Source organism: Aeromonas sp. TS_SC_11 (assembly GCF_057318915.1).
Map to the genome: position 1 here is coordinate 4,722,036 of NZ_CM170470.1, position 56,653 is coordinate 4,778,688.

At 60.3% G+C, this 56,653-nt stretch carries 54 protein-coding genes and 1 pseudogene (1 of these 55 running past the window's edge); 42 read left to right on the forward strand and 13 right to left on the reverse strand.

Features of this window, described 5'->3' with window-relative positions; genetic code table 11:
* Positions 1–228 carry the 3' portion of a hypothetical protein gene (locus AC1P02_RS21740; protein WP_485183394.1) on the forward strand. The gene continues 627 nt to the left of window position 1, outside the view, so only the last 228 of its 855 coding nucleotides appear in the window; its start codon lies off the left edge, out of view; its stop codon occupies positions 226–228.
* Positions 229–275: 47 nt separating this feature from the next.
* Positions 276–1,100 carry a peptidoglycan DD-metalloendopeptidase family protein gene (locus AC1P02_RS21745; RefSeq protein WP_485183396.1) on the forward strand — a complete coding sequence of 275 codons (825 nt, stop codon included), beginning with the start codon at positions 276–278 and terminating at the stop codon, positions 1,098–1,100.
* 96 nt (positions 1,101–1,196) lie between these two features.
* On the opposite strand, the gene AC1P02_RS21750 is transcribed toward AC1P02_RS21745, so the two are convergent.
* Positions 1,197–2,534 (reverse strand): MATE family efflux transporter, encoded by a 1,338-nt coding sequence (locus AC1P02_RS21750; protein ID WP_219591107.1) that lies wholly within the window; start codon positions 2,532–2,534, stop codon positions 1,197–1,199.
* Positions 2,535–2,689: 155 nt separating this feature from the next.
* Between AC1P02_RS21750 and mscM the strand changes: the two genes are divergently transcribed.
* From mscM to frdD, 7 genes are all read left to right on the forward strand, one after another.
* Positions 2,690–5,971, forward strand: a complete 3,282-nt coding sequence (gene mscM, locus AC1P02_RS21755; RefSeq protein WP_485183398.1) for a miniconductance mechanosensitive channel MscM — start codon at positions 2,690–2,692, stop codon at positions 5,969–5,971.
* A gap of 24 nt (positions 5,972–5,995) precedes the next feature.
* The gene (locus tag AC1P02_RS21760) at positions 5,996–6,721 is read left to right on the forward strand and encodes a glycerophosphodiester phosphodiesterase (protein ID WP_485185503.1); all 726 of its coding nucleotides are present in this window, start codon (positions 5,996–5,998) and stop codon (positions 6,719–6,721) included.
* Between the two features lie 117 nt (positions 6,722–6,838).
* Entirely contained in the window at positions 6,839–8,716 is a 1,878-nt protein-coding gene (locus AC1P02_RS21765) for a methyl-accepting chemotaxis protein (protein ID WP_042467821.1), read from the forward strand.
* Positions 8,717–9,232: 516 nt separating this feature from the next.
* The gene (gene frdA, locus AC1P02_RS21770; RefSeq protein ID WP_059111472.1) at positions 9,233–11,017 is read left to right on the forward strand and encodes a fumarate reductase (quinol) flavoprotein subunit; all 1,785 of its coding nucleotides are present in this window, start codon (positions 9,233–9,235) and stop codon (positions 11,015–11,017) included.
* Positions 11,010–11,744 carry a succinate dehydrogenase/fumarate reductase iron-sulfur subunit gene (locus AC1P02_RS21775; protein ID WP_171268651.1) on the forward strand — a complete coding sequence of 245 codons (735 nt, stop codon included), beginning with the start codon at positions 11,010–11,012 and terminating at the stop codon, positions 11,742–11,744. Before frdA ends, AC1P02_RS21775 begins: the two co-directional genes overlap by 8 nt.
* Before the next feature lie 16 nt (positions 11,745–11,760).
* Positions 11,761–12,159 carry a fumarate reductase subunit C gene (locus tag AC1P02_RS21780; RefSeq protein ID WP_021138209.1) on the forward strand — a complete coding sequence of 133 codons (399 nt, stop codon included), beginning with the start codon at positions 11,761–11,763 and terminating at the stop codon, positions 12,157–12,159.
* A gap of 11 nt (positions 12,160–12,170) precedes the next feature.
* Positions 12,171–12,527, forward strand: a complete 357-nt coding sequence (gene frdD, locus AC1P02_RS21785; RefSeq protein WP_005317209.1) for a fumarate reductase subunit FrdD — start codon at positions 12,171–12,173, stop codon at positions 12,525–12,527.
* Between the two features lie 148 nt (positions 12,528–12,675).
* Here frdD and AC1P02_RS21790 read toward each other — a convergent pair whose 3' ends face one another.
* On the reverse strand, positions 12,676–13,374 hold the full coding sequence (locus AC1P02_RS21790) for a DAPG hydrolase family protein (RefSeq protein ID WP_485183403.1): 699 nt from the start codon (positions 13,372–13,374) through the stop codon (positions 12,676–12,678).
* Positions 13,375–13,468: 94 nt separating this feature from the next.
* On the opposite strand from AC1P02_RS21790, the gene AC1P02_RS21795 reads away from it, so the two are divergent.
* Positions 13,469–14,110 carry a TetR/AcrR family transcriptional regulator gene (locus AC1P02_RS21795; protein WP_485183405.1) on the forward strand — a complete coding sequence of 214 codons (642 nt, stop codon included), beginning with the start codon at positions 13,469–13,471 and terminating at the stop codon, positions 14,108–14,110.
* Positions 14,111–14,281: 171 nt separating this feature from the next.
* Here the strand turns inward: AC1P02_RS21795 and AC1P02_RS21800 are convergent, their stop codons facing one another.
* The 3 genes from AC1P02_RS21800 to AC1P02_RS21810 all read right to left on the reverse strand — a co-directional run bounded on the left by AC1P02_RS21800 (position 14,282) and on the right by AC1P02_RS21810 (position 17,050).
* Complete coding sequence (locus AC1P02_RS21800) at positions 14,282–15,058, reverse strand: substrate-binding periplasmic protein (RefSeq protein WP_113719853.1); 777 nt, start codon at positions 15,056–15,058, stop codon at positions 14,282–14,284.
* Between the two features lie 49 nt (positions 15,059–15,107).
* Positions 15,108–16,337: a winged helix-turn-helix domain-containing protein gene (locus AC1P02_RS21805; RefSeq protein WP_485183407.1), complete on the reverse strand. Its 1,230-nt coding sequence runs from the start codon at positions 16,335–16,337 to the stop codon at positions 15,108–15,110.
* Between the two features lie 74 nt (positions 16,338–16,411).
* On the reverse strand, positions 16,412–17,050 hold the full coding sequence (locus tag AC1P02_RS21810; protein WP_485183409.1) for a class I SAM-dependent methyltransferase: 639 nt from the start codon (positions 17,048–17,050) through the stop codon (positions 16,412–16,414).
* Positions 17,051–17,288: 238 nt separating this feature from the next.
* Here AC1P02_RS21810 and AC1P02_RS21815 point away from each other — a divergent pair, with 238 nt between their 5' ends.
* The 7 genes from AC1P02_RS21815 to AC1P02_RS21845 all read left to right on the forward strand — a co-directional run bounded on the left by AC1P02_RS21815 (position 17,289) and on the right by AC1P02_RS21845 (position 23,977).
* Positions 17,289–17,933: a thermostable hemolysin gene (locus tag AC1P02_RS21815; protein WP_005317227.1), complete on the forward strand. Its 645-nt coding sequence runs from the start codon at positions 17,289–17,291 to the stop codon at positions 17,931–17,933.
* Positions 17,930–19,426: an AMP-dependent synthetase/ligase gene (locus tag AC1P02_RS21820; RefSeq protein ID WP_485183411.1), complete on the forward strand. Its 1,497-nt coding sequence runs from the start codon at positions 17,930–17,932 to the stop codon at positions 19,424–19,426. Before AC1P02_RS21815 ends, AC1P02_RS21820 begins: the two co-directional genes overlap by 4 nt.
* A complete protein-coding gene (locus tag AC1P02_RS21825; protein WP_058393809.1) occupies positions 19,423–20,079 on the forward strand; it encodes an iron-containing redox enzyme family protein in 657 nt (218 codons plus the stop codon). The genes AC1P02_RS21820 and AC1P02_RS21825 overlap by 4 nt, the downstream gene beginning before the upstream one ends.
* A 70-nt stretch (positions 20,080–20,149) precedes the next feature.
* Complete coding sequence (locus tag AC1P02_RS21830) at positions 20,150–21,019, forward strand: SDR family oxidoreductase (protein WP_005317251.1); 870 nt, start codon at positions 20,150–20,152, stop codon at positions 21,017–21,019.
* Between the two features lies 1 nt (position 21,020).
* Positions 21,021–21,653 carry a tetratricopeptide repeat protein gene (locus tag AC1P02_RS21835; protein ID WP_042467811.1) on the forward strand — a complete coding sequence of 211 codons (633 nt, stop codon included), beginning with the start codon at positions 21,021–21,023 and terminating at the stop codon, positions 21,651–21,653.
* Between the two features lie 112 nt (positions 21,654–21,765).
* The gene (locus tag AC1P02_RS21840; protein ID WP_005317257.1) at positions 21,766–22,455 is read left to right on the forward strand and encodes a response regulator; all 690 of its coding nucleotides are present in this window, start codon (positions 21,766–21,768) and stop codon (positions 22,453–22,455) included.
* A 76-nt stretch (positions 22,456–22,531) separates the two neighbouring features.
* On the forward strand, positions 22,532–23,977 hold the full coding sequence (locus AC1P02_RS21845; protein WP_058393807.1) for an ATP-binding protein: 1,446 nt from the start codon (positions 22,532–22,534) through the stop codon (positions 23,975–23,977).
* Between the two features lie 74 nt (positions 23,978–24,051).
* Here the strand turns inward: AC1P02_RS21845 and rloA3 are convergent, their stop codons facing one another.
* Positions 24,052–24,555, reverse strand: coding sequence for a retropepsin-like aspartic peptidase RloA3 (rloA3, locus tag AC1P02_RS21850; protein WP_485183415.1), 504 nt, complete (start codon positions 24,553–24,555; stop codon positions 24,052–24,054).
* Between the two features lie 403 nt (positions 24,556–24,958).
* Here rloA3 and AC1P02_RS21855 point away from each other — a divergent pair, with 403 nt between their 5' ends.
* From AC1P02_RS21855 to AC1P02_RS21875, 5 genes are all read left to right on the forward strand, one after another.
* Positions 24,959–26,002, forward strand: a complete 1,044-nt coding sequence (locus tag AC1P02_RS21855; protein ID WP_265455705.1) for a GMP reductase — start codon at positions 24,959–24,961, stop codon at positions 26,000–26,002.
* Positions 26,003–26,133: 131 nt separating this feature from the next.
* Positions 26,134–27,321, forward strand: coding sequence for an elongation factor P maturation arginine rhamnosyltransferase EarP (gene earP / locus AC1P02_RS21860; RefSeq protein WP_485183418.1), 1,188 nt, complete (start codon positions 26,134–26,136; stop codon positions 27,319–27,321).
* Between the two features lie 45 nt (positions 27,322–27,366).
* The gene (efp, locus tag AC1P02_RS21865) at positions 27,367–27,933 is read left to right on the forward strand and encodes an elongation factor P (RefSeq protein WP_005317282.1); all 567 of its coding nucleotides are present in this window, start codon (positions 27,367–27,369) and stop codon (positions 27,931–27,933) included.
* 119 nt (positions 27,934–28,052) lie between these two features.
* Positions 28,053–28,805: a DUF3530 family protein gene (locus tag AC1P02_RS21870; protein WP_021138193.1), complete on the forward strand. Its 753-nt coding sequence runs from the start codon at positions 28,053–28,055 to the stop codon at positions 28,803–28,805.
* A gap of 127 nt (positions 28,806–28,932) precedes the next feature.
* Positions 28,933–29,889: a D-2-hydroxyacid dehydrogenase gene (locus AC1P02_RS21875; protein WP_485183421.1), complete on the forward strand. Its 957-nt coding sequence runs from the start codon at positions 28,933–28,935 to the stop codon at positions 29,887–29,889.
* A 70-nt stretch (positions 29,890–29,959) separates the two neighbouring features.
* Here AC1P02_RS21875 and AC1P02_RS21880 read toward each other — a convergent pair whose 3' ends face one another.
* Positions 29,960–30,436, reverse strand: coding sequence for a YMGG-like glycine zipper-containing protein (locus AC1P02_RS21880; protein WP_021138191.1), 477 nt, complete (start codon positions 30,434–30,436; stop codon positions 29,960–29,962).
* Between the two features lie 297 nt (positions 30,437–30,733).
* Between AC1P02_RS21880 and AC1P02_RS21885 the strand changes: the two genes are divergently transcribed.
* Positions 30,734–30,895: a hypothetical protein gene (locus AC1P02_RS21885; protein WP_485183423.1), complete on the forward strand. Its 162-nt coding sequence runs from the start codon at positions 30,734–30,736 to the stop codon at positions 30,893–30,895.
* 422 nt (positions 30,896–31,317) lie between these two features.
* Positions 31,318–31,920: a nitroreductase family protein gene (locus AC1P02_RS21890; protein WP_485183425.1), complete on the forward strand. Its 603-nt coding sequence runs from the start codon at positions 31,318–31,320 to the stop codon at positions 31,918–31,920.
* Positions 31,921–31,982: 62 nt separating this feature from the next.
* Here the strand turns inward: AC1P02_RS21890 and AC1P02_RS21895 are convergent, their stop codons facing one another.
* Positions 31,983–32,636: an HAD-IA family hydrolase gene (locus AC1P02_RS21895; protein ID WP_485183427.1), complete on the reverse strand. Its 654-nt coding sequence runs from the start codon at positions 32,634–32,636 to the stop codon at positions 31,983–31,985.
* Positions 32,633–32,857 (reverse strand): hypothetical protein, encoded by a 225-nt coding sequence (locus AC1P02_RS21900; protein WP_058393800.1) that lies wholly within the window; start codon positions 32,855–32,857, stop codon positions 32,633–32,635. Before AC1P02_RS21900 ends, AC1P02_RS21895 begins: the two co-directional genes overlap by 4 nt.
* A 115-nt stretch (positions 32,858–32,972) precedes the next feature.
* Between AC1P02_RS21900 and AC1P02_RS21905 the strand changes: the two genes are divergently transcribed.
* A complete protein-coding gene (locus AC1P02_RS21905; RefSeq protein ID WP_485183429.1) occupies positions 32,973–33,935 on the forward strand; it encodes a LysR family transcriptional regulator in 963 nt (320 codons plus the stop codon).
* On the opposite strand, the gene AC1P02_RS21910 is transcribed toward AC1P02_RS21905, so the two are convergent.
* From AC1P02_RS21910 to AC1P02_RS21920, 3 genes and pseudogenes are all read right to left on the reverse strand, one after another.
* Entirely contained in the window at positions 33,921–34,877 is a 957-nt protein-coding gene (locus AC1P02_RS21910; RefSeq protein ID WP_485183431.1) for a GGDEF domain-containing protein, read from the reverse strand. The two genes, AC1P02_RS21905 and AC1P02_RS21910, sit on opposite strands and share 15 nt — an antisense overlap.
* Positions 34,878–35,078: 201 nt before the next feature.
* Positions 35,079–35,739, reverse strand: a pseudogene (locus AC1P02_RS21915) (cold shock domain-containing protein).
* A gap of 175 nt (positions 35,740–35,914) precedes the next feature.
* Positions 35,915–37,078, reverse strand: a complete 1,164-nt coding sequence (locus AC1P02_RS21920) for an FAD-dependent monooxygenase (protein WP_485183433.1) — start codon at positions 37,076–37,078, stop codon at positions 35,915–35,917.
* 267 nt (positions 37,079–37,345) lie between these two features.
* On the opposite strand from AC1P02_RS21920, the gene miaB reads away from it, so the two are divergent.
* The 5 genes from miaB (at position 37,346) to lnt (ending at position 43,142) form a co-directional block, all read left to right on the forward strand.
* The gene (gene miaB, locus AC1P02_RS21925) at positions 37,346–38,779 is read left to right on the forward strand and encodes a tRNA (N6-isopentenyl adenosine(37)-C2)-methylthiotransferase MiaB (RefSeq protein WP_005317314.1); all 1,434 of its coding nucleotides are present in this window, start codon (positions 37,346–37,348) and stop codon (positions 38,777–38,779) included.
* A gap of 56 nt (positions 38,780–38,835) precedes the next feature.
* On the forward strand, positions 38,836–39,879 hold the full coding sequence (locus AC1P02_RS21930) for a PhoH family protein (protein ID WP_099994104.1): 1,044 nt from the start codon (positions 38,836–38,838) through the stop codon (positions 39,877–39,879).
* On the forward strand, positions 39,876–40,340 hold the full coding sequence (gene ybeY / locus AC1P02_RS21935) for an rRNA maturation RNase YbeY (RefSeq protein WP_059168363.1): 465 nt from the start codon (positions 39,876–39,878) through the stop codon (positions 40,338–40,340). Before AC1P02_RS21930 ends, ybeY begins: the two co-directional genes overlap by 4 nt.
* Before the next feature lie 95 nt (positions 40,341–40,435).
* On the forward strand, positions 40,436–41,320 hold the full coding sequence (corC, locus tag AC1P02_RS21940) for a CNNM family magnesium/cobalt transport protein CorC (RefSeq protein WP_005317320.1): 885 nt from the start codon (positions 40,436–40,438) through the stop codon (positions 41,318–41,320).
* Positions 41,321–41,597: 277 nt separating this feature from the next.
* Positions 41,598–43,142, forward strand: coding sequence for an apolipoprotein N-acyltransferase (gene lnt, locus AC1P02_RS21945; protein WP_485183437.1), 1,545 nt, complete (start codon positions 41,598–41,600; stop codon positions 43,140–43,142).
* A gap of 86 nt (positions 43,143–43,228) precedes the next feature.
* Here lnt and AC1P02_RS21950 read toward each other — a convergent pair whose 3' ends face one another.
* Complete coding sequence (locus AC1P02_RS21950; RefSeq protein WP_005317324.1) at positions 43,229–43,735, reverse strand: zinc ribbon-containing protein; 507 nt, start codon at positions 43,733–43,735, stop codon at positions 43,229–43,231.
* A 145-nt stretch (positions 43,736–43,880) separates the two neighbouring features.
* On the opposite strand from AC1P02_RS21950, the gene leuS reads away from it, so the two are divergent.
* From leuS to AC1P02_RS22010, 12 genes are all read left to right on the forward strand, one after another.
* Complete coding sequence (gene leuS, locus AC1P02_RS21955) at positions 43,881–46,457, forward strand: leucine--tRNA ligase (protein ID WP_485183439.1); 2,577 nt, start codon at positions 43,881–43,883, stop codon at positions 46,455–46,457.
* A gap of 166 nt (positions 46,458–46,623) precedes the next feature.
* Positions 46,624–47,106: an LPS-assembly lipoprotein LptE gene (locus AC1P02_RS21960; RefSeq protein ID WP_005317329.1), complete on the forward strand. Its 483-nt coding sequence runs from the start codon at positions 46,624–46,626 to the stop codon at positions 47,104–47,106.
* A 13-nt stretch (positions 47,107–47,119) separates the two neighbouring features.
* Positions 47,120–47,266 (forward strand): hypothetical protein, encoded by a 147-nt coding sequence (locus AC1P02_RS21965; RefSeq protein ID WP_005317332.1) that lies wholly within the window; start codon positions 47,120–47,122, stop codon positions 47,264–47,266.
* On the forward strand, positions 47,266–48,297 hold the full coding sequence (gene holA, locus AC1P02_RS21970; protein ID WP_058393790.1) for a DNA polymerase III subunit delta: 1,032 nt from the start codon (positions 47,266–47,268) through the stop codon (positions 48,295–48,297). Before AC1P02_RS21965 ends, holA begins: the two co-directional genes overlap by 1 nt.
* A gap of 76 nt (positions 48,298–48,373) precedes the next feature.
* Positions 48,374–49,018 carry a nicotinate-nucleotide adenylyltransferase gene (gene nadD, locus AC1P02_RS21975; RefSeq protein WP_429172619.1) on the forward strand — a complete coding sequence of 215 codons (645 nt, stop codon included), beginning with the start codon at positions 48,374–48,376 and terminating at the stop codon, positions 49,016–49,018.
* A 185-nt stretch (positions 49,019–49,203) separates the two neighbouring features.
* Positions 49,204–49,545, forward strand: coding sequence for a ribosome silencing factor (rsfS, locus tag AC1P02_RS21980; RefSeq protein WP_005317340.1), 342 nt, complete (start codon positions 49,204–49,206; stop codon positions 49,543–49,545).
* Positions 49,546–49,564: 19 nt separating this feature from the next.
* Positions 49,565–50,032: a 23S rRNA (pseudouridine(1915)-N(3))-methyltransferase RlmH gene (rlmH, locus tag AC1P02_RS21985; protein WP_017411988.1), complete on the forward strand. Its 468-nt coding sequence runs from the start codon at positions 49,565–49,567 to the stop codon at positions 50,030–50,032.
* Between the two features lie 47 nt (positions 50,033–50,079).
* A complete protein-coding gene (gene mrdA / locus AC1P02_RS21990; protein ID WP_058393788.1) occupies positions 50,080–51,996 on the forward strand; it encodes a penicillin-binding protein 2 in 1,917 nt (638 codons plus the stop codon).
* On the forward strand, positions 51,989–53,092 hold the full coding sequence (gene rodA / locus AC1P02_RS21995; RefSeq protein ID WP_485183444.1) for a rod shape-determining protein RodA: 1,104 nt from the start codon (positions 51,989–51,991) through the stop codon (positions 53,090–53,092). Before mrdA ends, rodA begins: the two co-directional genes overlap by 8 nt.
* Entirely contained in the window at positions 53,092–54,090 is a 999-nt protein-coding gene (gene mltB / locus AC1P02_RS22000) for a lytic murein transglycosylase B (RefSeq protein ID WP_058393786.1), read from the forward strand. The genes rodA and mltB overlap by 1 nt, the downstream gene beginning before the upstream one ends.
* Positions 54,032–54,988, forward strand: a complete 957-nt coding sequence (locus AC1P02_RS22005; RefSeq protein ID WP_408128852.1) for a septal ring lytic transglycosylase RlpA family protein — start codon at positions 54,032–54,034, stop codon at positions 54,986–54,988. The genes mltB and AC1P02_RS22005 overlap by 59 nt, the downstream gene beginning before the upstream one ends.
* A gap of 195 nt (positions 54,989–55,183) precedes the next feature.
* Positions 55,184–56,374 carry a serine hydrolase gene (locus AC1P02_RS22010; RefSeq protein ID WP_005317357.1) on the forward strand — a complete coding sequence of 397 codons (1,191 nt, stop codon included), beginning with the start codon at positions 55,184–55,186 and terminating at the stop codon, positions 56,372–56,374.
* Positions 56,375–56,653 lie beyond the last annotated feature (279 nt).

A 56,653-nucleotide genomic window follows, 5' to 3' on the forward strand; every position in this document is an offset into this window, starting at 1 on the left:
CTGCTGAGCGATGCCAATCAGCAACTGTCCCAGCAGGAGAGTGGCGATGCCAGTACCTATCTGGAAAACCAGAAGGCCTATACCCAGCGCGTGCTGGAGAGCAGCCGTGCCTTCCTGAACCCGAGCCAGCTGAAAGTGCTGCAAGAGATGCTGGAGCTGGATCTGGTGCGCCAGGAGGTCTCGGTCCAGATGGAGGCCATCTACCAGCACTTCCAGCCGGCCTCCTGATGCCCTTAACCTTGTTCGTTTGACCCAACCCATAGCGTGGATCTGTCATGAGAGTCGTTTGTTGTCTGTTGTTGCTATTGGCCAGCCAGTCCGCCCTCGCCGAGGGATTTGTCAGCCGTCTGCTCAACCACCCTGTGCCCGGCGGTGTGGCCGTGGTACCACTCGGGAATGGGCTGCAGGCCCCCACAGTCCGCTATCAGGACAAGCCTGTGCTAGTCGTGCGAGAGGATGGCCAACGCTGGATTGCCATCGTCGGCATACCCCTCAAAACCCCGCAGGGACCCCAGCAGCTGGCGATCAATGATGGCCGCACCCTCAGCTTCACAGTCACGCCCAAGCACTATCGCGAGCAGCACATCAAGCTCAAGAACAGCCGCCAGGTCAATCCGCTGGCCGAAGACATGGTGCGCATCAACCGCGAACTGGCCGAGCAGACCCGGGCCTATCAGACCTTCAGTCCCACCCAGCCCAGCAATTTGCTGTTCGACAAACCGGTCAAGGGGCCCCTCTCCAGCCCGTTTGGTCTGCGCCGCTTCTTCAATGGCGAGGAGCGAAACCCCCACTCAGGACTCGACTTCGCGGTCGGTGCCGGCACCTCCATCAAGGCACCGGCTGCTGGCAAGGTGATCCTGATTGGCAATTACTTCTTCAACGGCAACACAGTGTTTGTCGACCACGGTCAGGGGCTCATCAGCATGTTCTGCCACATGTCGAAGATCGATGTGAAGCTCGGCCAGAGCCTGCCCCGCGGCGGCATAGTCGGTCGAGTCGGCGCAACCGGCCGTGCCACCGGCCCCCATATGCACTGGAACGTCAGCCTCAACGATGCCAGGGTCGATCCCGCCATCTTTATCGGGGCCTTCAAGCCCTGACTCGAGACAGCCAATCCAGCCCATCAGCCGTGATGAGCAGACCGGATAAAACAGAAAAGGCAGCCAGGGCTGCCTTTTCTGTTTTGGGGACACAGCTCAATGGGCGGGAACGTGCAATCCCGCTTCTTTGCGCATGGCGCGCCACATCACCAGCACCAGCACAGTGCTGCAAGTCGGCAACGCCAGCCAGACACCTGATACCCCCCACAGGGAGGAGAAGCCCCACAGGAAGCCGCCGATCAGCACCAGCTTGCCGCCGGTGAGCAGGGAGGCGATACGCGCCCGGTTGATGGCCTGGAAGTAGGTTGCCCCCACCAGCAGCAAGCCCTCCATCGGCAGGCCCCAGAAGTAGAGCCAGATGCCGAGACTCGCCACCGGCAGGAGGGCCGCATTGTCGCCGGCAAACAGGTAGACGACCCCCTCAGGCCACAGATAGAGCGGGATCATGCCACACAGTGCCACCAACAGGGTGACCCCCAGCGCCAGGTTGCGCACACGCAACACCCGTTGCCAGTTGCCCGCCCCCGCGTTGAAGCTGGCGATGGGCTGTATGCCCATGGCGATCCCCTCGAAGATGAGATAGAAGAAGGCTTCGCTATAGCTGATGACGCCATAGGCTGCCACGTGCAGCGAGGTGCCCACCGCCAGCAGCGCCTTGTTGTGCATCGCCAGCACCACCGACAGGTAGAGGTACATCAGAAAGCTCGATATCCCGAGGCGCAGTGTCTCCCCCATCAGCCGCCAGTTCGGCGTCAGGGTATCCCAGCGAATACGCAACTGGCTGCGGGGGGTGAAAAAGTGCCACAGACAGAGTCCGCCAGTCACGGCTTGAGAGAGCATGGTCGCAATGGCAGCCCCCGCCAGTCCCCAGGGAATGACAGCCATCAGCAGATAGTCGAGCAGCACGTTGAGCACGCCACCGCCGACCAGGATCCAGGTGGTGAGACCCGGTCGCCCGTCGTTGCGCAGCAAGGCGGTAAATGCCATGGAGAGCACGGCAAATACACCGAGCAAGGCATACCAGCGCAGATAGGCCATGCCAGCGTTGAAGATCTCCCCCTCGGCTCCCATCCAGGAGAGCATGGCCTCACCATAGCGAATGCCGATAAAGGTGAGCACGGCCGAGGCTATCAGCACCATCACCAGCGCATTGCCGACGATGTGACGCGCAGTTGCCTGCTCCCCCTTGCCGAGGTAGAAGGAGGCGAGCGACGAGGAGCCCATGCCGATCAGTGCCCCCACCGCATAGAGCACGGCGCAGATGGGATAAGCCAGCATCATGCCCGCCAGTCCGTCCTGACCCAGGATATGGCCGACGAAGATGCCGTCTATGGTGACATAGATGCCGGTGACCAGCATGGCGGCCACGGTCGGCGTGACGTAGCGCAAAAACAGGCGAGAGAGTGGGGCCGTGCCCAGATCGACTGCAGACATAAGATGCTCAAAGGAGGGAGAAACGGCCAGAATAATAGCCAAACAAGGCCAGGATCGCCCGTTATTTATGTTACAAATCATTAATATGGAAAACTTTACCCGCTCCGGCCCCTGCTTTAGGCTAGGGCGACCTCTCATGAACGGAAACGTGCGCCATGTTGCAACGCCTGCTCTCTCTGCTGCTGCTCTCCCTCTCTCTCTTTCCCCTGCTCGTCCAGGCCGATGACGCCATCACCCAGGTAGAGGAGTTGCTGCAGAGCGTCCCCAAGACGGACACCCCGGAAAACCAGAAATTGCGGGAGAGTTATCAACAGGCGCTGCAGTTTGCCCGGGAAGCCCAGCGCTATCGTGAGCAGGGCAAGGCTTATCAGCAGATCCTGATTGATTACCCCAAGGAGTCGGCCCGCCTCAAGGAGAGCCTGCACAACTACCAGCCCCAATCCCGCCCGTCCCTCTCCTCCCTGAAGGAGGAGGCGCTGCGCCAGGCCATAGGCCTGAGCAGCAACCGTCAACTCAACCTGCGCAAGGAGCGTCAGGCGGTGATGGACAGCCTCAACCAGTTGGAGAGCACGGGCCAGGAGTACCACCTGAGGGTAGACGAGCTGCGCAAGCAGTTGCAGCAGACCCGTACCCTGCTCGACCGGCTCAGCTTCAGCAGCGAGTCGGATCGCCAGCAGGATGCCCAGCGGCTGGCCACCCGCCTCAAGGAGCAGAGTCTCGCCGACCGGATCCAGATGCTGGAGCTGGAGCAGCTCTCCGCCCAGCAGCGCAACGATCTCGGCAAGCTGAAGTTGCAGGAGCTCAATCTGGCCATCACGGATGAAGACGAGTGGCAGGCCAGCCTGCTCAACCAGCAGAACCAGCTGCGCCGCGACAAGACTGAGCAGGCGCTGGCCGAAAGCGAGCGGCTGCGCAAGCAGCTCACCTCCGACATGCCGCTGCTGCTGGAGCAGCAACAGCAGAACCAGGCCCTCTCCATCCAGCTCGGCGCGCTGGAGGATCAGATAGAGCGGGTACAGGACGATCAAAGAGCCATCGACAAGAACCTGTCGGCCCTGAACGATCTGGTCAATTCGGTGCGGGAGCAATTGGAGTGGCTGCAGATCAGCAACGCCTACGGCGAGAACCTGCGCAGCAAGCTCTCCGACCTGCCCGCCTACTTCCCGCTCGACAAGCTGGAGTCCGCCATCGTCAACGCCCGCATGGCCAAATACCAGTACGAAACCGAGCAGGATGCCCTCAAGGATCCGCGCCAGATGCGCGAGCGGCTGATGGCCACCGACGAGATGGCGCTCGATCGCTCCCAGCAGGCGGTGCTCGACAATCTGCTCAAGGCCAGACGGCAACTGCTGACCCGTCTCAATGACGCGTCCGACAGCCTGATCCAGGAGCAGACCCGGCTCAAGCTGCTCTACAGCCGCCAGAACAGCAAGATCGACGAGATCCGCGACCTCAGCGCCAGCCACCTGTTCTGGATGCCGGATGTACGTCCGCTCACCCCGACCGTGCTGCTCGGCATTCCGGCGGCCCTCGGCCTTGCCTTCAACCCGACCAACTGGCTGCAACTGCCGCAAGCCATCGCCGAGAACAATCCCATCACCCTCACCCTGGCCGGTATCGGCATACTGGTGCTGGCCTGGTGCTGGTTCAAGCTAGCCCGTCACCTGACGCATTACAGTCAGCACATAGCACCGCGCATCGGCAAGGTGACCCAGGACAAGTTCAGCCTCACCAGCCGCCTGCTGGTGCGCTCTTTGCTCGCCTCCCTGCCCCTGCCCGCCATGGTGCTGATGGTGCATGGTCTGCTCGACGGCGCCTGGCAATACCCGTTCGCGGTGGCGGTCGCCCGGGGCCTGAGTGAAATCTGGTTCCTGCTGCTGGCACTCTTGATGGCGCGCCACCTGACGCTGGAAAAAGGGATACTGATCCTGCATTTTCGCTGGCAGAAAGAGTGGGTGCAGAAGGTGTGGAGCCAGTTTCGCACCCTGCTGCTGGTGATCATCCCCAGCTTCTTCGTGCAGGGCATGGCCAACAGCTATCAGGAACACGCTTTCTATGACTCCCTCGGCCGGATGGCGTTCATCGTTGGCGCCCTCTGGTTGCTGCTGTTCTTTGCCCGCCTCAACCGGGAGCGACTGCCGCTGACCTGGGGTCAGGCCGACATGAGCAAGCCCCATTTGCTGCACCACTTCATCTGGAACAGCCTGATGCTGGCCCCCCTGCTGGCGGTGATCGGCTCCCTGCTCGGCTACTTCTACACGTCCCGAATCCTGCTGCGCCAGCTGGAGCTCAGCCTGCTGATGGGGCTGGGCTGCCTGCTCATCTACTACCTGGCCCACCGCTGGATGCTGATCCAGCGCCGCCGTCTCGCCTTCGATCGGGCCAAGAGCAAACGGGCCGAGATACTGGCCCAACGCGGCCGGGAAGAGGGCCATGATGAACTCAGCTCCGAGATACCGGACGTGGTGGAAGATACCGAGCTGGATTTGGACACCATCAGCGCCCAGTCGCTGGGGCTGGTGCGTACCCTGCTGATGCTGGGATTCACCATGCTGGTGGTGGTGCAGTGGTCCGAGCTCAACTCGGCGTTCAGTTTCCTGCGCAGCATCGAAGTGTGGCAGGTCACCAGCAAGATTGGCGGCATAGAGCAGCTCTCCCCCATCACACTGCAGGATCTGATGCTGACGGCATTCACCTTCATACTGACGGTGGTCACTGCCCGCAATCTGCCGGGCCTGATGGAGCTGACCCTGCTCCAGCACCTGAGTCTATCCCCGGGCACAGGGTTTGCCATCACCACTGTCACCAAGTACATAGTGCTGGTCGTGGGGGCGCTCAGTGGCTTCTCCATTCTTGGTATCGACTGGTCCAAGGCGCAGTGGATGGTGGCAGCCCTCTCGGTCGGCCTGGGTTTCGGCCTGCAGGAGATCTTCGCCAATTTCGTCTCCGGCCTCATCATACTGTTCGAGAAGCCGATCCGGCTCGGCGACACTGTCACCATCCGCGAGCTGACTGGCACAGTGACCAAGATCAAGACCCGCGCCACCACCATAGTGGACTGGGATCGCAAGGAGATCATTGTTCCCAACAAGGCCTTCATCACGGAGCAGTTCATCAACTGGTCGCTCTCTGATTCCATCACCCGGGTCAAACTGCGCATCCGCATCGGCCTGACTCAGGACCCCAAACGGATACAGACCATACTGGAAGATTCGATCAAGGCCTCCACTCTGGTGCTGGAGACCCCCACCCCCGAAGTATTCCTGATCGAGTTCACCGATTCGGCGCTGATCTACGAGATGCGGCTCTATGTGAACAGCATGGATCACCGCATGCCCATCACCCACGAAGTACACTCGCTGGTGCTGGAGAAACTGCAGCAACAAGGTCTGGGACTGCCGCACCAGCAGATCGATATTCGACTGAGCCGTGCCTGACCGGGACATAAAAGGAGCCATATGATGCAGATCATCGCCCATCGCGGGGCCAGTGGCCTGGCGCCGGAAAATACCATCAAGGCCATCAGGCTGGCGCTGGAGCTGGGGGCTGAAGCCATCGAGATAGACGTACAGCAGGCTGACGGCGAGTTGTGGGTATTCCACGACCGGCGACTGGAGCGTTGCACGAACGGCGGCGGCGTGCTGACGGCGCAATCCCGTGACTACTTGGCCAGTCTGGATGCCGGACAAGGGGAGTCGATCCCAACCTTGTGGCAGGTGATGGAAGCTATCGCTGGCAAGGCCGAGCTGCATATCGAGCTGAAAGGGGCGCACACTGCCAGCGAGGTGGCCTTGCTGACCCGGCGCGCCGAAGCCGAACTGGGTTTCACACCGGCTCAGTGGGTCGTCTCCTCCTTCCACCACCCGGAACTGGCCCGTTTCGCCGCCTTGCGACCCGAGATCCGGCTGGGGGCGCTGACCGCTACCCTACCATTCACCCTGGCGCGCTTTGCTGCCGAGCTCGGAGCCTGGTCACTCAACTGTGATGTGGACTTCGTCGATGAGGCGCTGGTGCAGGATGCCCACAACCGCGGGTTGAAAGTGCTGGTCTATACGGTCGATCATGGGGACGATCTGACCGCACTGGCGGCCATGGGGGTTGACGGCATATTTACCAATCGGCCGGATCGCTTCCTTCCCCGGAAACAAGGGGACTCATTACTTCGGCAGGAGATCCCTAAGCGCTGATTTAGGCTATAAATTTAAGTGCGCACCGGGATACAAAAAGTTCAACTTTGGCCGATAAGAGTTGGCTCATAACAATAACACCTCACATCGCAGACTGACGCTCACAAGGATGTACACATGAACTTATCCATCAAGAACAAACTTGTCCTCGCCATCGGGGTCATTATCCTGGTCATCACAGGCCTGCAAGTCTGGTACAACACCTCCCAACTGCGCAGCGAAACCCAGCGGCTGGTATGGAATATCATTGACGAAAGCTCGGTGGCCAACGTCAAGGGGATTTCTCGCTGGCTCGATGCCAGGATCAACATGGTCACCTCCACCAAGGAGGCCTTCGCCAAAGAAGATGAGCCGATCAGCCACCTGGCTCAATCCATGAACGCGGGTGGCTTCGACCTGGTTTATGCCGGTACCACTGATGGGCGCATGATCCAGAGTAAACCGACCGACTTGCCGGCAGGTTACGATCCCCGCCAACGCCCCTGGTACAAGGATGCAATGGCTGCGGGCAAACTGGCCATCACCTCACCCTATGCAGACGTCACCACTGGCCAGTTGATCGTGACCATTGCCGAGCCTTTCCAGCGTGGCAATACCCAGGGGGTCATCGCCGGAGACCTCTCCATCAGCTCGCTGGTTTCTGACATTCTGGCGGTCACCACCGAAGGCACCTACGCCATCCTGGTAGACAGCAATGGCACCATCATCGCCCACCCCGATGCCTCCTTGAGTCTGAAGCCCGCCACCAGTCTGGCACCTGAGTTGACAGCGGCTTACATCAACCAGGTGGCCCACGATGGCATGATCAATGAGCTGGTGATCAGCGGCAAGAAAGAGGTCTTTGACTTCAACGCGATCCCGAATACCAACTGGTATTACGGCATGATGGTGGACGAAGCTGTGGCCTACCAGTCCGTCTCCCGCATGGTCACCTCCGCCCTGCTGCAAGGCTTGCTGACCATTCTCATCGTGGCCGGTTTCTCCTATGTTGCCATCAACGGTTCACTGGCTCCGCTGAAAACCCTGGGGGAGGCCATTGCCGACCTCTCCCGTGGCAACGGTGACCTGACCCGCCGCATCAAGATCGAGCGAGAAGATGAGGTTGGTGCTGTAGCCAAGCACGTCAACACCTTCATCGAACGTATCCATGTGATGGTGCAGGATATTTCCAACTCCTCCGGCCAGTTGAACCATCAGGCCAAGTCCTCCCACAACATGGCTGAGAAAGCCAACCAGGGTCTGGCACGTCAGCAAAACGAGATCTCCCAGATCGCCACGGCAGTGCACGAAATGTCAGCTACTGCGGTGGAAGTGGCCAACAACGCCGAGCAGACCGCCGATGCGGCCCGCAGCTCCTCCAGCAGTTGTGAGCATGGCAAGCAAGTCATCGCCCGCAACCAGCGTTCCATCACGGATCTCGCCACTCAGGTCAAACAGGCCTCCGGCATCATTCAGGAACTGGAGAAGAACGCCCAGGAGATCAACACCATCCTCTCTACCATCCAGGGGATCGCCGAGCAGACCAACCTGCTGGCGCTCAACGCCGCCATCGAGGCTGCACGGGCGGGTGAGCAGGGTCGTGGCTTTGCCGTAGTCGCCGACGAGGTGCGGGTGCTGTCACAACGTACTCACAGCTCTACCGTCGAGATCCGCAGCATGATTGAGACGCTGCAGCGTAATACTCAGGGCGCTGTCAGCACCATGCACGAAGGCCAGTTGCTGGCCCAGAACAGCGTGGAAGATGCGAACGACGCTACGCAGGCACTGGAGCAAATCACCACCTCCATCAACCAGATCTCCGACATGGCGACCCAGATATCCAGTGCCGCCGAGGAGCAGCGTGCCGTCACCGACGAGGTCAGTCGCAACATCCAGGCGGTCAAGGATGTCTCCGACGAGCTGGCAGTCGATGCCGACAGCTCACGCAACCTCTCTGAACAACTTAAAAATATTTCAGGTGAACTGAGCAATCAGGTCGGCATGTTCCGCATCTGATCAGCACAAACCTAAGGGGCCATGCAGGCCCCTTTTTTTATGAAAAAATGCTTTTGTTTCAATAGTTATTACCACATGAATCGTCTGGACTATGAGGAAATAAATGCTCATCCGGCACAGTTCTCCGTCATGAAACAACAAATCCCACTCAGCATTTGGATTAGTTTTTTTAACTCAAACAACCCAACATGAATCAGTGAATAATTCTTATTAAATATTTTTGATAAAAAACTTAAAAACTTTATGGGTAATACCTAAAAAGAGAGGTGTTTCTCATTTTTTTGAAAGAAAACTACGTATAATCCTGAGCTTAAAATAACCATAGCAATGACAGCGGCTGATACCGATAACTGAAGGATGGCGATAATTACGGCGTTTTCATCCAAGGAATGGGGTGATTTTAATAAAACTCACCATTGCCAAGCACTAAAACAAACCAGTTTGACTTGCATCAAGCCTGAATTTTTTTAATAGAGCAAAATCGTGCCCAGCAAATCTATCCCTAAGGAGGCAGATGTGGATATTATCAAGACCGATGTCGCCATCATCGGTGCCGGTGGTGGTGGCCTGCGTGCCGCAATCGCCATAGCAGAAGCCCACCCGGAGCTGGAGATCGCCCTGATCTCCAAGGTCTACCCGATGCGCAGCCACACAGTGGCCGCAGAGGGCGGTGCCGCCGGTGTTGTCCGTGATGATGACTCCCTCGAAAACCACTTCAACGACACCGTATCCGGTGGCGACTGGTTGTGTGAGCAAGACGTGGTCGACTACTTCGTCAACAATGCCACCAAAGAGATGGTTCAACTTGAGCACTGGGGTTGCCCCTGGAGCCGCAAGCCGGACGGCAAAGCCAACGTACGTCGCTTCGGCGGGATGAAGATCCCCCGCACCTGGTTCGCGGCTGACAAATCCGGTTTCCACATTCTGCACACCCTGTTCCAGACCTCAATCAAGTATCCGACCATCAAGCGCTTCGATGAGCACTTCTGCATGGACTTGATCGTGGAAGATGGCCGCGTGCAGGGCGTCCTGACCTTTGATATCCAGAACGGCATCTCCCGCTTCATCCAGGCCAAGTCTGTCATTCTGGCTACAGGTGGCGCCGGTCGCGTTTACCGCTACAACACCAATGGTGGCATCGTCACCGGTGACGGCATGGCCCTGGCCTACCGCCATGGTGTGCCATTGCGCGACATGGAGTTCGTTCAATATCACCCGACCGGCCTGCCGGGCACCGGCATACTGATGACCGAAGGTTGTCGCGGTGAAGGTGGCATTCTGGTCAACAAGGATGGCTACCGCTATCTGCAAGACTATGGTCTGGGCCCGGAAACCCCGGTCGGCCAGCCGAAGAACAAGCACATGGAGCTGGGTCCCCGTGACCGTCTCTCCCAGGCATTCTGGCAAGAGCAGCAGAAAGGCCGCGTGATCCAGGGCCCGATGGGCGACGTGGTTCACCTCGACCTGCGCCACCTCGGCGAGAAGTATCTGAAAGAGCGTCTGCCCTTCATCTGCGAGCTGGCCAAGGCCTACGTGGGTGTGGATCCGGTCAAGGAGCCGATCCCGGTACGTCCGACTGCCCACTACACCATGGGTGGTATCGAGACCAACGGTCAGTGCGCGACCCGCATGCCGGGTCTGTACGCCCTGGGCGAGTGTGCCTCCGTCGGTCTGCACGGTGCCAACCGTCTGGGCTCCAACTCCCTGTCCGAGATAGTGGTATTCGGCAAGGTAGCGGGTGAGCACGCCGGCGAATTCGCCAAGACCCAGGCACACGGCGACACGCAAGCGCTGGCCGCCAAGGCCGAGCAGTTGATCAAGCAACACCTCTCGCTGATGGACATAGACGGGACCGAAAACCCGGCCGATATCCGCAACGAATTGGGCATGTCCATGGAAGCCGGTGTCGGTATCTACCGTACCGAAGAGCTGATGCAAGGCACCATCGACAAGATCAACGAGCTGAAGGCACGCTACAAAAAGGTCAAGATCAACGACAAGTCCTCTGTCTTCAACACGGATCTGCTGTACGCCATCGAACTGGGCTACATGCTGGACGTGGCCGAAGCCATGGCGCACTCCGCCCTCAACCGGAAAGAGTCCCGCGGTTCCCACCAGCGTCTGGACGGTTACGAAGAGCGTGATGACGTGAACTTCCTCAAGCACACCCTCTCCTTCTACAACCAGGAAGGCGCCCCGACCATCGATTACTCCGATGTGAAGATCACTAAATCCCAACCGGCCAAGCGTGTGTACGGTTCCGAGGGTGAGAAACAAGACGAGGCTAAGAAGAATGGCTGAGATGATCGAAATTGAAATCCTGCGTTATCGCCCTGAGCAGGACAACGAGCCCTGGATGCAGACCTTTCAGGTGCCTTACCTGAAAGAGATGTCCCTGCTGGATGCACTGCAATACATCAAGGATCAGCTCGACTCCACCCTGAGCTTCCGCTGGTCCTGCCGGATGGCGATCTGCGGCTCCTGCGGCATGATGGTCAACGGTATTCCGAAGCTGGGTTGCAAGACCTTCCTGCGCGATTATCTGCCGGGCAAGATGAAAATCGAGCCGCTCAACAACTTCCCGATCGAGCGCGATCTGGTGGTCGACATGTCCGATTTCATCGAGAAGCTGGAGAGCATCAAGCCCTACATCATCCCGAGCGAACCGCGCAACCTGTGTGATGGCGAGTACACCCAGACCCCGGCTGACATGGCGAAATATCACCAGTTCTCCATGTGCATCAACTGTGGTCTGTGCTACGCGGCCTGCCCGCAGTATGGCATCAACAAGAAGTTCACCGGTCCGGCGGCACTGGCACTGGCCTATCGCTACAACGCCGACAACCGTGACAGCGCGTCCAAAGAGCGGATGAAGATCATCAGCCAGGACGAAGGCGTCTGGGGTTGTACTTTCGTGGGTTATTGCTCCGATGTCTGCCCCAAGGGCGTGGATCCGGCTGCAGCCATTCAGCTTGGCAAGGTCGAGAGTGCCAAGGACTACATGATCGCCATGTTCAAGCCAGATTGAGATCAGGAATGAGACCATGAACAACACCAATAGCAAACGTAAGCCTTACGTCCGCGAAATGAAGAAAGACTGGTGGCTGAAGAATGCCTTCTACACCGGTTACATGATCCGCGAAGGCACCAGCATCTTCGTCTCCATCTATGCCGTCGTGCTGATGTGGGGTCTGCTGCGTCTGGTTCAGGGTCAGGAAGCGTTCAACGGCTGGCTGGAATCCCTGCAAAGCCCGATCGCCATCCTGTTCCACGTCATCGCGCTGGCGGCCTGCCTGTTCCATGCCAAGACCTGGTTCGCCCTGGCGCCCAAGGCCATGCGCATCTTCCGTGGTGAAGACCTGGTGCCGGAGAAGCCGATCGTTATCGCCCAGTATGTGGCGCTGGCAGTGGTATCCCTGCTGATCCTGATCATCGTGGCTTGAGGAGAAAATTAATGAGACGTTCTGACGAACCCATCTATTGGGGTCTGTTTGGTGCCGGTGGCATGGTGGTTGCCATGCTGCTGCCGGTGATTGTCCTCATCACAGGTCTGCTGGTGCCCATGGGCATCATGGACGTGGAGACCATGAGCTTTGATCGTGCCCACGCATTCGCCAGTTCCTGGTGGGGTGCCTGCATACTGCTGGTCATCATAGCCCTGCCGATCTGGCACGGCATGCACCGTATCTACCACGGTCTGCATGATCTGGGGATCCACACAACCAAGCTGCACCACTATGTGTTCTATGGCTTCGCCTTCCTGGTGTCTGCCATTACCGTCGGTCTGCTGATGGTGCTGGTCCTCCAGTAATCACAGCGTGACTGATTGACCAAACCGGGCCAAGTGCCCGGTTTTTTATTACTCCTCCGACGGCTAACGTGCCACTCCGATGGCCGGTCTTGCCCCTTCTATGGAACCAGGCACCCCACGCTTGTTGGCACCAACCATGGGCGCTTCTTCACCAGAGCTGCGGCGCGGATTCACTGCCGTTTTCCGCGTAATAGAGTGACGGCAGAAACTGCGCCAGATAGCTGAACTCGCTGTAGCAGTGGCGCATCAGGTTGAAGCCGATATCGTCCGGCACCTCATCAAGTGGATTGGCGCAGGCCTTTCCCAGCAGGAAGCGGCTGCGCAGCACGCAACCATAAGGGGTATCGCGCGCCAGGTGCAGCATCTCGCCGTCCAGCGGCGCCCCCTGCTCATCCAGCGCCACCTGATCGCCAAAGCCGATGCGAGCGCAAATGGCGGCAGACAGTGCCTGCGTCTCCCACGCCTCGTGTAGCGATTGCGGGGCGAACACCTCTTCGGCGCTGTGAAACTTGAGGCGGGCCGCCACCGGCGGCAGTTCGGCAAGCCACTCCACCGCATCTATGCTGGCCCCCACATAGCGCTCCCCTTTTTTCCAGTGACGATCCCAGCCCCGGTGCTCGACGTGGTCATGCGGGTGCCACCACTTGATGTGCTGGGTCGTCTCGAAAAACGTGAACCACCAATCCAGCATGCGCCCCTTGCAGCCGTGCAGATCGGTGCGAATGGCGACCGTCAGCAAGCCGTCGGTACTGCGGGTCAGGCCCATTTCCAGGCGCAGCGGCTGCAGCCTGAGCAACTCATTGATGTCATTGACGCCCCAGGGGGCAAGCAAAGCGGAAGGATTCATGATGTGACTCCGATTTAATTTGGAAACCAAATTAGTTTCTTAATTCAAGCTATGCCTGTATGCTGTGTCTGTCAATGCTTTCCAGGAGCCAAACATGTCGAACCAATCCAATGACGTAGTACGTTCACGCGGCCGGCCGGCCACCCCGGAATCCGACCTGCGCGCCGCTCTGGTCGAGGCAACGCTGACCTTGTTGCTTAAGGGGGGGTACGCCACCGCAACAGTGGATGCGGTAGCCAAACAGGCGGGGGTCGCAAAGAAGACTCTGTACCGCTTCGCCGCCAACCGCGACGAGCTGGTGGCACAGGCGGTACGCAGCTGGACCGATGCATTTCAACCGGCATTCGAGCTGGATGCCGATAGCCCCGATGCCCTGGGGGAGATGCTGGAGCAGGGGTTGCAGGCCATTGCGAACCAGGTGCTGAGCGCGCCGGCGGTAGGCATGTTCCGGCTGCTGCAACATGAGTTTCAGGGGCGGGATGCACTGCTGGCGGCCTATCAGGACAACGGCATTGCGCGCGGCAGGGCGACGCTGGCCAACTGGTTGCAGCGCCAGCAGCAACTGGGTTGGCTACGCGCGCTGGACGTCGCACAAACCAGTGACCTGCTGCTGGCGATGACCATGGCGGAGCCGCTGCGCCAGATGGCACTCGGCTTGCTGGCGCCGGGCAGCGACATCCGTGAGCGCATCGCCGCGGCCGTTGCGCTGGTGCTGCCCGGTTTGATGCGAGGGTAGACGTCCTTCGTCAGCAAGGATGCAACGCCACGGCGAAGACGCTCTCAGGCCTGTCCAGGCAAAGGTCGTGATGGCATATGAGCGCGGAGAACTGCCGAAGGTACCCCGCTTCCAGCCGGTCCCATTGTGGTCATAATAAACCGGGCCTGATGCCCGGCGTGTGGATAGATCTCACTCCATCGGCGGCAGGAAGCTGCGCATCACCTCGTCGCTGTAACCACTGTCCTGAAACGAGATCAGCACCTGATTGAGGCGGGTAACCAGTTCGTACCCGCGCGGGGAGCCCTTGCTCACCAACAGATAGAAGCCTTTGCGGCTGGGCAGGGAGAGGTTGAGCAGGCCGCTCTCACTTCGATAGATGCCCAGGCCAATTCCACTCACCAGCGGTTCTATTTCACTTGGCAAGAAATCACAACGATCCCGCCCCAGCATATCCAGCGCCTGCTGCAGTTGCTTGACCAGATGGGGCTCCCGCGTCAAGCCATAGGGGGCATAGTTGTAACCAATCACACCGCACACCCGGGAGCGATTGACCGTCTGTAAATCCGGCGCCTCGGGGAAGCGGCGTTTGAGATAGAAAAAACCGAGGTGGGTGTAGTAGAGCGGCACGCTGTAGAGGGCATATTCGGCCCGCTCCGGCTTGTAGCTGGCATCCCAGGTCAGCTCGCACAGGCCGTTCTGACGATAGTCCGCCAGCTCCTGCTGCACCCGCGCCCAGGGCAGATAGCGGATCTGGTATGAAATCCCCAGCTTTTTCAGGGACTCGAGCACCAGAGTGGTGGCCGAGCCAGTGAGCCGGCTGGTATCGGGTACGCCATCCTTGCGCTCCCAATAGGTAAAGGGAGCCCATTCGTTCCCCTCCCCCAGGCAGATCTGCACCTGCGGTTCGGCCGCCTGAGCCAGACTGCCGGCTCCCAGCCCCATCAACAGCAAGATTGTTCGGTTCATTGCCCCCTCCTTGACTACCTTTGCAGCTTAGTTCAGTCGGCCAGTCCCCTCATGTCTCAGACCAGCCTGTGTCACGCCACAGCGCCAGCAGAGGTGCGGGAATGACGCCGTATTGCAGAGCCGGCGTCTGATGCCAGTCGGCCAGCTTTTGCAGCGCTCTGGCCAAATCCTGCGCCAGGGTACGGGTCACTCTCACCCCATCTTCCAGATAGAGGCTCTTGATCTCGAAGATCCCCTGCTGGCGATGGGCCTTGGCATCCATGCGCCCTACCAGCTTGCCACGGTGCAGCAGCGGCAACACGAAGTAGCCATACTGGCGCTTTGGCGCCGGGGTATAGCACTCGATGCGATAGTCAAAGTTGAACAGCTCGCTGACCCGCTTGCGATCCCAGACCAGGGGATCAAACGGCGACAGTACCGTGGTGTGGGTCGCCTTGAGGGTGCCGGCCCGGGCCATGGCCAACTCATCGGCGAGGGACGCATGAACAAAGGCGCCGTGCTGCCACCCTTCCACCCGTACCGGCAACAGCTCCCCCTCGTCCGCCAGCTGATGGAGCAGGGCATCGTATTTACCGCGGCGCAGCCGATAGTAGTCGGCGACCCAGCCGGTCTTGACCAGCCCAAGGGCGCGGCAACTTGCCTGCACCATTTCCCGCCGGACCTGTTCCTGGCTCGGCAAATCCCGCTCGTCACACCAGTCGGGCATGACCCGCTCGGCGAGATCATAGACTCGCTGGAAATTGCGCCGCTCGCGCACCATCAGCTGGCCTGCGGTAAAGAGCACCTCAAGATGGCGTTTCTCCGGCTTCCAGTCCCACCAGCCGTTGCCCTTCTCCCCCTTGCGCTCAAAGTCGGCGGCCCGCACCGGGCCATGCTGGCGAATACGCTCGATAATCTGGCCTATCTCCTGCTGATGGGTGGCTAGCCAGTTGGCCGAAAACTTCCAGCCCATGGCGGCAGGATCCAGCATGCGATGACGCAGCAGGCGGTAATCCTCGCGGGGAATGAAACAGGCCTCATGGGCCCAATACTCGAAGATGTCCCCCTCGGCCAACAGTTGTTCAAGCCAGCGAGGATCGTACTGCCCCAGTCGGCTGAACAGCACCAGATAGGGGCTGCGCGCCACCACTGAAATGGTATCTATCTGCAGCAGCGCCATACGCCGAATGGTCGCCAGCAGATCCGCAGGCTTGGCCTTGGCACGACGCTGGGTCAGCAGCCCCTGGGCTGCGAGCTGCAGGTGGCGGGCATCTTGCAGTGACAAATGAGGGATCGACATGGAAATAGGGGCATCCGTTCCAGGGTTTAAGGCCACCAGCATGCCCAACTCATGACCAAATGAAAACGCCCTGCTCAGGGTTTGGTGAAGACGACCACATCCCCATGGGGAAACAGGACGTCGGCCTGCCAGCGAATGGCCAGAGCACGAAACGAGGTCTCGGCAAAAAAGACGATGTGGGTCGGGTCGTGCCGATAGCGCCAGGTTTTGAAACGGTCATCGTCCAGCACCCGCTGGGTCTGCAGCACCAGGATGCCGCCGGGCTTGAGGCAGCCCCAGAGCACGTCCAGTGCAGCGCGCGGGTCGGCGATATGCTCGATTACCTCTGTGCTGGTGATGAAGTCATACTGGCGGGTGAGCAAGTCGGGAAGATCTGCATAGAACTTGTCATAACCCGCCATCTGGTAGCCCGCCTCCCGCCCCATGGCGATGAGCGCAGGCCCGGGGCCACAGCCAAAATCGAGGCCGCTGGCCGGTGGCGGCACCCGGCTCAGCACCTCGCCGAAGGCACGCATCAGAAAATGGCGGTAGCGGGGATCGTCCACCTGATTGTCGTGTCCGTCATACACTGCCTTCTCCGCTGACGGCCCCAGATGATCGGCGCCATCCAGCCAGACCAGCTCGCAAGACCGGCAACGATGGTAATGCTTGCCGGCCACCGGCAGCGCATAGGAATCGACTGCACCGCACAGCGGGCAAGGAGACGGGCACATGGGATTTCCTCACGAGAGTGACAGGCCCAATCCGGGATGGGCTCGAAATGGGCGCCAGCTTGCCTGCCTGGGCGGCCGCTGACAAGGGGTTTTGTCCCATGGAATAACCGCCTGCAGCCCCGCTAGTTGCGGCTGTTTTCTGTTCCTTTGGGTAAAAATGAGGCTGTTCTTCCCACTCTTAAGTGTTTCTTAAGTTTGCCCCTTTAGTCTGACCCTAACAGACAAGAAGGAGCCATCCATGACCACAGACATTCAAGCCCCCTACCGGCTGATCCTGGCCGACACACCGGAACAGGTCATGGCCTTGCAGGCTTATATTCAGGCCGCCTACAGCCACGAATTCGATGCCCGTATCCCCCACTTCCTGCCCTGCTTGCTGGGTCTCTACCGGGCCGATGGCTTGCTGGTCGGCGCCTGTGGCCTCAAGCAGGCCAGCGAGGAGCGCCTCTATCTGGAACAGTATCTGGATCAGCCCATAGAGGCAGCTATCGAGACACGGCTGGGTGTGCGTGCCCGGCGGGATCGCATCGTCGAGGTCGGCAATCTGGCCTGCAGCGAACCGGGCAATGCCCGCCTGATGTTTGCGGCGCTGTGTCGTTTGCTGTGCGACAACGCCCTCGATCACGTTGTCTTCACCAGCACAGCCAAACTGCGCAACAGTTTTCATCGCCTCAGTCTCAGCCTTATCGAGCTGGCCCCCGCCAGGGCCGACCAGGTCGGAGAGGATGCCAATGCCTGGGGAGCCTACTACCACTGCCAGCCCAAGGTGATGGTGGGTGACCTCAATCAGGGGCGGCAAGCCCTGGCCCAGGGCAGCTTGCTGCTCTCCTTGCTCGCCCCCATGCCATCCCTGTTCAACTGCCCGCAGCGGAGCGCCTTATGATGCTGTTCGACCGGATAGCCCACTTCGCCCACAGTGATCCGCACAGCACGGCGCTGAGCGGCAGCAATCATAGGATCAGCTACGAACAGTTGTGGCTGCAGATCTCCGCCCTGGCCGATCGCCTGCAACAGGCAGGCATTGCCCGGCTGGCACTGCAACTGGATAACGGCCTGCCCTGGGCGCTGATCGATCTCGCCTGTGCAAAGGCAGGCATAGTGGTCATTCCTGTGCCGCACTTTTTCAGCCCGGAGCAGCAGGAGTGGCTGCTCGAGAGCAGCGGCGCAGATGCCCTGATCGGCCCTCATCATCAGGGCTGGCAGGCAAGTGCGCCACTGCTCCTCTCTGTGGGTGAATTGCCATTGTGGCGCATCCAGCCGGTACGAGTGCCCACCCTGCCCGCTGGTACCGCCAAGATAACCTACACCTCCGGCAGCACGGGGCAACCCAAGGGAGTCTGTCTCTCCCTTGAACATATGATGGCGGTCTGTGATTCGCTGGCCCTGCGAGTCGCCCCGGCGCAGGTAGAGAAACACCTGACCCTGTTGCCGCTGACCACACTGCTGGAGAACCTGACCGGCCTCTACGTGCCGTTGCTCACCGGCGCCTGCAGCCGTATTCCCTCGCTGGGAGAGCTGGGATTTTCCGGCTCCAGCAAGCTGGATCCGGCCACCCTGACCCAGGCCCTGCTGCGCTGGCCCACCCACAGCCTGGTGCTGGTGCCCGAGCTGCTGCGCCTGCTGCTCGCCCTGTGCAGTGCCGATGTGGCACTGGCCGAACGTCTCACCAGCCTGCGCTTCGTCGCCGTGGGCGGCGGCAAGGTCGCCCCCGAGCTCATCAGTCGCGCCCGCAAGCTGGGGCTGCCGGTGTTTGAAGGCTATGGCCTGTCGGAATGCGGCTCCGTCGTCGCACTCAATGGGCCTGATGACCACAGCCTCGGCAGCGTGGGTCAGCCCCTGCCCCACTGCCGGATCAAGATCGCCGCTGATGGCGAGATCCTGGTGGAGGGCGCTGCCATGCTGGGTTATTTGGGCTCATACGAACAACAACCCGCCCGGTTTGCCACCGATGACCCTTCTACCGTGCAGATCGCCACCGGCGATCTGGGTCATCTCGATGAGGCGGGTTACCTGCACATCACGGGGCGCAAGAAGAACGTGCAGATCACCGCCTTTGGCCGCAACTTCTCCCCCGAGTGGATCGAGGCCGAAGCCCAGCTCTGTCCGGCCATTGCCCGCATCGTGATCTTCGGCGATGGCCAGCCCGCCAACGTCGCCCTGATCCAGTCGCGACCCGGGGCAGACGCCCAGCTGGCGCAACAGGTTGAGCAGCTCAATCAGCGCCTGCCCGACTATGCCCGCATCCATCACTGGCTGCCGGTAACACTGGATCAGCATCCCGATCTGCTGACTGCCAACGGTCGCCCCCGCCGCGAGCGGATCTATCACCACTTTTCCCGTCAAATCAGCCAATGCCTTACCGGAGAGACCTCATGAGCTTCTATCACACGCTGCAACACGCTACCGCATCGGCACGGGAACATCTGTTCAATGCCCCCATCATAGAGGCGTGCCGCAAGGGGGACATCTCCCGCGGCACCTATGTTGATTTTCTGTCTCAAGCCTTCTATCACGTGCGCCATACGGTACCGCTGCTGATGGCCACAGGCGGCAAGCTGGGTCAGGAGTACGAATGGGTACGGGGCGCCATTGCCGAATATATCGAGGAGGAGTACGGCCATCAGGAGTGGATCCTGAACGATATCCGCGCCTGTGGCGGGGATGCCGAGGCAGTGCGCCATGGCCAGCCCGGCCTGCCCATCGAGCTGATGGTGGCTTTTCTCTATGACCAGATCCAGCGCGGCAACCCCATGGGATTCTTCGGCATGGTGCAGGTGCTGGAAGGCACCAGTGTCGCCATCGCCCTGACCGTGGCCGATCAGTTGAAGGCGGGCCTCGGTCTGCCACCCCAGGCCATGAGCTACCTGAGTTCCCACGGCACCCTGGATCAGGAGCATCTCAAGTTCTTCGAGTCCCTGATGAACCGGGTTGAAGATCCCGCCGATCAGGCCGCCATCATCCACTCGGCCAAGGTGGTTTATCGCCTCTATGCCGACATGCTCTATCAGCTGACAGACAACCCGCAATGAGACGGCAAAGGGAGAAAAACATGTCGCTCACCCACGGCAGGCTCAATCAAGGAACAGGAACCCCAACCCTATGAAACTGCAAGGAAAGCGAGTGCTGCTCACGGGCGCAAGCGGCGGGATAGGTGAAGCGCTGGCCCAGGAGCTGGCGGCGCAGGGGGCACACCTGTTGCTGCACGGTCGCCGAGCCAGCGTGCTGGATCGCCTCTGCAAGGAGCTGCCCCATCCGGAACGCCACCAGACAGTGGTCGCCGATCTGGGATCCCACCAGGAACGGGCCCGTTTGCTGCAACACCCTGCATTGGAAGAGGGGTTGGATGTGCTGATCAACAACGCTGGCTGCAACCAGTTCGCCTGGCTGGAAGATCAAAGCGCCGAGCAGGTGGAGCGTCAGCTGCTGCTCAATATCGAGGCCCCTATTCAGCTTACCCGCACCCTGCTGCCCCATTTGCGCAAACCCGCTATCATCATGAATATCGGCTCCAGCTTTGGTGCCATAGGGTATCCGGGTTACAGCGTCTACTGTGCCAGCAAGTTCGCCCTGCGCGGCTTTAGCGAAGCGCTGGGACGGGAACTGGAAGGCTCCGGCATCAAGGTGCTGCACTTCGCTCCCCGTGCGACCCGTACTCGTCTCAACTCAGAGGCAGCATACGAGATGAATGCCGAGCTCGGTACCCAGACCGACAGCCCGCAGGAAGTTGCCGAAGCCGCCGTCATCGCCCTGTGCAACGAGACCCGCCGCAGTTGGCTCGGCTGGCCGGAAAAACTGTTCGTACGGCTCAATGCCTTGCTGCCCGGCATCGTCGATCGGGCGCTGGCCAAACAACTGCCCATCATTGAACGCTACGCCCGTCACCTTCCACCAAGGACAGCAGACACCAGCGCAAGCGCTGCGCCGCAACCGGCATTGTCCCGCCCGATCCCGACCAAAAAGGAACCTTGATATGAGCTTTTCCCTTAACTCTGCCACCTCCTGTGCCATCGCCCTCCTGCTGGGTTCAAGCTGTGTCGCGGCTGCGGATGATGCGCTTATTCCGATCCAGCAACAGTGGGCCGTCTGCCAGTACCAGCAAACCGGCAAGGCCAAGGAGAGCTGCCTTGAAACCCTGAGCAGCCAGGCCGATCAGGCCAGCGCCAAAGAGGCCTTTCGGACCGACCTGCTGATCTGGTCGGCCATCGTCAAGAGCACCTGGGCCGGCGCCAAGGGTGGGCTTGATGCCCTGGGTCTGGTGAAAGAGGCCAAGGCCAAACTGGAGATCGCCCTCAAGCAGGATCCCAAGGCGCTGGAAGGCTCTGCCTACACCAGTCTGGGCTCACTCTACTACCAGGTGCCGGGCTGGCCGGTGGGATTTGGCGATGATGAAAAGGCAGAGGAGCTGCTCAAGCAGGCGCTGGCACTCAACCCCGCCGGCATAGATCCCAACTTCTTCTATGGCGACTTCCTGCTGGATCAGGGTCGCAAAGCCGAAGCGAAAACCTATCTGGACAAGGCGCTGGCCGCACCGGACCGCCCCGGCCGCGAGCTGGCAGATCAGGGCCGTCGCCTCGAAATCCGCGACCGGCTCGCCAAGCTATAAATCCCCCTGATAAATCAGTGATGTAAACTCTGCCCGCCCGCTTGCATACTGGTGGGCAGCGTCGTTTATGTCACTGGCGTAAACCATGAACCAGGTAGCAAGGGAGAACACAATGCGGATCCTGCTGGTAGAAGATGATGTGATGCTGGGCGATGGCATGGTGGATGCCCTGCGCAGCAGTGGCTACACGGTGGACTGGCTGCAGCAGGGGCTGCCCGCCCTGTCTGTGCTCAAGAGTGAGGAATTCGCCGCCCTCATTCTGGATCTCAACCTGCCGGACATCGACGGCATCAGCTTGCTGCGCAAGTTGCGCCGGGAAGGCCAGGTGCTGCCGGTACTGATCCTCACGGCCCGCGATGCCCTGGACGACAGGGTGCTGGGGCTGGATGCGGGATCCGACGATTACATGGTCAAGCCCTTCGCCCTGCAGGAGCTTAATGCCCGCCTGCGTGCCCTGGTGCGGCGCAGCAAGGGGCAAGCCCAGGCGGTGCTCGAATATGGCGACATCCTCATCCACCCGGAGTCACAACAGGTCACCTATAGGGGCGAGCCGGTCAAACTTACACCCCACGAATACAAGCTGTTGCAGGAGCTCGTTACCCAGAGCGGCCGGGTACTGAGCAAGGATCAATTGCAGCAGAGCCTGTATGGCTGGGATGAAGGCGCCGAGAGCAATGCGGTGGAGGTGCATATCCACCATCTGCGCAAAAAGTTCTACAGCGACCTCATCCGCAATATCCGTGGTGTAGGTTACATAGTCCCCCAGCTTGAACAGTCACAGCACAAAGGTCACCTTGCATGAGTCACCCTGGTTCAGCTCGCGGCAGCGGCAACATATCCCCCGACTCTGAGCAGCCACAGCACAGGGAGCCCTTTGCATGAATCACCCCCGCTCCATCCGCCGCTTTCTGCTCTCCGGCATATTGGCGCTGGTCAGTACCAGCCTGGCCATCAGCGCCCTTATCGGTTATCTGGAAGCCAGCCACGAGATGGAGGAGCTGTTCGATGCTCGTCTCGCTCAATCCTCCCGCATCACCAACCAGCTGCTCAGCCGCTATCTGGATCAGCACAGTGCCCTGCCCGCCAACGGCACCGTCTATGAAGAGTGGGAACAGCACAACCCGGACCAGTGGCAAAAGGACACCAGCTTCAATCTGCGAGGAGAAGACAGGGAGCTGACCCCCCTTGGGCACGAGTTCGAGCGCAATCTCTACTTTCAGCTGCTCAATGAGCAAGGCGGCATACTGCTGCGCTCCCCGAGCGCCCCGAACCAGCCCTTGGTCGAGCTGGCCCCCGGCTTCAACACGGTAGAAAAAGACCGGCATCAATGGCGCACCTTTACCCTCTACAACCAGAACGAGCATACCTGGCTCGTCGTGGCGGAGCGGGATGACGAGCGCAGTGAACTGGCCAGCAAGATGGCTACCCTTGCCATGCTGCCGCTGCTCATCACGCTGCCCTTCCTGCTCGGTCTGCTGTGGTGGCTCATCTCCCGTGGCCTGGCGCCGCTGCGACTGCTGGCACAGGCCATAGGCGAACGTCATCCTGCCAACTTGAGCCCGCTCAACCTGAAGATCCGCGCCCAGGAGCTGACCCCGCTCACCGACGAGATCAACCGCCTGATGCACGCTCTGGCCGACACCATAGAGCGGGAGAAGCAATTTACCAACGAGGCGGCCCACGAGCTGCGCACGCCGCTGGCGGTACTGCGCATCCACAGCGAGAATGCGCTGGCCGCCGAGGATGACGCCAGCCGCCAGCAGTCACTTCACAAGATGTTGCTGGCGCTCGATCGCAGCGATCGCTTGATCCGCCAGTTGCTGACCCAGGCGCGCATCGACAGCCAGCAAGGATTGGAGCTGACCGAACTTGACCTGGGGAATTTGCTGCAAGGCACACTGGCCACGCTGGCGCCCATCGCCCTTAAAAAGGGCCAGCAGCTGTCACTGGAAGGAGCCGAGCACTTGACTGTGATGGGTCAAAGCACACTGCTGGATCTGATGTTCAGCAACCTCATCGACAACGCGCTGCGTTACACCCCGGCCCAGGGCGAGATCGCTGTCGAGGTGCAGCAGGAGGGCAATCGGGTCAGGATCGATATCCGCGATACAGGCCCCGGCATTCCCACTGCGGCTCTGTCACGTCTGTGTGAGCGCTTCTTTCGGGTCAATCCCCAGCAAGGTGACGGGGTCGGGCTCGGCATGGCCATCGTCTCGCGCATCGCCCAGTTGCACGGCGCAGACCTGGACATCCACAACCGGCCAGAGGGGGGGCTGGAAGTCAGCGTGCGGCTGCCAGCGCCACCCCTGCGCGCCTTGGCATAAAACTGGCAAGGCGCATCAATGAAAAGTGGAGGCCGGGGCCTCCACTTCCTTGTTCATGACATTCACACTGACCTTCAACGGCAAGCGGGCTTCACCGTAAAGGTTTGGCTCGAATCCACAGCCCCCAGCTCCGCCAGCAAACGACGGCCAATCAGCACCGGATAGATCATCTTGCTGCGATCCCGCAGGGTGAACCACTCCTTGTATACCTTGTCCCCCAAACAGATGGACATGGTCACCGTCGGCCGCTGCTCCATGCCACCGGCGCCTCGCACCTTGACCATGCGCTCCACCGGCCGCTCCAGCGTCTGGCTCACCGGCTTGTCGGTGTTGGCATCGGTCAGTTGCAGGGTAAAGCGCACCCAGGATTTGCCATCGCGCTTGAAGTGGTGCAGATCCCGCGCATCCATTGAAGAGGTCAGTGCGCCTGTATCGAGTTTCATCTTCACCGCCACACCGCCTGGCATGATCAGTCCCTTCTCAATCCAGCCATACACGGCAGGGGACACTGCCGCCCATGCCGTTCCCGGCAGGGAGAGGCAAGCCAACAGCAAGGTCATGGTTCGCAGTACAAGCATTTTCAATCCTCGTCAGATCAGGGCCGACAAGGGCCCGAGAGGCCAAGAGTGGGGATGGAAACGCCTGCTGTCAACTGACGAAACACGGCGTCATGCCGGTGAGCACGGCGCTCGAGCTGCCCGCGTCAGGATCACGGCCTTAGGCCATAAAAGGATTCTTTTGAAGCGTTAACTGGCGAGAGCGTTGGGGGAAAAAGTGGTGCTGGATGACACCTGAGGCTGCGCTCAGGTTGTGACGCCAAAGGCTACCACAATGATGTGTGAATTATCAGTCTTGTTCTGGCGGGATTTTTGCCTACACTGTTGTAAACCGGAGGCCCTGAAAACCGCCGGTTTTTTTGCGCCTGCCGAAAATTGACCACTGCAAAAGTGACTTTCAACAAGGCTCAATAAGGAATTCGTAATGCGTATCGAAGAAGACTTGAAGCTCGGTTTCAAGGATGTCCTGTTCCGCCCCAAGCGCTCTACCCTCAAGAGCCGTTCCCAAGTCAGCCTGACCCGTCAGTTCACCTTCAAGCACACCCAGACCCAATGGCAGGGCGTTCCCGTCATCGCCGCCAACATGGATACCGTCGGCAGCTTCGCCATGGCCAGGACACTGGCAGGCTTCGAGATGATGACAGCGGTACACAAGCACTACAGCCTTGAGCAGTGGCAAGCCTTCGTCAACAGCACGGATCCGGCACTGCTCGGCCATGTCATGGTATCGACCGGCACCTCCGAAGACGATTTCACCAAGACCCGCCAGATCCTGGCCATGTCAGCCGCCCTGCGTTTCATCTGCGTGGACGTGGCCAACGGCTACTCCCAGCACTTCGTCGAGTTCCTGCGCAAGATCCGTGAAGCCTGCCCGAACCATGTCATCCTGGCGGGCAATGTGGTCACCGGCGAGATGGTCGAGGAGCTGATCCTCTCCGGCGCCGACATCGTCAAGGTCGGCATAGGCCCGGGCTCGGTCTGTACCACCCGGGTCAAGACAGGGGTCGGCTACCCCCAGCTCTCCGCCATCATAGAGTGTGCCGATGCGGCCCACGGTCTGGGCGGCCAGATTGTCGGTGACGGCGGCTGCACCTGCCCGGGTGACGTGGCCAAAGCCTTCGGCGGCGGCGCCGACTTCGTGATGCTGGGCGGCATGCTGGCAGCCCACGAGGAGTGCGGCGGCGAAGTGGTGGACGTGGATGGCACCCCCTTCATGAAGTTCTACGGCATGAGCTCATCGAGCGCCATGGACAAGCACGCCGGCGGCGTCGCCGACTATCGCGCCTCCGAGGGCAAAACCGTGCTGCTACCCTACCGCGGCCCGGTCGAGAATACGGTGCGCGACATCCTGGGCGGCGTGCGATCCACCTGCACCTACGTCGGCGCCAGCCAGCTCAAGGAGCTGACCAAACGGACCACCTTCATCCGGGTGCGCGAGCAAGAGAACAACGTCTACGGCAAGGAGTAAACCTGCCCCTGCTGGCTGCCATCGCAACGCGATGAGCCAGGCAGGCTGACGGCAGTCCCTTAGAAGCCAGCCAACCGGTGTGCTACCCTGCACACCGGTTTTTTGTATCTCTTTTCCATCGGTGCCCTCACATGACAACCTCTTCGCCACTCAAACTACCGCCATTCGACTGGGATATTTTCTGCTGCGTCGTGGACAACTTCGGCGACATAGGCGTCACCTGGCGGCTCGCTCGTCAGCTGAAACAGCAAGACCAGGGTAGCGTCAGGCTCTGGGTGGACGATCTGGCCAGCTTCGCCAGCATCTGTCCGGGGCTCGATCCCGCGCTGGACGGTCAGTGGCAACAGGGCATCTATATCCAGCACTGGCACGACGCGCTGCCAGCAGATGTGATCCCGGCAAAGGTGGTCATAGAGGCGTTTGCCTGCGAACTGCCCGCTGCCTTTACCCAACGTATGGCGCAGCAGCAGCCAACCCCCTGCTGGATCAATCTGGAGTACCTCTCGGCCGAACCCTGGGTCGAGGATTGCCACGGCCTTGCGTCGCCCCAGCGGGTCGGCGACCTGAGCCTCAGCAAATACTTCTTCTTCCCGGGCTTCACCCCCAGCACCGGCGGCCTCTTGTGCGAACAGGGGCTCATCGCCGAACGTGACCAGTGGCAACAGGATGAGACTGGCCTTGCCGCCTACTGGGCCGGCCTGGGATTGCCGCCCAAAAGGGACAATGAGCTGAGAGTCAGCCTCTTTACCTACGAGAGCGAAGCGCTTGTGAGCCTGATTGAGGGCTGGTGCCAGAGCCCAACCCCCGTCACCTTGCTATTGCCGCTGGGGCGCTCGCTCAATGACGTGCTGCGCGGCGCCGGCCTTGCGAGCGCCATCGCCACCGCCAAGGCGGGGGATCTGCTGCACGCGGGCAGTCTCACCATCAAGCTGCTGCCCATGACGGATCAGGCAGGCTACGACCGGCTGCTGTGGAGCTGCGATCTCAATCTGGTGCGCGGCGAGGACTCCTTCGTGCGGGCACAGTGGGCCGCCCGCCCCTTCCTGTGGCACATCTACCCGCAGGAAGAGCAGGCCCACATGGTCAAGCTGGACGGTTTTCTCGATCACTATCTGGCGGACTTTCCCCCGGAGGCTGCCCAATGGTTGCGGGCTTTCAACCACGCCCTCAACCTGGGGGAAGATACCAGCAAACTTTGGGCCCAATGGCCCCGATATAGCGCCATTTGGCAGCAAGATGCGCGAAGCTGGTCACAGAAGCTGCTCGAGGACGGGGATCTCGTCACGCGGTTGGTGAAATTTTTGGAAAGCCGTATATAATCTGGCAGTTTTTATCCGTCCGTTTCACGAACAGGAATTTTTTACATGAAAACCGCACAGGAAATCCGCGCTGGTAACGTAGTCATGATCGGTACCGAGCCGATGGTGGTCCAGAAGGCTGAGTTCAACAAATCCGGCCGTAACTCCGCCGTGGTCAAGATGAAACTGAAGGGTCTGCTCAACGGTAGCGCGACCGAGACCGTATTCAAGGCCGACGACAAGCTGGACGTGGTTCAGCTGGAGCGTAAAGAGTGCACCTACTCCTACTTCTCCGATCCCCTGTATGTCTTCATGGATACCGAGTACAACCAGTACGACGTCGAGAAAGACAACCTGGGTGACGTGCTGAACTACTTGGTAGACGGCATGGAAGACATCTGCGAAGTGACTTTCTACAACGAGAAAGCCATCTCCGTAGAACTGCCGACCACCATAGTTCGCGAAGTTGAGTACACTGAGCCGGCCGCCCGTGGCGACACCTCAGGTAAAGTGACCAAGCCTGCCCGCCTGAAGGGCACTGCCTACGAGCTGGCTGTTGCCGCCTTCGTAGAGATCGGTGACAAGATCGAAATCGACAGCCGCACCGGCGAGTTCAAGCGTCGTCTCTCCTGATCGACCCCTTGAATTGAATGCAAAAAAGCGAGCCATTGGCTCGCTTTTTTATTGATCCCCTGGCCGCACTTCAGAAAACCGGCCCGCCGCCGCTAACCCAGTTAACCGGGGAGCGCACTATGGCCAGATTATCCTTATCACTGCTGTTACTGACCCTGCTGGCAAGCGGTGCTTCGCAGGCCAGCGAAGTCACGCCACCCGCCCCCCTCGACTACTGGCAGAACAGCGACTGGCAAGGGCTGCCCGATAGCACCCAGATCGACAAGCAGACAGTGCTGTTCGCCAAGCACGACAGCGACAGCTATGTGGGGCTGGCGATCCTGCTGCCAGACTGGCAGCGCAGCGGCCAGCTGTGGCAACTGACACGGGCCCTCGGCCGACTCGGCTTCGATACCCTGCTGCTGCTTCCCTCTCCTCAACAAGCAGAGCTGGACCCAGCCGCCGAGAAGAAACAGCAGGCCATCGACGACTTTCGCAAGCAGTTTGCCGCCCGCATCATCAAGCTGGGGGATGCCAAGCTGCAAGAAGGGGGCTTCAAGCTGATACTGGCCCAGGGCACCAGCGCCGCCTGGGCCACCAATCTCATCGCCAGCGAGCAAGTGCCCGCCCCCGATGCTCTGGTGCTGCTCGATGGCTTCTTCCCGAATGTGCAAAGTAACCAGACCCTGGCCAAGCAGGTAGCCCAGGCCACCATGCCGACCCTGGATCTCTATCAGGAAGAGGGCGGGCGCTGGCCACTGCTGGCCGCCGAAGCTCGTCGCAGCGAGAGCCGCCGCAGCCACAAGCTCAACTACCGTCCCTACGCCTTGATGGAGCTGGATGAAACTCCGACCCGCATTCAGGGTTGGCTCACCCACCTCGGCTGGCTCTGACCTCGACCTGCCCCCAAAATGCCGCCAGCGTCACAGACAGCGCCATTGATTCACCACTGACGGTGTTCGGGCTGGCTCCCTGGCGCCCATATTTGGCATCATGACGGCTCCAATGGCAGGAGGCGTCATGCAGCAGATAGTTTTTCTCGATAGCGATACCCTGGATGCGGGCATCACACTGCACCGGCCCGACTTTCCCCATCACTGGCAGAGCCATCCAAGCACGGCCCCCGAGCAGGTGGTGGAGCGGCTCAAGAATGCCAGCATCGCCATCATCAACAAGGTACGCATCGGCGCCCCTGAGCTGACACAACTGCCGGATCTCAAGCTGATCGCCCTGGCGGCCACCGGCAGCGACAACGTGGATCTGGAAGCATGCCGGGCCGCCAACGTCGGGGTGTGCAACATCCGCAACTACTCGGGCCCCTCTGTGCCGGAGCACGCCATGGCACTGATGCTGGCCCTGTCGCGCAACCTGTTTGCCTGGCGCCAGTCCCTGCTGGAGGGGCGCTGGCAGCAGAGCGGCCAGTTCTGCTTCTTCGACCACAACATCATGGATCTGCACGGCAAGCAGCTCGGCATCATAGGCAAAGGTACCCTGGGTCAGGCGCTCGGCGAACGGGCGCAGGGGATGGGCATGATAGTGCGTTACGCCCAGAGCCAGATAGGCGCCAGCCACGACGAAGATCGGCTGCCGCTGGATGCGCTGCTGCAAAGCTCGGATGTGGTCAGCCTGCACTGCCCGCTCACCCCCTACACCCGCCACCTGATCGGCGAACGGGAGCTGGCCTTGATGAAACCGGGCGCCTTGCTCATCAACGTGGGCCGTGGCGGCCTGGTGGATGAAGCGGCACTGCTCAAGGCGCTGGCCAACGGTCGCCTCGGCGGCGCCGGTTTCGACGTGGCGAGCGTCGAGCCGCCGCCCCCGGATCATCCGCTGATGCAGGCTCTGCAATACCCCAATTTCATCCTGACGCCCCATGTGGCCTGGGCCAGCGAGGAGTCGATGCAGCGCCTCGCGGATCAGCTGATCGACAACATCAACGCCTTCACCGAGGGACGACGCCAGCACCGGCTGGTCTGAGTCACATCATGCAAAAAGGGGCCTGTTGGCCCCTTCCTCTATTTGTCGCCAGCACGCCGCAAGGCTGACATCAGTCATCGTCGTGCCATCTGTGTTTCTTGTGCTTTTTGTGCTTCTTATGTTTCTTGTAGTGGTGATCATCGTCGTCGTAGCGGTTGTTATTGCTCTTGTGACCATCCCCCGTCTTGGCACCGATGGCAGAGCCGCTGGCCCCCCCGACACCGGCCCCGATCAGCTGGCCTGTGCTGCCGCCGACGCTCTTGCCGATGGCCGCGCCACCCAGTGCACCGACGGCGCCCCCCAGGGCCGCCTCATTCTTGTTTCCCTTGTTGGCGGTGGCGGCGCCACCGGCCGCACCGCCGAGTGCCGCACCGACCAGGGCACCGGTATCGCCCCCCAGCTCTTTGCCAATCATGGTGCCCGCCACACCGCCTGCACCGCCACCGAGTATGGTGTTGAGGGTTTCCGAGGCCTGCACAGCGCCGCTCATCAGCAGCAGGGAGCCCAACAGGGCCAGGGCACTCATGCCGCGCTTTTTCATCTCCATGGTGTACTCCTGTCAAACCTGATTAATTTCCCCTGCACTATACAAATGGCCACCCGCCGCGCCAGTAGCGCAAACAGCCTGACATTTAATCCAAAGGAATCCCGGCAAGACGTCAGGAAGAAAAATTAAAAATTAACACCATGAAAATAAAGATAAAAAATCTCAGTTCGGCACAAGGTGAACGGTATTTAGTCCAACGTCAGGCTGTCGCAGCCCGGCGCGGGCATGCAGGGATCAGACAGATATTGTCACCCCAGGGGATACAGGCTCACCGCCAGTATCCGGGGATGGAGAGAGATGCCAGCGATCCCGACCCGGTCGCTTGCTCTGGTAGCAGTATTCGTCGGCCCTTTCGAACAGAAAGAGGCCATCATCCGGGTAGTGGGCGCCACCCGCGCTCAGGGTGACCTGTGCCTGGATTCCAGCCACTGCTGGTTGCGTACCCGCGCCAGCAGATGATGCAGTCGCGACTCCCGCTCGTGGCGCTCCCACGGCAGCAGGGCAGCCAACTCGTCCCCCCGATCCGATAGACGGCGCCGGTGCCAGGCTCGGCAGTCAGCAGCTCGCCTACCCGGTTGGGCTCCTACTTGATCATCACACTGCCACTGAAACAGTCGATGTGAACCGAACTTGTGGTGAAAAGACAGGAGCAATCGTCGATAGAAATCGGCTGGAGAACCGCCAATGGATTAAAAACGCCAGAATGTGAGGCGGCTCATTCTTCCCTGCCAACCAATATCCACGGAGAGTAAAAACAGTGACCACTGGGCGTTGACGGTTAAGGGGGAAGCGAGTGTTATAGTCTATAGCTTGCACAATCGGAGCCGGATGGCCTTGCAACGACCACCGAATGCGATTATCTGTCAAACAAAGGAGATGTTATGAGCAGTCCGTTTATCGAACAGATCAAAGTACGTCGTACCATCTATGCCCTGGGTGACCAGGTGTCTCACACGCCGGAGCAGCTGACGACCCTGATCCAGGATGCCATCAAGCACAGCCCCTCCTCTTTCAACTCCCAGAGCTCCCGCGCTGTCATACTGTTTGGCGCCCAGCACCACAAGCTGTGGGATATCGTCAAGGCCGAGCTGAAGAAAATCGTGCCACCGGACGCCTATGCCCAGAGTGAAACCAAGGTAGATGGCAGCTTCCGCGCAGGGTTCGGCACAGTGCTGTTTTTCGAGGATACGGATGTCATCAAGGAGCTGCAGCAGAAGTTTGCGCTGTATGCCGACAACTTCCCCATCTGGTCGGAACATGCCACCGGCATCGCCCAGTTTGCGGTCTGGACCACCCTAGCCCAGGAGAAGGTTGGCGCCTCCCTGCAACACTACAATCCGCTGATCGACGACGCGGTACGCAAGGAGTGGGACCTGCCCGCCAGCTGGCTGCTGCGCGCCCAGATGCCTTTTGGCAGCATCAAGCAACCGGCTGGCGACAAGACCTTCATGGATGATGCAGTGCGGTTTCGCGTCTTCAAATAACCCGGCCCCCACATCCGCTTCAAGCCCCCGCTGGTCGGGGGCTGCTTGTTTCCAGACGCCCGTCAGGTCAGCAGGCCAACCTGCAACATACCCTTCTCGTCTTCTTCCACACTCACCTGACGCCAATCCTGGATCACGGCTATGACGGCCGGATCCAGCAACCGCTTGCCTCCGACCTGCACCACGGCGCAACCGGCTCGCAGGGCGCTCTGTATGCCAGCCGGTGCATCCTCGAACACCAGACAGTCGGCGGGGGCAACCCCGAGCCGCTCGGCCCCCAGCAGATAGGGTTCGGGGTCCGGCTTGCCATGAACCACGTCCTCCGCTGCCACCAGCAGGGTAGGCAGCGGCAAACCGGCACTCTCCAGCCGATGGCGGGCAACCCTCTGGCTGGCAGAGGTGACCAGCGCCCAGCGCTCGGCTGGCAAGCGGGTCAGCAGAGCCCGGCTGCCCATGATGGCCTCACCGCGCCCGGTGTGATGGATCTCCAGCTCATCGAGCAGGGCGACCTCCTGCGCCATGTCCAGCTGCGGCGCCAGGGCCCTGATCACCTCCCGCGAGCGCAAACCGTGGCACATCGCAAGCACGGGCTCAGAGGCCAGCTGATGACGTCGGCACCATAGTCGCCACACGGTTTCCACCTCGTCGGTGGAGTGAACCAGGGTGCCATCCATGTCCAACAACAGGGCCGCAGCCCGCAGGGTGAGCCGGGTCATGACGAAGCCCCAGCCAGCACATTGCTGAAGGCCCGCTGCTGGGCACTCTGCTCATAACAGGCCAGCGCCTGCTCGGCATTGCTCGCCCACACTTGCAAAGGCCCGACGACGAAGCCTTGCTGCAGCAGGCTGGTCAGCAGTTCTCCCGTCTCCGGCGCAGCCAGTGGCTGGGCCATCACCAGAGTTCCCTTGATCAGAAACAGATAGCGTTCGGTAGACATGATATGGCTCCTTGTTGCACGTCAGAGCGGGAAAATGGCCCGTAACGAGACCATTAGAACAAGGCAGTTAGATAATTTATAATCAATTAATCGCCACATTGGATAACCAAACGGAATGAAATTCGACTTGAGGCAACTGCAGGCATTCGTGATGCTGGCCGAGACCACCAACTACCGGGAGGCTGCCAGCCGGCTGTTTATCACCCAGCCGGCGCTGACCAAGCAGATCCAGGGGCTGGAGCTGGCCCTTGGCAGCACCCTGTTCAACCGGGGTCGCCATGGCGCCCAACTGACCGCCATCGGCACCCAGCTGCTCACCCAGGCCAGCGCACTGGTCGAGCACGGCAGGGGATTTGAACGCCATGCCCTGGCGCTGGCGAGCGGCATTGCCGGACGGCTCAAGATCGGCTTCGGGCTGTCCAGCTTTGCGCTGGCTCCTTCGCTGGTCGCCCGCTTCAAGCAGCAGGTACCCGATGTGATGGTACACATGCAGGACATGACCTCAGCCACCCAGCATGAGCGTCTGCTGTCGGGTCAGTTGCAACTGGGCTTCATGCGCAGACCACAGGCCCCTCAATTGCAAGAGTACAGATTGCTGACCGACCGGCTGGTGCTGGCCGTTCCCAGCCAGATGACGGGGCCGGATCCGGCCACCTTCGACGTTGAGTGGGCCCTCGCCAACCAGCCCCTGCTGCAAATGGTCGGCCATCGTTGTCCTGGGCTGAGCCAGCAGATCGCCAGCTTCCTTGGCGCCAACCGGCTGACCGCCATAGTCCAGGAAGCAGAGGATATACAGACACTGGTCGCGTTGGTGGCCGCCGGGATCGGCAACGCCATACTGCCACGCAGCGTCAGCTTTATCGCGGGCCAGGGCGTCACCCTCTACCCCTTGTCCGGGCCAAAGTCAGAGTGGGAAATCAGTGTGGTCTGGAATTCCGAGTTTGCCGATCCCATTCGCGATCGATTCCTGCAGCTGGTCATGGCGGCACATCCCGCACCTCAGCCGGCAGAGTCCGAAGGGATAAAGCCTCGCCACGGTCCCATTATCGAATGTGGCGTTCACTCAAGGGTTGGGTAATGAGGGGCAAGCCACGCTGTAGCAACGGTTCTTCCCCTCCTTCTTGGCCGTGTAGAGAGCCATGTCGGCGGCGGCCAGCAGCTCATCTTCCGAGATCAGCACCCGCTCCGGGAGCTGGGTAGCAATGCCGATACTGGCGCTGAGCCGGGCATCGCCCAGCTCATTCATACTCAACTCCTTGATCCCGCGGCGAATCGCCTCCCCCATCCCCAAGGCTGCCTCCTTGCCGGTATTGCCGAGGACCACCGCAAATTCATCGCCCCCGAACCGGCTTGGCAGATCCGCAGGCCGCTGGCAAAAGGCGTTGAGCAGGTGACCCACCTGCCGCAAGAGATCATCTCCAACCTGATGGCCGAAGTGATCGTTGCACGCCTTGAAGTTGTCCAGATCGAGCATGATGAAAGAGATGGGCGTGCGCTCCCGCATGCTGCGACGCCACTCGTTATGCAGAAAACTGTTGAACAGGCGCCGGTTGGCAAGACCAGTCAGGGGATCATGCTGGGAGAGATGGGTCACATCCAGCTCCAGCAACTTGCGCTCAGTGATATTGATATGGGTGATGGTATAAAACTCGACATCCACCCCCAGCACGGGGGAGACCCGCATCATGAACCAGCGCTGTATATCCGGGCTGTGGCAGGGATACTCCAGATGGAAATGGTCCTGTTCGCCACAGAGCACCCTGCGGATCCCCTCTGCCGCCATCAGCACCAGCGGCTCGACGGCGCTGTCGAACACCCGCAAGTAGTTGATACCCAGCCAGTCATACCCTTTTGGCATGCCGTTTTGCTCGGCAAACCGGTTCCAGGCGAGGTTGGTGTAGTGGATAACCCCAGCCCGATCAATCACGGCGATCTGGTCTTCCAGCGAGTTCAGCAAGGCTGCCAGGTACTGCGCCCGTTCGGAAAAGTGAAACAACGAGCCCTGAAAGTAATCCACCATGACCATGATCCTGAAAAATAATAAACGGCATATACGGCAACAAACGAGTCAGCACTAGAAGTAAAGCTGCCATCCGTCACCTTGCCAACAAAGGTGGCGCCAACGAACAGACAGGGCCTGGCCCGGTATTACCCTATCCGACATGCGCAACAGCACGAAAAGAGCGGTGGATATTCGCAGCGGCAATCGGGCAGGCCAGCCTCAGTGACCACACCACTGCCGTTCACAGGGCACCCCATCCCCCTCTCCGTCCATCTTGGTGTTCGGGCAATGTCGCAAGAACCAGGTAGCCTCCTCGCAAGAGGTCATCTGGGAGCAATACTCACGACCATCGCACTGATAGCTGAAAGCAGAGGTCTGTGGCGTGCTACGGGAGGCACTGCCTTCATCACCGATGAAGGCGGAAACCGGCAAGGGGACCACAGAGTCGGTCGAAAAAAGGGAGTAGAGGGAGAACAGTCCCACCAGCAGCAGCAGGGGGATCACTTTGCCGCGCCAGCTGCTCTTGTGGCGATAGGCGGGGCGAGGGCGGGATCCGGGTCTGGATGATGCTGGTTGTGGCGATCGGGTGCTGGTCTCTCTGCCGAGCCGGGGGGATGCAGAAGGTGGATTGAACCCGTCCGCCAGCGACAGGGGCCTGTCGGGAAAGAACACCTGCACGGCTCTGGGCTTGTCATCCTTGCCAGTGCCTAGCTGGTAGGAGACGCGCTCCCCCGACGTTGGGCAGCGAGCCATCGGATTGCAGGGCCGAAATGTGCACGAACAGTTCGCTCCCTTGCTGCTCGCCCCCCTCCTGCTCCGGCGTGATAAAGCCGAAGCCTCGCGCCTCGTTCCAGCTCGCGATCCGTCCCTGATAACGCATGCCCTCATCCTTGTGGCCATCAATGCTGACACCATGTTGCCCTAAAACGGCGCCAGCTCAACAGAGGGATCAGGGGGAAAATCTCAAAATAGTGAGCAAAGACAAGGGATCGAAAAGGTTCTGGCGAATTAACGCACACCACCAAGGCTGAGCCATGCCCTCAACCCGATGCGGGTCATACCAGCCCCAGTGCGTAGCGTAGCGCCATCTCCTTGAGCGGGCCTGCCTTGTCCGCCAGATTGAGGGCCAGATTGCGGGCCAGCTTGAGCGGTCCTATCTCGTTGCTGAACACACCGTAGAAGAGATCCATCCCCGACTGCATTAAAAGATTGTCGGGGCGACGGCGGTGCTCGTAACGCTCAGCCAGGGCCAGCTGATGCCAGTCGGCACCGGCTTTTGCAAGCAACCCGGCCCAGCAGGCCACATCCTTGAAGCCAAGGTTGACCCCCTGCCCCGCCAGCGGGTTGATGGTGTGGGCGGCATCGCCGAGCAGCACTACCCGACCGGCGTGATAGTCATTGGCGTGGCGTCGCACCAGCGGGAAACTCCCCTTGGCCGTGACGGTGAAGCCGCCGAGCCGGGCCGGAAAGTGGCGGCGCACCTCCTCCCCCAGCTTTTCGTTGCTCATGGCCGACAAGGCGCGAATGCGGGCGGGATTGTCATACCACACCAGAGAGCCGTGCTGGCCAGGCAGCGGCAGAAAGGCGCGCGGGCCACTCGGGGTAAATTGCTGCCAGGTGATGTCTTCCTGCGCAAACTCGGTGTCGATGTTGATCAGCATGCAGTGCTGGCGATACTCGAAGCGGGACACGCCTATGCCAGCCAGCCGGCGCATCTGGGACTCGGCACCATCGCAGGCCAGCACCCAGCGGGCGCAAAGCTCTGTGCCGTCGTCCAGGGTCAGTACCGCCTCATCCGCGCTCTGACGCAGGCTCATCACCGCTGCCGGAGTGTGGGTCTGGATGTTGGGGAAATCCTCCATCCTCTTGAGCAGGGCCAACTGCACCAGCCGGTTCTCTATGATGTAGCCAAGCTGGGGCAGGCCGAGATCGGCCGCGTCGAACCGGGTGGCAAAGCCATCCAGCTCCCAGGTCTCCAGCCGGCGGTAGGGACAGAGCCGCATCTGCTGCTGGTGCGACCAGGCTCCGGCTTGATCCAGCATCGCCACCGAGGCCTGGCTGATGGCGGAAACCCGCAGATCCAGCGGCTGCTCGGGGGCGTATTGCTCGGGCAGTTGAGTCTCTATGACCCGAATGGAGAGGCCCTGTGCCGCCAGCAGACAGGCGGTGGCGGCGCCGACCATGCCAGCGCCGACGATGGCGATATCACACTGTTCCATAACTTGATTCCTGAAAAGGGACACCCCGGACCAGAGTAGGCGGGGCCGGACCGAATGGGGACATGATACCGCAAGGGACCGGCAGAAACAGTGAGACAAATTGCGAATTGCTGCGCCAAATCAAGGAGAAAGCCCATGCCCATACGGACAGGCTCCGGGGCAAAGCCCCCCATGGCGGGCTGGATATTAGCTAGGCAGTATCCAGATTGCGGAGTAAAATGCCCGGTCCTTTGACCATGCCGATTTCAACACAAGTCAAGAGAAGCAATGAGCAAGAAACTTCACATTAAAACCTGGGGTTGCCAGATGAACGAGTATGACTCGTCCAAGATGGCCGACCTGTTAGATGCCAGCAATGGCTACACGCTGACCGAAGAGCCCGAAGAGGCAGATGTCTTGCTGCTGAATACCTGCTCCATTCGCGAAAAAGCACAGGAGAAGGTGTTCCACCAGCTGGGCCGCTGGAAAAAGCTCAAAGCAAACAAACCCGGTCTGGTGATCGGCGTGGGTGGCTGCGTGGCCTCTCAGGAAGGGGAGAACATTCGCAGTCGCGCCCCCTATGTGGATATCGTCTTCGGTCCGCAGACCCTGCATCGCCTGCCCGCCATGATCAAGCAGGTCCAGGAGGGCCGTGGTGCCCAGGTGGACATCGCCTTCCCCGAGATCGAAAAATTCGACAGTCTGCCGGAACCCCGCGCCGAAGGTGCCACCGCCTTTGTCTCCATCATGGAAGGCTGCTCCAAATACTGTTCCTTCTGCGTGGTGCCCTACACCCGCGGCGAGGAGGTGAGCCGGCCGATGGATGACGTGCTCTACGAAATCGCCCAGCTCGCCGAACAGGGCGTGCGCGAGGTGAACCTGCTGGGCCAGAACGTCAACGCCTATCGGGGCCCGACCTTTGATGGCAGCATCTGCTCCTTCGCCGAGCTGCTGCGCCTGGTGGCGGCCATCGACGGCATAGACCGCATTCGCTACACCACCAGCCATCCCATCGAGTTCACCGACGACATCATCGAGGTCTACAAGGACACGCCGGAAGTGGTCAGCTTTCTGCACCTGCCGGTGCAGAGCGGTTCGGATCGCATCCTGACCATGATGAAGCGCCCGCATACAGTGCTGGAGTACAAGTCCAAGATCCGTCGCCTGCGCGCCGCCCGTCCCGACATCACCATCAGTTCCGACTTTATCGTCGGCTTCCCGAACGAGACGGACGAGGATTTCGAGGCCACCATGAAGCTGATCGAAGAGATCAACTTCGACATGAGCTTCAGCTTCATCTATAGCCCGCGTCCCGGCACGCCGGCCGCCGACATGCCAGACGACGTCGACATGGAAGTGAAGAAGGTCCGTCTGGCCCGCCTGCAGCATGTCATCAACAACCAGTCGATGCAGATTGGCCGTGCCATGCTGGGCTCCACCCAGCGCATCCTGGTGGAAGGGCCCTCCAGGCTCGACCCCATGCAGCTGTGTGGTCGCACCGAGAACAACCGCGTGGTCAACTTCGAAGGGGCACATACCCTGATTGGCGGCTTTGCCGATGTGGAGATCACCGAGGTACGCCCCAACTCACTGCGCGGTCGCTTTATCCGCGGTGAGGATGAGATGAACCTGCGCATCGCCACTGCGCCCCGCGAGATCCTGGCTCGTCGTCCCGACAATGTGCCCGATGCCCTCGGCGTGGCCGCCTTCACTCCCCACTAATCTCTTCGTGCCCATCTGGCCTTGCCGGATGGGCACTGCGTCAAGACGAGGATATTTTGAGCCGACACATAGCGACCCTGAATCTGCATCTGGAGCCCGCCGACAACCAGCGCCTTGCCAGCCTGTGCGGCCCCTTCGATGACAACATCAAGCAGCTGGAGCGCCGTCTCGGCGTCGAGATCAGCTACCGTGACAACCACTTCCAGTTGCTGGGCAAACAGGCCCAGGTGGATGCGGCGGCCGTCATCCTCAAGCACCTCTATGTGGAAACCCAGCCCCTCAAGGGCGGCAAGGTGACCGACATCATCCCCGACATGGTGCATCTGGCCATTCAGGAGTCGCGGGTGCTGGAGCAAGATGACGAACCGGCGCCAAGCATCCCCTATGGCAAGGAGGTGACGGTCAAGACCAAACGCGGCCTCATCAAGCCACGCAGCCCCAATCAGGCCCAGTACATCGCCAATATCGTCAGTCACGACATCTGCTTCGGCATAGGCCCGGCCGGTACCGGCAAGACCTATCTGGCAGTGGCGGCGGCGGTGGATGCGCTGGAGCGTCAGGAGATCCGTCGCATACTGCTGACCCGTCCTGCGGTGGAAGCGGGTGAGAAACTCGGCTTTCTGCCCGGGGACCTATCCCAAAAGGTCGACCCTTACCTGCGCCCGCTCTACGACGCCCTGTTCGAGATGCTGGGGTTCGAGCGGGTCGAGAAGCTGATGGAGCGCAACATCATCGAAGTGGCGCCGCTCGCCTATATGCGCGGTCGTACCCTCAATGATGCCTTCATCATCCTGGATGAGGCCCAGAACACCACCACAGAGCAGATGAAGATGTTCCTGACCCGCATCGGCTTCAACTCCAAGGCGGTGGTGACCGGTGATATCACTCAGGTGGACCTGCCACGTAGCGCCAAATCCGGTCTGCGCCACGCGCTGGAAGTGCTGCAAGGTGTCGATGGCCTGTCGTTCAACTTCTTTGAATCCAAAGACGTGGTTCGCCACCCAGTGGTGGCCCGTATCGTGCAGGCGTACGAAGCGTTCGATGCCAAACTGGCAGACGAGCAGGCAGCCAGCAAATCCCACAAGGAGAGTGCCCAATGAGTGTGACCCTGGATCTGCAACTGGCCTGCGCGGACACCGACGGTCTGCCCGGCGAAGCACAGCTGCAAGGCTGGCTGGACGGCACCATTCTCGGCTTCCAAGAAGAGGCCGAAGTGACGGTGCGCATCGTCGACGAGGCGGAGAGCCGCGAGCTCAACCTCACCTATCGCGGCAAGGACAAGCCCACCAATGTGCTCTCCTTCCCGTTCGAGGCGCCACCCGGCATGGAACTGCCGCTGCTCGGCGATCTCGTCATCTGCCGCCAGGTGGTGGAACAGGAGGCTGCCGAGCAGAACAAACCGCTGGAAGCACACTGGGCTCACATGGTTGTGCATGGCAGTCTCCATCTGCTAGGTTATGACCATATCGAGGATGACGAGGCCGAGGAGATGGAACAGCTGGAACGTGACATCATGCAGGAACTCGGCTTTGCCGATCCTTATCTGAACGACGAAGAGTAAAGGACGGGATCGTCATCGCCTTGAAACAGCCGATGGCCATCCTTACATACCCAAAACAATTCCAAATGTGTTCAAGCGAGTAACCAAGAGAAAAAATGACTGACGATCACCCTAGTACCGGCTCGCCGAAGAAAACCTGGCTCGACAAACTCAGCCAACTCTTCCAGGGCGAGCCAAGAGACCGCAACGATTTGGTGGATGTGATAGCGGATGCCGAGGAACGCGATCTCATCGATCAGGACACCAAGGACATGATTGAAGGCGTACTCGAAATAGCCGAGTTGCGCGTTCGCGACATCATGATCCCCCGCTCCCAGATGGTCACCATAGAGAAGTCCCAGCCGGTGGACGATATCTTGCCCGTGATCATAGAGTCAGGTCACTCCCGCTTTCCGGTGATCAACGAAGACAAGGATCATGTGGAGGGCATACTGCTCGCCAAGGATCTGCTGCCGTTCGGTTTTGGCGGCCACCATGCCAGCGAGCCGCTGCAGCTGGAAAAAATCCTGCGCCCGACCGTGATTGTGCCCGAGAGCAAGCGGGTCGACAGGCTGCTCAAGGAGTTTCGCGAAGAGCGCTATCACATGGCCATCGTCGTGGACGAGTTTGGCGGTGTCTCGGGTCTCGTGACCATTGAGGACATACTGGAGCTCATCGTCGGCGAGATCGATGACGAGTTCGACGACATCGAAGATGAGCCGGACGAGATCCGCCGCATCAGCAAGCGGGTCTTCGCAGTCAGTGCCCTCACCGAGATCGAGGACTTCAACGACTTCTTCGGCACCCAGTTCAGCGATGAAGAGGTGGATACTGTGGGCGGTCTTGTGATGCACGCCTTCAGCCACCTGCCGAAAAAGGGTGAGGAGATCGAGTTGCAAGGTTACCTGTTCAAGGTGATGCACGCCGACCGGCGCCGCCTGCAACAGCTGCAGGTGAAGATCCCCGACAACCATGTCGCGGCCCAGTCTGAAGCGCAATAAGTCGCTCTGACGCCCTGTAAGCCTCACGCAGCTGTCTTGCCGTGAAGCATCAGCGCCCCGCTCGTCGGGGCGCTTGCCGTTTGGTGGCAGGGCAAGCTGCCGCCCCTTGACACTACCGCCCTCCCTTACCTCAGTGAACCGTGCCCGTCTCCCATTTTCTGCCCGGCTTTTTGCTTGAACAGGTCCAGGCAGTCGGGAGGCTCGCCGTTAACCGCATTTACAGGTTAAGATACCGGCCAATCAACCTGTTATCGTCCAATCCGAGCCTGCATAGTCCGTGAAATCATCGCCCGTGAAATCAAAACTCCTGACCAGTCTGTTTGCCATGGCATCCGGCGCGCTCGCCGTCCTGGCCTTCTCGCCGTTCGACTACTGGCCTCTGGTCATCCCTTCCCTGCTCGGTCTCTACGCGCTGCTGGACAAGGCCAATCCCAAACAGGCGGCCTGGCGCGGTTTTGGTTATGCCATGGGCCTGTTCCTGCCGGGGCTATGGTGGATCCATGTCAGCATGACCATGTTTGGCGGCATCATGCTGCCGGTCGCCTTCGTATTGCTGGCAGGGCTATCGGCTTATCTGGCGCTCTATCCGGCCTTGGCCTGCTGGGCCTTTGCCCGCTTCTTCAGTGGCCGTCACTGGAGCCGCTGGCTGCTCGCCTTCCCGGCACTCTGGCTGGTGGCTGACTGGCTGCGGGGCTGGGTAATGACAGGCTTCCCCTGGCTCTGGTTTGGTTACAGCCAGATCGACGGGCCGCTCAAGGGCTTTGCCCCCATATTGGGGGTGCAGGGAATCACGCTGGCACTGCTGCTGTCGACGTCCGCCCTCTGGCTGGTGTGGCAGAACCGCAAACCCGTCTGGCTGCTGGTGCCCGTTGCACTGATCAGTGCCGCCCATGGACTGATGCAGCTCAACTGGGTGACCCGAGGCGAGCCGGTCAAGGTAGCTCTGGTACAGGGCAATATCGCCCAGTCCCTCAAGTGGGATCCGGAGGCCCTGGTACCGACGGTGCGCACCTATCAGGATCTCAGCCGCGAAAATCAGGATGCCGACATCATCATCTGGCCGGAATCGGCGATCCCGGCCATCGAGAAAGAGATGGGCAACTACCTCGAGAGCCTGGACAAGGCGATGAAGGTGAACGATACGGGTCTGCTGGCAGGCATAGTCCACTACGATTTCGAGCAGCAGCGCTTCTTCAATACGGTGCTTGGCATGGGAGTGCAGGACGCTGACGGCAAGGAGGCGTATCACTATGAGCACAAGAACCGCTACTACAAGCACCACCTGCTGCCCATCGGCGAGTTCGTGCCGTTTGAGGATCTGCTGCGCCCCATAGCCCCCTTCTTCAACCTGCCCATGTCCTCCTTCAGCCGGGGGGACGAACAGCAACCGAACCTGATTGCCAAGGGGCTCAAGTTTGCCGCCGCCATCTGCTACGAAATCATCTTCCCTGAAGAGGTGCGCCGCAATGTGCAGCCTGATACCGACTTCCTGCTGACCGTTTCCAATGATGCCTGGTTCGGCACCAGTATCGGCCCCTGGCAGCACCTGCAGATCGCCCGCATGCGCGCCCTTGAGCTGGCACGCCCGCTGCTGCGGAGCACCAACACTGGCATCACTGTCGTCACCGAGATTGACGGCAGCATCATAGGCCAGATCCCGCAGTTCGAAGCCGGGGTGCTGCGCGCCGAGGTGCGTCCCGCCCACGGATCCACCCCCTACCTGCGCTTTGGCGACTGGCCGCTGTACGGCATGACGGCCCTGCTGCTGGGGCTCGCACTGGCGTTGCGTCCACGTGCCCATCCCTGGGCCCGTGAACTCTGATCCGGCACGTTCCGACACCTACACATCAACAAAAGAGGCGCCCCATGGGGCGCCTCTTGCCATTTCATTTCGCTAGTTGATGGTATTCAGGGCGAGAGCGGCTCGCGGTGATATTCGTGGCCACCACATTCGGGGCAGGTATCGAGTGGTTGAGGGTGCAGCACTGTATGGCGCCAGCCGCACTGCTCGCACACCATGACGCCGAGTCCCACCCAGTCTCCCGCTTCGTACACCCCTTTGTGTTCCAGCTCGTCGGCCAGCTCGCGCCACTCCACCTGGGCGCGGTCGGTCACATCCGCCAGCCAGGACCAGGCGGTGTCTTTGAGGGCCAGCATGAAGGCGGACTCCTCCACGGCCTCATCGCTGCGGGCTTTATCATCGTTGCGGCTCAGCTCATAGTTGCCCAGATCCCGCTTCACGTATTCGGCGATCAGCGCCAGCTCATCCTGGGTCAGGTCGCTGGCGGCCTCTAGATAGGCCTGCACCTTGGCGATCATCCGGTTGAGGCGCTCCCCCTGGAACTGTTCGGTCTCCTGCCACTGCTTTTGCAACTCTGCAATGAAGGCTTCGTACCCTTTTTGACGTTTGTCCATGGTCGTTACTCCTCTACTGAACCCTGATCATGCCCGGCATAAGGCCTGACGGATGCTGGCGGTTGTTGCCGCCGCTGGATATGGGTATTCTATTGCGATTTCCCAGCTGATTTATCTATTCATTTCACAGATCCGGATGTCACCAATGCAAGAGCAATACGTTCCCCAATCGATCGAACCAGCAGTGCAAAAGCACTGGGATGCCAAGAAAACCTTCAAGGCCGTGGAGAAAGTAGACAAGGAGAAATTCTACTGCCTGTCCATGTTCCCCTATCCGTCTGGTCGTCTACACATGGGGCACGTTCGTAACTACACCATAGGTGATGTGATCTCCCGTTATCAACGCCTCAATGGCAAGAACGTGCTGCAACCCATAGGTTGGGATGCATTCGGTCTGCCGGCGGAGAACGCCGCGGTCAAGAATAATACCGCACCGGCCCCCTGGACCTACGAAAACATCGAATACATGAAGAACCAGCTGAAGATGCTGGGGCTGGGTTATGACTGGGATCGCGAGCTGGCGACCTGCAAGCCGGATTACTACCGCTGGGAGCAGTGGTTCTTTACCAAGCTGTACGAAAAGGGTTTGGTCTACAAGAAGACCTCATCCGTCAACTGGTGTCCGAACGACATGACGGTACTGGCCAACGAGCAGGTAGTCGACAACTGCTGCTGGCGCTGTGACACCCCGGTGGAGCAAAAAGAGATCCCACAGTGGTTCATCAAGATCACCGACTACGCCGAAGAACTGTTGAACGACATCGACAATCTGGAAGGCTGGCCGGAGATGGTCAAGACTATGCAGCGCAACTGGATTGGCCGCTCAGAAGGGGTCAACATCAGCTTCGCCATCGAGGGTCAGGCTGAGCAGCTGGAGGTCTACACCACCCGTCCGGACACCTTCATGGGCGTCACCTATGTCGGTATCGCCGCCGGTCACCCGCTGGCGCTGCAGGCTGCTGCCAGCAATCCGGAACTGGCGGCCTTTATCGAAGAGTGCAAGAACACCAAGGTCGCCGAAGCGGAACTCGCCACCATGGAGAAGAAGGGCATGGCCACCGGCCTCTATGCCATTCACCCGCTGGATGGTCGCAAGGTACCGGTCTGGGTCGCCAACTTCGTGCTGATGAACTACGGCACAGGCGCCGTAATGGCAGTCCCTGCCCACGACCAGCGTGACCATGAGTTCGCCACCAAATATGGCCTCGACATCAAGGCGGTGATCAAGCCTGCTGATGGCGAGGTGGATGTGAGCGACGCCGCATACACCGAGAAAGGCGTGCTGTTCAACTCCGGCGAGTTTGACGGCCTCGACTTCCAGGGTGCTTTTGACGCCATCGCCAACAAGCTGGAAGCCCTCGGCCACGGCAAGCGCACCGTCAACTTCCGTCTGCGTGACTGGGGCGTCTCCCGTCAGCGTTACTGGGGTGCCCCCATCCCCATGCTGACCCTGGCTGACGGCACCGTAGTGCCGACGCCGGAAGATCGACTGCCGGTACTGCTGCCGGAAGATGTGGTGATGGATGGCATCCAGAGCCCGATCAAGGCCGACGCCGAGTGGGCCAAGACCACTTACAACGGTCAGGAAGCGTTCCGGGAAACTGACACTTTTGACACCTTTATGGAGTCCTCCTGGTACTACGCCCGCTACTGCTCACCTGACTACGACAAGGGCATGCTGGACCCAGCTGCTGCCAACCACTGGCTGCCGGTGGATCAGTACATCGGCGGTATCGAGCACGCCTGTATGCACCTGCTCTACGCCCGCTTCTTCCACAAGCTGCTGCGTGACGCGGGTCTGGTCAACAGCGACGAGCCGTTCAAGCGCCTGCTCTGCCAGGGTATGGTGCTGGCCGACGCCTTCTACTACAAAGATGAGAAGGGCGGCAACGTCTGGGTTAGCCCGACCGACGTCAAGGTAGAGCGTGACGAGAAGGGTCGCATCACTAAGGCCATCGACCTTGAGGGTCGAGAAGTGATCCACTCCGGCATGACCAAGATGTCCAAGTCCAAGAACAACGGCATCGACCCGCAGCTGATGGTCGAGCGTTACGGCGCAGATACCGTCCGTCTGTTCATGATGTTCGCCTCCCCGGCCGAGATGACCCTGGAGTGGTCCGACTCCGGTGTAGAAGGCGCCCAGCGCTTCCTGCGTCGCCTGTGGCGTCTGACCTTCGAGCACGTCTCTGCGGGTGCCGTTCCGGCACTGGATGTGGCAGCCCTCACCAGCGAACAGAAAGCCGTTCGCCGCGAGCTGCACAAGACCATCGCCAAGGTGAGCGATGACGTGGGTCGCCGTCAGACTTTCAACACCGCCATCGCTGCCATCATGGAACTGATGAACAATCTGGCCAAGCTGGGCTCAGACGAGCAGGACCGCGCCCTGATGCAGGAAGCGCTGGAGACCGTGGTAGTCATGCTCTCCCCCATCACCCCGCACATCGGCTTCGAGCTGTGGAAGATGCTGGGCAAGGGCGACGACGTGGATCACGCCGCCTGGCCGGTGGCCGATGAAGCGGCCATGGTCGAGACCGAGAAGCTGGTCGTCGTGCAGATCAACGGCAAGATGCGCGGCAAGCTGACCGTACCGGCCGAGATCAGCCAGGCTGATGTCGAGAAGCTGGCCATGGCCGATGCCTCTGTGCAAAAGTTCACCGACGGTCTGACAGTGCGCAAAGTTATCTATGTACCGGGCAAGCTGCTCAACATTGTCGCTAACTAATGGTGGCAAGGCCTCTCCCCTGCACTCCTTTTGTTATGGGAGGGAGCTCCTTGCTCCTTCCCCCTTGCAAACAAGCAGGTCGGGAAGGGGTCAGCTGACCGTTGCCAATTATGATGACGGCGGGCAGACGCCCGCCGCTCTTCACTTCACGCAAAGAGGATTTCATATGGGCACCACCCTCACTCGTTGGATGGCCATCGCACTGATGGGCTTGCTGTTGCAGGCTTGCGGTTTTCAGATGCGGGGCACCGCCATCCCGCCCGAGTTGATGACCATGAAGGTGGTCGGTGACAACAAGAGCGACTTCTACCGTCTGGTGACCACTCGTCTCAAGGCCGCTGGCGTACAACTCGCAGACAAGGAGGGCATCCCTGTGCTCACTCTGGCTGGCGTGCGCAACACCAGCCAGATTGCTTCGGTCGATTCCATCGGCCAGGCTCGCGAGTATTTGCTGGGCTACAGCACCCAGTTCACCGTCTCCATGCCGGGCAAACCGACTCAGGTGTTCCCCATCACCTTCAACCGCAGCTTCCTGAACAAACCGGACGCGGCACTGGCCTCCTCCCGTGAGCAGGAGCAACTAGGCAAGGAGATGCAGGAACAGGCCGCCAGTCTGGTCATCCGCCAGCTGAGCCAGGTCAAGTTCTGATGCGAGCATCTTGATGAGAGTCGACCCCGAGCAGTTCGCGGACCATCTCAAAGCAGGGCTCAAGCCCTGCTATCTCGTTTTTGGCGACGAGCCTCAGCTCAATTTTCAAGAGCAGGCCATCGCCCCTGCGACCCACCGACTCAACCAGGCCAAGTTCTGATGCGGATCTATCCCGAGCAGTTTGCGGATCATCTCAAAACAGGGCTCAAGCCCTGTTACCTCATCTTTGGTGACGAGCCGCTGCTGAAGCTGGAGGCTATCGACGCCATCCGTCAGGTCGCCCGCAAACAGGGTTTCGACGAGCGTCATACCTTCGTGGTCGAGGCGGGGCTGGACTGGAATCAGGTCTACGATGCCTGCCAGGCCATGAGCCTCTTCTCGGCCCGCCAGATCATAGAGCTGGAGCTGCCGGCCAAGGTCGACAAAGATCTCGCCGCCCGCATCAGCGAGATTGGCAAGCAACTGCACCCTGACCTGCTGCTGGTGCTCAGCGGTGGTCGCCTCAACCAGACCCAGATGAAGGCAGCCTGGTTCGACAAGCTCAGCCAGGGCGGTACCTATGTGCCGGTCAATCACCCCGAGCCCCGCTTCTTTCCACGCTGGATGGGGGCCCGCTTCCAGCGTTTCGGCCTCAAGGCGCTGCCCGATGCCATCAACTTCATGTGCCACTCTTACGAGGGCAACCTGCTGGCCGCGAGCCAGGAGATAGAAAAACTGACCCTGCTGGCGCCGCCCCAGCCCATCAGCGTCACCTATCTGCAAGAGACCATCATACGTCACGCCCACTTCACGCCATTCCAGCTCATCGATACCCTGCTGGAAGGCAAGGTAAACCGGGCACAGCGCATTCTGCTGGCCCTGCGTGCCGAGGGCACAGAGCCCGGTATGCTCTCCTGGGCCCTGTGCCGGGAGCTGGAACAACTCACCGAGCTGGCCCTGGCTGCCAGAGCCGGCCAGCCGCTGGTGGAACACTTCTCACGCCTGCGCATCTGGCAGAGCCGCCAGCAATTGATCCAGCAGGCGCTGACCCGGTTGCCCTTCACCAAGTTGCAGCAGTTGTGGCAACTGATGGCCCAGCTTGACGACGCCTTGCGTCGCTTCGACACCGAACGGGCCTGGCTGATGTTGCAGACCCTCGCCCTCGGTTTTCGCGATGGCACTCCCCTGCCTTTGCTGGAGCCAGCATCATGATGAGCTCGCCGCCAGACCTGAAGAACCGAAGTGGTCCTGTTGCCAGCAAGCGATTTGATGACGCGGGGGCAAGGTCATGCTGAAAGCCCCCATCGGCCTGCTGGGTGGCACCTTCGACCCCATCCATATCGGCCATTTGCGGCCGGCCATCGATGCGCGCGACGCACTGGGGCTGGCCGAAATCCGCCTGATACCGAACCATATACCGCCCCACAAGGCCAATCCTTTCTGTTCGAGCGAGCAGCGCCTCGCCATGGTCAGACTGGCGGCGGAGGAAAACCCGGGGTTTGTGGTGGATGAACGGGAGCTCAAGCGGGACAAGCCGTCTTACACCATAGATACCCTGATGGCGCTGCGGGAAGAACTGCCCGATACCCCGCTCTGCTTCCTGATGGGGATGGATTCATTGCTCACGCTGCCGAGCTGGCATCGCTGGCAGGCACTGCTCGATTACGCCCACCTGGTGGTGAGCGTGCGCCCCGGCTGGCAACCTGACTACCCGACCGAGGTGGCCGACCTGCTGGCACGCCATCACACCACGGATGCCACCGCGCTGCACCGGCGCCTTGCCGGCCATATCTGGCTGGCAGACAATCTGCCCATAGCGCTGTCGGCAACCCGGCTAAGAGAGCTGCTGGCGGCGGGACAGGATCCCCGTTATCTGCTGCCAGCCTCTGTGGCCGATTACATCCGGCAACAGGGCCTCTACCAGGCGGACTGAATGCAACTGGTGCCGACTATTGTCCGGGCCGGTTGCGCACTATATTGATCAACAAGGGCTTGGTTTGCCGACCCGGCATGGCCCCCGCTCCACTCCCCTTCACCAGACTGGGAAACGGGAGTGACCATGATATAATCCGCCGCCCTGACGTAAGTAGCAGGGCGCCGGAATACAGGAGAGAATCATTGCAAGGCCAAGAACTGCAAGCCTTTATCGTCGACAAGATCGATGACATGAAAGGCCGCGACATCATCACCCTCGATGTGCGCGGTCAATCCAGCATCACGGACACCATGATCGTCTGTTCCGGCAACTCCAGCCGCCACGTCAGCGCCATCGCTCACAATCTGGCCAGCGAAGCCCGCCATGCGGGGCTCGACCTGCTGAGCGTGGAAGGCCAGCTCACGGGTGAATGGGTACTAGTGGACCTGGGGTCCGTGATAGTGCACGTGATGCAGGATGAGTATCGCGATTTCTACCAACTGGAAAAACTCTGGAGCGGTGCCGCTCAAGTGAATGCGCAATAGGGCACAAGTGTAACAAACGATGAAGATCCAGTTGATTGCAGTGGGCACCAAGATGCCTGCCTGGGTAGAGCGTGGCTTCGAAGAGTACCGTCGCCGTTTTCCCAAAGACATGCCATTCGAACTCGTCGAAATTGGCGCCGGAAAACGCGGTAAAAATGCCGACATTCCCCGCATCCTGCAAAAAGAAGGGGAAGCCATGCTGGCCGCTGCCGGCCGCTCGCGTCTTGTGACTCTGGATATCCCCGGCAAGCCCTGGACCACGGAACAACTCGCCGTGCAGCTGGAAGCCTGGAAACTGGATGGCCGCGATGTGGCCCTGCTGGTGGGAGGCCCGGAGGGCTTGTCGCCGGAATGCAAGGCCGCCGCCGAACAGAGCTGGTCACTGTCGCCGCTGACCCTGCCCCATCCGCTGGTACGGGTGCTGGTGGCCGAGAGCCTCTATCGCGCCTGGAGCATTACCACCAATCATCCGTATCACAGGGAATGAACCATGGGGTTTTTGTCTTCTCCCTTCGTCAGCCATAAGGTAGCGGCATGCTGAAGAATCGCATCGAAATGCGCGACCACAGCGCCGAAGGCCGCCTCTTCTTCCGACGCACCCTGGTCGCCTACATCGGCATGGTCGTGCTGATGCTGGTGTTGCTGGGCAATCTCTATTATCTGCAGGTCGAGTCCTTCGAAACCTATCAGACCCGATCCAACGACAACCGGATCCGGGTTGTGCCTGTGGCGCCGCCGCGGGGCCTCATCTATGACGCCAACGGCGTGTTGCTGGCTGAAAACCGCCCGGTTTACAGCCTGGAAATCGTGCCGGAAGAGACCCGGGATCTGGACAAGACCGCCGACGAGCTGATCACCCTGCTGGCGCTGCCAGAGGGGACCAAGGAGAAGTTCCTGGCCGAGGTCAAGCGTCAGCGCCGCTTCAAGCCGGTCCCCCTGTTCGAGAAGCTGACCGAGTATCAGGTCGCCCTCTTCTCGGTCAACCAGCACAACTTCCCGGGCGCCAGTATCGAGGCTTACCTCAAGCGTTACTATCCGTTTGGTGACACCCTCACCCATGCGCTGGGCTATGTGGCCAAGATCAACACCCAGGATGAGGCTCGCCTCAAGAAAGAGGAAAAATTCGCCAACTATGCCGCCACCAAAGATATCGGCAAGCAGGGGGTGGAGAAATTCTACGAGGATCAGCTGCACGGGGTAGCCGGTTATCAGGAGGTCGAGGTGAACAACCGCGGCCGGGTGGTGCGAACCCTCAAATTCCAGCCGCCCGAGCCTGGCAAGGACATCTACCTCAACATCGACATCCGCCTGCAACTGAAGGCTCAGGAACTGCTGGCCGGTCGCCGGGGCGCCATCGTCATGATGGATCCCAATACGGGCGCCATCCTGGCCATGGAGTCGAGCCCCAGCTATGACCCCAACCTGTTCGTGACCGGCATCTCCAACACCAATTATTCGGCGCTGCTCAACGATCCGGCACGCCCTCTGGTGAACCGTACCACCCAGGGAATCTATGCACCCGCCTCCACCGTCAAACCCATGATGGCGGTAATGGGACTGAACGAAGGGGCCATCACCGCCAACTATCGCTACTTCGGCGGCCCCAGCTTCTCCATTCCGGGCACCACCAAGAAGTTTCGTGACTGGCGCAAATGGGGTCACGGCTGGCTCGATGTCTACCGCGCCATCGAGGTTTCGGCGGATACCTATTTCTACGATCTCGCCTATCGGGTCGGTATCGACAAGATCCACAGCTATATGACCAAGTTCGGCTTCGGCCAGTACAGTGGGGTGGATCTGTATGAAGAGACCCGAGGTGTCATGCCGTCCCGCGACTGGAAGATGGCACGCTGGCGCCAGCCCTGGTATCAGGGGGACACCATCTCCATCGGCATAGGTCAGGGCTACTGGAGCGCCACGCCGATCCAGCTGGCCAAGGCCACCAGCATACTGACCCAGAACGGTCACGACGTGACGCCACACCTGCTCAAGAGCACCGCCTCGCAAGAGGGCGTGGTCAATGCCCCCGTCAACCCCAATATCGCCCTTCAGGCCAGGAGCGACAGCTACTGGCAAGTGGCCAGGGATGGCATGTGGCGCGTCATCAACGGCCATGAAGGAACCGGACGCCGCGCCTTTGCCAACACCCCCTATAAAGCCGCGGGCAAGTCAGGTACCGCCCAGGTGGTAGGCATGAAAGAGAACCAGGTCTACAACGCCAAGGCCATGAAGGTGGAGCACCGCGACAACGCGCTGTTCGTCGCCTTTGCCCCCTTTGATGCGCCCAAGGCCGTGGTGGCCCTGGTGCTGGAAAACGCCGGTGGTGGCAGTAGCATGGCAGCGCCCGTTGCGCGCCAGATGCTGGATGCCTATTTGGTACCGCCTGAGCCCCAGCTACCACCGGCTCCCAAGCCGTCGTCCCCACAGAGCGAGGTCGTTCCCCATGAGTAATTCCTCACGGCAGCAGAGTCTCTGGTACAAACTGCACATCGACCTGCCCCTTTTTCTCGGCCTGCTGGCCCTGATGTCCCTCTCCATGGTGGTGCTCTACTCCGCCTCCGGTCAGGATGTGGATTCCATAGTGCGCCAGCTGGTACGCGGCGGCTTGGCCTTCGGCCTGATGATAGGCCTGGCCCAGTTGCCTCCGTCACTCTATGCGCGCTGGTCGATCCCCCTGTTTGTGGTCGTGGTCTTGCTGCTGATCGCGGTGGACGTATTTGGCCACATCGGCAAGGGGGCACAGCGCTGGCTTGATCTTGGCTTTATGAAGTTCCAGCCCTCCGAGGTGATGAAGCTCTCCATGCCCGTCATGGTGGCAGCCTGGCTCAGTCGCCACTCCCTGCCTCCCAAATTCGGTCATGTGATCATTGCGCTGCTGATGGTGTTGCTGCCGACCCTGCTGATCGCGGCCCAACCCGATCTCGGTACCTCCATACTGGTGGCCGCTTCCGGCTTCTTCGTCATCTTCCTGGCGGGGATCAGCTGGTGGCTGATTGCTCTGGCGGTGATGCTGATCTGCGCCTTCATGCCGGTACTCTGGTTCTTCCTGATGCACGACTACCAGCGCCAGCGGGTACTGATGCTGCTAGACCCCGAGAAAGACCCCCTGGGTCGGGGCTATCACATCATCCAGTCCAAGATAGCGATCGGTTCGGGTGGCGTGTTTGGCAAAGGCTGGCTGCAAGGCACCCAGTCCCAGCTGGAGTTTCTGCCAGAACGCCACACCGACTTTATCTTTGCGGTCTTCAGCGAAGAGTTCGGACTGGTGGGCGTGGCTCTGCTGCTGGTCATCTATCTCTACATCATCAGCCGCTGCCTGTTTATCTCCATGCAGGCCCAGAACAGCTTCGAGCGTCTGCTCGGTGGCGCCCTGACCCTCACCTTCTTCGTCTATGTGTTCGTCAACATGGGCATGGTGAGCGGCATACTACCTGTGGTGGGGGTGCCACTGCCGCTGGTGAGCTATGGCGGCACCTCCATGGTGACCCTGATGGCCGGCTTCGGCATTCTGATGTCCATCCAGACTCATAGAAGGCTGCTGGCCTGATGAAATCATGGTGGCTGGCACTCGCACTGTGCTCGCTGGCAGCGAACGCGACCGTTTCGCCCGAGCGACTGAGCCTGCTGGCGGAGCAGCAGCAGGTGCCGCTGGCAGCATTGCAGGATGCTGCCGCCAAGGCGCAGTTGCGCCAGGAGATCCTGGACACCATCAGCCGCCCGTGGGAAGCCAAACCCTGGCATCGCTATCGACCGCTGTTTGTGACGCCAAGCCGCATTCAGGACGGGGTCAGCTTCTGGCAACGCCATGCCGATGTCCTGGCGCGGGCCGAGCAGACCTATCGGGTGCCCGCCGCCCTCATCGTCGCCATCATAGGCATTGAAACCTTCTATGGCCGCCAGATGGGCCGCCACTCGGTGCTCGACAGTCTCTACACCCTGGGCTTCCACTATCCGGAACGCAGCGACTTCTTTGCCAAGGAGTTTGCCCAGCTGGTGCTGCTGGCCCGGGAGGAGCAGTGGCCCCTCACTACGCTCAAGGGATCCTATGCCGGTGCCATGGGAATGGGGCAGTTCATGCCCTCCAGTTATCGCCACTACGCGGTCGACTTTGACGGCGATGGTCGACGGGATCTGTTTCGCAACCCTGTGGATGCCATCGGCAGCGTCGCCAACTATTTCGCCGAGCATCAATGGCGCTGGGGCGAGTCTGCCGTCGAGCCCGCCTTGATCGGTCTGGCCCCCGTCAGTACCCTGCTCAGACCCGAGCCTGAACTCAAGCAGCAGTGGGCAGAGCTGGCCGCCGCCGGCATTGAAGTCGCCACGCAGCTGGCGCCACAGACACCGGTGAAGTTGCTGGCATTGGAACAGGCCGATGGACCGGAATACTGGGTCGCGCGCCACAATTTTTACGTGATCACCCGCTATAACCGCAGCCCTCTCTATGCGATGGCGGTGCATCAACTCAGTCAAGCAATCCAGGAAGCGTATGCATCAGAGCCACAAATTTCTCCCGCTCAGCCTGACCTTGTTGTTGGCCGCCTGTAGCAGCCAGCCGGAACAGCTCCCCCTGCCGCAGGCTCCCATGCCCCAGGAAAAACCCCAGGTCATAGAGATACCACAAGCCACAGGCGCCATTCCGCGCCCCGAGCCCCTGAGTGCCAGCGGCAACCGTGACTACTGGATTGGCAAGCAGAAAAACGAGGTGTGGCGCGACATCAAGCACTATACCGAAGAGGGTACCGCCAGCTGGCTGGCCCCGGATCTGGACGGCCAGAAGACCGCCAACGGCGACGTGCTGGACAGCAAACTGTTCAGCGCCGCCCACCGCAACCTGCCGCTGCCCAGCTATGTACGGGTCACCAACCTGAGCAACGGGCTGGAAACCATAGTGCGAGTCAACGATAGGGGTCCCTTTGGCAGTGATCGTCTCATCGATCTCTCCTATGCCGCCGCAGAGCAGCTGGATATGGTAGCGAGTGGCGAGGCCCGCGTGCGACTGGAGCTTATCAACGACACGCCGGATCAGATGATGATCATTGAGCCGATGAAGCCCATCGCAATGACCCCGACGACCGCGGCCGCAGCAGCGCCAAAGACGATATCGCAAGATGGCTTCCTGGGTGAACCGACCGCGCTGGCGATGGCAACCCCTGCTGCTGCCGCGCCCGTCAAAGCCCCCGCAGCCAAACCGGCACCGGCCAAGGCAGCCGCTCCCGCCAGCAGCGGCGACGGCAAGATGATCCAGGTGCTGGCCAGTGGCTCCAAAGAGAGAGCTGAGGCCATGGGCAAGGTGATGACCCAGCGCTACGGCGTGCCGTATCAAGTGGTGACACACAATGCCCTCTTCCGCGTCCTGCTGGGCCCGGTCGCCGCCGATCAGCAGGCCACCCTGCTGGCACAGATCCGTCAGGGGGGGCTGGAGCAAGCCTTTATCGTCCCCTGAGCCGTGTGGCTCATATGAAGGTGGCCACCGCCATCTTGATGGGTATCACGTCGTTTCCCGGCGTGATACCCACTACTGATGGATAAAAAACCAGGCCAGATGGCACGTCGGACTATGACCAACGGGCGCTTCTGGTATAGTTAAGCCCGCATTTTAACTTGGGTTACCCCCCATCCAGGCTCCAGGAATTTCAAGATGTCCAAATTTGCCCGTTCAGTTATTCTGGCCTCCCTGATCAGCGCCACCGCCCAGGCCAACACACCTGTACCCACACCGAACGCCGCCCCCATGGTCGTTCCCGCCGCGCCGGAGATCTCCGCCAAGGCCCATATTCTGATCGACTACTACTCGGGCCAGGTACTGGCAGAAGCCAACGCCGATGAACGCCTGCCGCCAGCCAGTCTGACCAAGATGATGACCTCCTACATCATTGGTCACGAGCTGCTGGAAGGAAACATCAAGAACACCGACATGGTGACCATCAGCAAGAACGCCTGGTCCAAAAACTATACCGACTCTTCCAAGATGTTTATCGAGGTGGGCAAGCAGGTCTCCGTCGATGACCTGAACAAGGGCATCATCATCCAGTCCGGCAACGACGCCTGCGTCGCCATGGCCGAATTCCTGGCGGGCAGCACTGACTCCTTCGCCAGTCTGATGAATGCCTGGTCCGCCAAGCTGGGGATGAAAGATACCCAATTCAAAAACCCCCACGGACTGGATGAAGAAGGTCACTACAGTACTGCTCGCGACATGGCTCGTCTGGGTCAGGCCCTGATCCACGATCAGCCGGAGGAGTACAAGATCTACGCCCAGAAATCCTTCGTGTTCAACGGCATCACCCAGCACAACCGCAACCGCCTGCTGTGGGATCAGTCCCTGCAAGTGGATGGCATCAAAACAGGCCATGTCAGCCAGGTTGGTTACAATCTGGTCTCCTCCGCCACCAACAATGAAGGCATGCGCCTGATCGCCGTTGTGCTGGGCGCCAGCAGCGAAGGTTCCCGCGCCGCCGAGAGCAAGAAACTGCTCACCTACGGCTTCCGTTTCTTCCAGAGCCTGACCCCGTACAAGGCCGGCACCGAGCTGGTCACCCAGAAGATCTGGATGGGTGACAAGCCGGAAGTGAAACTGGGTGTCGACAAGGACGTATCAGTGCTGGTCACCCGTGGTCAGGGCAACAACCTGAAGGCGGACTTCCAGCTGGAAAGTGAACTGAAAGCACCGCTGGCCAAGGGTCAGCGAGTGGGCACAGTATTCCTGAAGCAGGGCGACAAGGAGATCAAGCAGGTTCCCCTGGTTGCGCTGGAAGAAGTGCAGGAAGGCGGTCTGATGAGCCGTCTGTGGGATTACCTGGTACTGCTGGTCACCAGCTGGTTCAAGTAAGCCACAGGATAAAATAGCGATAAAAGAGCGGCGCCAATAGGCGCCGCTCTCCAGTTAGGGTCTCTGTGAGCGAATAACCCTGCAATCTGCAGGTTCCGCCGACAGCTGATTTGTGGTAAAAAGCAGCACCTCCATGTCTTGTCGATCAGTCCGGGCCTTGATCCCGGCCCGGGCAATGCCCATATAGACTTGTACTGGCGGCCCTGATGGGCCATAGGCCACTTGGCCACACAAGATGAAAGATAAGGTCATCCCGTGATGACGCCAAAAGGTGAGTAG

Excerpts from the sequence above, each read along its gene's own strand:
- AC1P02_RS21745 (WP_485183396.1), top strand. The coding sequence starts at position 276 with ATGAGAGTCGTTTGTTGTCTGTTGTTGCTATTGGCCAGCCAGTCCGCC.
- AC1P02_RS21750 (WP_219591107.1), bottom strand. The coding sequence starts at position 2,534 with ATGTCTGCAGTCGATCTGGGCACGGCCCCACTCTCTCGCCTGTTTTTG.
- mscM (WP_485183398.1), top strand. The coding sequence starts at position 2,690 with ATGTTGCAACGCCTGCTCTCTCTGCTGCTGCTCTCCCTCTCTCTCTTT.
- AC1P02_RS21760 (WP_485185503.1), top strand. The coding sequence starts at position 5,996 with ATGCAGATCATCGCCCATCGCGGGGCCAGTGGCCTGGCGCCGGAAAAT.
- AC1P02_RS21765 (WP_042467821.1), top strand. The coding sequence starts at position 6,839 with ATGAACTTATCCATCAAGAACAAACTTGTCCTCGCCATCGGGGTCATT.
- AC1P02_RS21775 (WP_171268651.1), top strand. The coding sequence starts at position 11,010 with ATGGCTGAGATGATCGAAATTGAAATCCTGCGTTATCGCCCTGAGCAG.
- AC1P02_RS21780 (WP_021138209.1), top strand. The coding sequence starts at position 11,761 with ATGAACAACACCAATAGCAAACGTAAGCCTTACGTCCGCGAAATGAAG.
- frdD (WP_005317209.1), top strand. The coding sequence starts at position 12,171 with ATGAGACGTTCTGACGAACCCATCTATTGGGGTCTGTTTGGTGCCGGT.
- AC1P02_RS21790 (WP_485183403.1), bottom strand. The coding sequence starts at position 13,374 with ATGAATCCTTCCGCTTTGCTTGCCCCCTGGGGCGTCAATGACATCAAT.
- AC1P02_RS21795 (WP_485183405.1), top strand. The coding sequence starts at position 13,469 with ATGTCGAACCAATCCAATGACGTAGTACGTTCACGCGGCCGGCCGGCC.
- AC1P02_RS21800 (WP_113719853.1), bottom strand. The coding sequence starts at position 15,058 with ATGAACCGAACAATCTTGCTGTTGATGGGGCTGGGAGCCGGCAGTCTG.
- AC1P02_RS21805 (WP_485183407.1), bottom strand. The coding sequence starts at position 16,337 with ATGTCGATCCCTCATTTGTCACTGCAAGATGCCCGCCACCTGCAGCTC.
- AC1P02_RS21810 (WP_485183409.1), bottom strand. The coding sequence starts at position 17,050 with ATGTGCCCGTCTCCTTGCCCGCTGTGCGGTGCAGTCGATTCCTATGCG.
- AC1P02_RS21815 (WP_005317227.1), top strand. The coding sequence starts at position 17,289 with ATGACCACAGACATTCAAGCCCCCTACCGGCTGATCCTGGCCGACACA.
- AC1P02_RS21820 (WP_485183411.1), top strand. The coding sequence starts at position 17,930 with ATGATGCTGTTCGACCGGATAGCCCACTTCGCCCACAGTGATCCGCAC.
- AC1P02_RS21825 (WP_058393809.1), top strand. The coding sequence starts at position 19,423 with ATGAGCTTCTATCACACGCTGCAACACGCTACCGCATCGGCACGGGAA.
- AC1P02_RS21830 (WP_005317251.1), top strand. The coding sequence starts at position 20,150 with ATGAAACTGCAAGGAAAGCGAGTGCTGCTCACGGGCGCAAGCGGCGGG.
- AC1P02_RS21835 (WP_042467811.1), top strand. The coding sequence starts at position 21,021 with ATGAGCTTTTCCCTTAACTCTGCCACCTCCTGTGCCATCGCCCTCCTG.
- AC1P02_RS21840 (WP_005317257.1), top strand. The coding sequence starts at position 21,766 with ATGCGGATCCTGCTGGTAGAAGATGATGTGATGCTGGGCGATGGCATG.
- AC1P02_RS21845 (WP_058393807.1), top strand. The coding sequence starts at position 22,532 with ATGAATCACCCCCGCTCCATCCGCCGCTTTCTGCTCTCCGGCATATTG.
- rloA3 (WP_485183415.1), bottom strand. The coding sequence starts at position 24,555 with ATGCTTGTACTGCGAACCATGACCTTGCTGTTGGCTTGCCTCTCCCTG.
- AC1P02_RS21855 (WP_265455705.1), top strand. The coding sequence starts at position 24,959 with ATGCGTATCGAAGAAGACTTGAAGCTCGGTTTCAAGGATGTCCTGTTC.
- earP (WP_485183418.1), top strand. The coding sequence starts at position 26,134 with ATGACAACCTCTTCGCCACTCAAACTACCGCCATTCGACTGGGATATT.
- efp (WP_005317282.1), top strand. The coding sequence starts at position 27,367 with ATGAAAACCGCACAGGAAATCCGCGCTGGTAACGTAGTCATGATCGGT.
- AC1P02_RS21870 (WP_021138193.1), top strand. The coding sequence starts at position 28,053 with ATGGCCAGATTATCCTTATCACTGCTGTTACTGACCCTGCTGGCAAGC.
- AC1P02_RS21875 (WP_485183421.1), top strand. The coding sequence starts at position 28,933 with ATGCAGCAGATAGTTTTTCTCGATAGCGATACCCTGGATGCGGGCATC.
- AC1P02_RS21880 (WP_021138191.1), bottom strand. The coding sequence starts at position 30,436 with ATGGAGATGAAAAAGCGCGGCATGAGTGCCCTGGCCCTGTTGGGCTCC.
- AC1P02_RS21885 (WP_485183423.1), top strand. The coding sequence starts at position 30,734 with ATGCCAGCGATCCCGACCCGGTCGCTTGCTCTGGTAGCAGTATTCGTC.
- AC1P02_RS21890 (WP_485183425.1), top strand. The coding sequence starts at position 31,318 with ATGAGCAGTCCGTTTATCGAACAGATCAAAGTACGTCGTACCATCTAT.
- AC1P02_RS21895 (WP_485183427.1), bottom strand. The coding sequence starts at position 32,636 with ATGACCCGGCTCACCCTGCGGGCTGCGGCCCTGTTGTTGGACATGGAT.
- AC1P02_RS21900 (WP_058393800.1), bottom strand. The coding sequence starts at position 32,857 with ATGTCTACCGAACGCTATCTGTTTCTGATCAAGGGAACTCTGGTGATG.
- AC1P02_RS21905 (WP_485183429.1), top strand. The coding sequence starts at position 32,973 with ATGAAATTCGACTTGAGGCAACTGCAGGCATTCGTGATGCTGGCCGAG.
- AC1P02_RS21910 (WP_485183431.1), bottom strand. The coding sequence starts at position 34,877 with ATGGTGGATTACTTTCAGGGCTCGTTGTTTCACTTTTCCGAACGGGCG.
- AC1P02_RS21920 (WP_485183433.1), bottom strand. The coding sequence starts at position 37,078 with ATGGAACAGTGTGATATCGCCATCGTCGGCGCTGGCATGGTCGGCGCC.
- miaB (WP_005317314.1), top strand. The coding sequence starts at position 37,346 with ATGAGCAAGAAACTTCACATTAAAACCTGGGGTTGCCAGATGAACGAG.
- ybeY (WP_059168363.1), top strand. The coding sequence starts at position 39,876 with ATGAGTGTGACCCTGGATCTGCAACTGGCCTGCGCGGACACCGACGGT.
- corC (WP_005317320.1), top strand. The coding sequence starts at position 40,436 with ATGACTGACGATCACCCTAGTACCGGCTCGCCGAAGAAAACCTGGCTC.
- AC1P02_RS21950 (WP_005317324.1), bottom strand. The coding sequence starts at position 43,735 with ATGGACAAACGTCAAAAAGGGTACGAAGCCTTCATTGCAGAGTTGCAA.
- leuS (WP_485183439.1), top strand. The coding sequence starts at position 43,881 with ATGCAAGAGCAATACGTTCCCCAATCGATCGAACCAGCAGTGCAAAAG.
- AC1P02_RS21960 (WP_005317329.1), top strand. The coding sequence starts at position 46,624 with ATGGGCACCACCCTCACTCGTTGGATGGCCATCGCACTGATGGGCTTG.
- AC1P02_RS21965 (WP_005317332.1), top strand. The coding sequence starts at position 47,120 with ATGAGAGTCGACCCCGAGCAGTTCGCGGACCATCTCAAAGCAGGGCTC.
- holA (WP_058393790.1), top strand. The coding sequence starts at position 47,266 with ATGCGGATCTATCCCGAGCAGTTTGCGGATCATCTCAAAACAGGGCTC.
- nadD (WP_429172619.1), top strand. The coding sequence starts at position 48,374 with ATGCTGAAAGCCCCCATCGGCCTGCTGGGTGGCACCTTCGACCCCATC.
- rlmH (WP_017411988.1), top strand. The coding sequence starts at position 49,565 with ATGAAGATCCAGTTGATTGCAGTGGGCACCAAGATGCCTGCCTGGGTA.
- mrdA (WP_058393788.1), top strand. The coding sequence starts at position 50,080 with ATGCTGAAGAATCGCATCGAAATGCGCGACCACAGCGCCGAAGGCCGC.
- rodA (WP_485183444.1), top strand. The coding sequence starts at position 51,989 with ATGAGTAATTCCTCACGGCAGCAGAGTCTCTGGTACAAACTGCACATC.
- mltB (WP_058393786.1), top strand. The coding sequence starts at position 53,092 with ATGAAATCATGGTGGCTGGCACTCGCACTGTGCTCGCTGGCAGCGAAC.
- AC1P02_RS22005 (WP_408128852.1), top strand. The coding sequence starts at position 54,032 with ATGCATCAGAGCCACAAATTTCTCCCGCTCAGCCTGACCTTGTTGTTG.
- AC1P02_RS22010 (WP_005317357.1), top strand. The coding sequence starts at position 55,184 with ATGTCCAAATTTGCCCGTTCAGTTATTCTGGCCTCCCTGATCAGCGCC.